This is a genomic window from Amycolatopsis sp. NPDC114478 (assembly GCF_055633805.1).
Map to the genome: position 1 here is coordinate 1 of NZ_JBVKDO010000010.1, position 56087 is coordinate 56087.

Annotated in this window: 53 protein-coding genes and 2 pseudogenes (1 of these 55 running past the window's edge); 35 read left to right on the forward strand and 20 right to left on the reverse strand. The window is 68.4% G+C overall.

Going from position 1 to position 56087, the window contains the following annotated elements:
* Positions 1-284 (forward strand): AI-2E family transporter (locus ACZ7OH_RS26185; RefSeq protein ID WP_470283191.1); only part of this gene is annotated, 284 nt, incomplete at its 5' end.
* Between the two features lie 210 nt (positions 285-494).
* Here ACZ7OH_RS26185 and ACZ7OH_RS26190 read toward each other — a convergent pair.
* Complete coding sequence (locus tag ACZ7OH_RS26190; protein WP_470283192.1) at positions 495-827, reverse strand: helix-turn-helix domain-containing protein; 333 nt, start codon at positions 825-827, stop codon at positions 495-497.
* A gap of 836 nt (positions 828-1663) precedes the next feature.
* Between ACZ7OH_RS26190 and ACZ7OH_RS26195 the strand changes: the two genes are divergently transcribed.
* Positions 1664-1915 carry a hypothetical protein gene (locus ACZ7OH_RS26195; protein ID WP_470283193.1) on the forward strand — a complete coding sequence of 84 codons (252 nt, stop codon included), beginning with the start codon at positions 1664-1666 and terminating at the stop codon, positions 1913-1915.
* A 70-nt stretch (positions 1916-1985) separates the two neighbouring features.
* Here ACZ7OH_RS26195 and ACZ7OH_RS26200 read toward each other — a convergent pair whose 3' ends face one another.
* Entirely contained in the window at positions 1986-2405 is a 420-nt protein-coding gene (locus ACZ7OH_RS26200; protein WP_470283194.1) for a DUF6292 family protein, read from the reverse strand.
* A gap of 192 nt (positions 2406-2597) precedes the next feature.
* Between ACZ7OH_RS26200 and ACZ7OH_RS26205 the strand changes: the two genes are divergently transcribed.
* The 8 genes from ACZ7OH_RS26205 to ACZ7OH_RS26240 all read left to right on the forward strand — a co-directional run bounded on the left by ACZ7OH_RS26205 (position 2598) and on the right by ACZ7OH_RS26240 (position 7483).
* A complete protein-coding gene (locus ACZ7OH_RS26205; protein ID WP_470283195.1) occupies positions 2598-2729 on the forward strand; it encodes a hypothetical protein in 132 nt (43 codons plus the stop codon).
* The gene (locus ACZ7OH_RS26210) at positions 2710-3594 is read left to right on the forward strand and encodes an acyl-CoA desaturase (protein WP_470283472.1); all 885 of its coding nucleotides are present in this window, start codon (positions 2710-2712) and stop codon (positions 3592-3594) included. The genes ACZ7OH_RS26205 and ACZ7OH_RS26210 overlap by 20 nt, the downstream gene beginning before the upstream one ends.
* A complete protein-coding gene (locus tag ACZ7OH_RS26215; protein ID WP_470283196.1) occupies positions 3591-3875 on the forward strand; it encodes a DUF5994 family protein in 285 nt (94 codons plus the stop codon). Before ACZ7OH_RS26210 ends, ACZ7OH_RS26215 begins: the two co-directional genes overlap by 4 nt.
* 274 nt (positions 3876-4149) lie before the next feature.
* Positions 4150-4767: a hypothetical protein gene (locus ACZ7OH_RS26220; RefSeq protein ID WP_470283197.1), complete on the forward strand. Its 618-nt coding sequence runs from the start codon at positions 4150-4152 to the stop codon at positions 4765-4767.
* Positions 4768-4785: 18 nt separating this feature from the next.
* Positions 4786-5352: a sigma-70 family RNA polymerase sigma factor gene (locus ACZ7OH_RS26225; RefSeq protein ID WP_470283198.1), complete on the forward strand. Its 567-nt coding sequence runs from the start codon at positions 4786-4788 to the stop codon at positions 5350-5352.
* A 162-nt stretch (positions 5353-5514) separates the two neighbouring features.
* Positions 5515-6240 (forward strand): GAF domain-containing protein, encoded by a 726-nt coding sequence (locus ACZ7OH_RS26230; RefSeq protein ID WP_470283199.1) that lies wholly within the window; start codon positions 5515-5517, stop codon positions 6238-6240.
* Positions 6241-6282: 42 nt separating this feature from the next.
* Positions 6283-7029 carry a GAF and ANTAR domain-containing protein gene (locus tag ACZ7OH_RS26235; RefSeq protein WP_470283200.1) on the forward strand — a complete coding sequence of 249 codons (747 nt, stop codon included), beginning with the start codon at positions 6283-6285 and terminating at the stop codon, positions 7027-7029.
* A gap of 154 nt (positions 7030-7183) precedes the next feature.
* A complete protein-coding gene (locus tag ACZ7OH_RS26240) occupies positions 7184-7483 on the forward strand; it encodes a hypothetical protein (RefSeq protein WP_470283201.1) in 300 nt (99 codons plus the stop codon).
* 159 nt (positions 7484-7642) lie between these two features.
* On the opposite strand, the gene ACZ7OH_RS26245 is transcribed toward ACZ7OH_RS26240, so the two are convergent.
* The gene (locus tag ACZ7OH_RS26245; RefSeq protein ID WP_470283202.1) at positions 7643-8794 is read right to left on the reverse strand and encodes a N(5)-(carboxyethyl)ornithine synthase; all 1152 of its coding nucleotides are present in this window, start codon (positions 8792-8794) and stop codon (positions 7643-7645) included.
* Positions 8795-8952: 158 nt separating this feature from the next.
* Between ACZ7OH_RS26245 and ACZ7OH_RS26250 the strand changes: the two genes are divergently transcribed.
* Entirely contained in the window at positions 8953-9411 is a 459-nt protein-coding gene (locus ACZ7OH_RS26250) for a DUF5994 family protein (RefSeq protein WP_470283203.1), read from the forward strand.
* A gap of 556 nt (positions 9412-9967) precedes the next feature.
* Entirely contained in the window at positions 9968-10126 is a 159-nt protein-coding gene (locus ACZ7OH_RS26255) for a DUF6307 family protein (protein WP_470283204.1), read from the forward strand.
* A gap of 95 nt (positions 10127-10221) precedes the next feature.
* Here ACZ7OH_RS26255 and ACZ7OH_RS26260 read toward each other — a convergent pair whose 3' ends face one another.
* A complete protein-coding gene (locus ACZ7OH_RS26260; protein WP_470283205.1) occupies positions 10222-11823 on the reverse strand; it encodes a sensor histidine kinase in 1602 nt (533 codons plus the stop codon).
* A 173-nt stretch (positions 11824-11996) separates the two neighbouring features.
* Here ACZ7OH_RS26260 and ACZ7OH_RS26265 point away from each other — a divergent pair, with 173 nt between their 5' ends.
* Positions 11997-12899, forward strand: coding sequence for a hypothetical protein (locus tag ACZ7OH_RS26265; protein WP_470283206.1), 903 nt, complete (start codon positions 11997-11999; stop codon positions 12897-12899).
* Here ACZ7OH_RS26265 and ACZ7OH_RS26270 read toward each other — a convergent pair.
* Positions 12853-13539, reverse strand: a complete 687-nt coding sequence (locus ACZ7OH_RS26270) for a response regulator (RefSeq protein ID WP_470283207.1) — start codon at positions 13537-13539, stop codon at positions 12853-12855. The two genes, ACZ7OH_RS26265 and ACZ7OH_RS26270, sit on opposite strands and share 47 nt — an antisense overlap.
* 93 nt (positions 13540-13632) lie before the next feature.
* On the opposite strand from ACZ7OH_RS26270, the gene ACZ7OH_RS26275 reads away from it, so the two are divergent.
* The 3 genes from ACZ7OH_RS26275 (at position 13633) to ACZ7OH_RS26285 (ending at position 15981) form a co-directional block, all read left to right on the forward strand.
* Complete coding sequence (locus tag ACZ7OH_RS26275; RefSeq protein ID WP_470283208.1) at positions 13633-14304, forward strand: BON domain-containing protein; 672 nt, start codon at positions 13633-13635, stop codon at positions 14302-14304.
* Between the two features lie 40 nt (positions 14305-14344).
* Positions 14345-15193: a slipin family protein gene (locus tag ACZ7OH_RS26280; RefSeq protein WP_470283209.1), complete on the forward strand. Its 849-nt coding sequence runs from the start codon at positions 14345-14347 to the stop codon at positions 15191-15193.
* A 446-nt stretch (positions 15194-15639) separates the two neighbouring features.
* Entirely contained in the window at positions 15640-15981 is a 342-nt protein-coding gene (locus tag ACZ7OH_RS26285) for a hypothetical protein (RefSeq protein WP_470283210.1), read from the forward strand.
* Positions 15982-16367: 386 nt separating this feature from the next.
* On the opposite strand, the gene ACZ7OH_RS26290 is transcribed toward ACZ7OH_RS26285, so the two are convergent.
* A complete protein-coding gene (locus ACZ7OH_RS26290; RefSeq protein ID WP_470283211.1) occupies positions 16368-17024 on the reverse strand; it encodes a phosphoribosyltransferase in 657 nt (218 codons plus the stop codon).
* A 439-nt stretch (positions 17025-17463) separates the two neighbouring features.
* Here ACZ7OH_RS26290 and ACZ7OH_RS26295 point away from each other — a divergent pair, with 439 nt between their 5' ends.
* Together ACZ7OH_RS26295 and ACZ7OH_RS26300 are read left to right on the forward strand one after the other, a co-directional pair.
* On the forward strand, positions 17464-17736 hold the full coding sequence (locus tag ACZ7OH_RS26295) for a hypothetical protein (RefSeq protein ID WP_470283212.1): 273 nt from the start codon (positions 17464-17466) through the stop codon (positions 17734-17736).
* A gap of 28 nt (positions 17737-17764) precedes the next feature.
* Complete coding sequence (locus ACZ7OH_RS26300) at positions 17765-17953, forward strand: hypothetical protein (RefSeq protein ID WP_470283482.1); 189 nt, start codon at positions 17765-17767, stop codon at positions 17951-17953.
* Between the two features lie 11 nt (positions 17954-17964).
* On the opposite strand, the gene ACZ7OH_RS26305 is transcribed toward ACZ7OH_RS26300, so the two are convergent.
* Positions 17965-18216, reverse strand: a complete 252-nt coding sequence (locus tag ACZ7OH_RS26305; RefSeq protein ID WP_470283483.1) for a hypothetical protein — start codon at positions 18214-18216, stop codon at positions 17965-17967.
* 111 nt (positions 18217-18327) lie between these two features.
* Between ACZ7OH_RS26305 and ACZ7OH_RS26310 the strand changes: the two genes are divergently transcribed.
* Positions 18328-19692, forward strand: a complete 1365-nt coding sequence (locus ACZ7OH_RS26310) for a tyrosine-type recombinase/integrase (protein ID WP_470283213.1) — start codon at positions 18328-18330, stop codon at positions 19690-19692.
* A 931-nt stretch (positions 19693-20623) separates the two neighbouring features.
* On the forward strand, positions 20624-23254 hold the full coding sequence (locus ACZ7OH_RS26315) for a DEAD/DEAH box helicase (protein ID WP_470283214.1): 2631 nt from the start codon (positions 20624-20626) through the stop codon (positions 23252-23254).
* Between the two features lie 225 nt (positions 23255-23479).
* Here ACZ7OH_RS26315 and ACZ7OH_RS26320 read toward each other — a convergent pair whose 3' ends face one another.
* Entirely contained in the window at positions 23480-23809 is a 330-nt protein-coding gene (locus ACZ7OH_RS26320; protein ID WP_470283215.1) for a hypothetical protein, read from the reverse strand.
* A gap of 74 nt (positions 23810-23883) precedes the next feature.
* On the opposite strand from ACZ7OH_RS26320, the gene ACZ7OH_RS26325 reads away from it, so the two are divergent.
* From ACZ7OH_RS26325 to ACZ7OH_RS26335, 3 genes and pseudogenes are all read left to right on the forward strand, one after another.
* Positions 23884-24174: a transposase gene (locus ACZ7OH_RS26325; protein WP_470283216.1), complete on the forward strand. Its 291-nt coding sequence runs from the start codon at positions 23884-23886 to the stop codon at positions 24172-24174.
* 8 nt (positions 24175-24182) lie between these two features.
* Complete coding sequence (locus ACZ7OH_RS26330; RefSeq protein WP_470283473.1) at positions 24183-25052, forward strand: IS3 family transposase; 870 nt, start codon at positions 24183-24185, stop codon at positions 25050-25052.
* A gap of 587 nt (positions 25053-25639) precedes the next feature.
* Positions 25640-25879: pseudogene (locus ACZ7OH_RS26335) on the forward strand (PepSY domain-containing protein); the annotation flags it as partial.
* Positions 25880-25964: 85 nt separating this feature from the next.
* Here ACZ7OH_RS26335 and ACZ7OH_RS26340 read toward each other — a convergent pair.
* The 4 genes from ACZ7OH_RS26340 to ACZ7OH_RS26355 form a co-directional block, all read right to left on the reverse strand.
* A complete protein-coding gene (locus tag ACZ7OH_RS26340) occupies positions 25965-27194 on the reverse strand; it encodes an SAVED domain-containing protein (protein WP_470283217.1) in 1230 nt (409 codons plus the stop codon).
* 194 nt (positions 27195-27388) lie between these two features.
* A complete protein-coding gene (locus ACZ7OH_RS26345; RefSeq protein ID WP_470283218.1) occupies positions 27389-27856 on the reverse strand; it encodes a Mov34/MPN/PAD-1 family protein in 468 nt (155 codons plus the stop codon).
* On the reverse strand, positions 27853-29082 hold the full coding sequence (locus ACZ7OH_RS26350; RefSeq protein WP_470283219.1) for a ThiF family adenylyltransferase: 1230 nt from the start codon (positions 29080-29082) through the stop codon (positions 27853-27855). Before ACZ7OH_RS26350 ends, ACZ7OH_RS26345 begins: the two co-directional genes overlap by 4 nt.
* Positions 29083-29402: 320 nt before the next feature.
* Positions 29403-30434 (reverse strand): SMODS domain-containing nucleotidyltransferase, encoded by a 1032-nt coding sequence (locus ACZ7OH_RS26355; RefSeq protein WP_470283220.1) that lies wholly within the window; start codon positions 30432-30434, stop codon positions 29403-29405.
* 338 nt (positions 30435-30772) lie between these two features.
* On the opposite strand from ACZ7OH_RS26355, the gene ACZ7OH_RS26360 reads away from it, so the two are divergent.
* From ACZ7OH_RS26360 to ACZ7OH_RS26385, 6 genes and pseudogenes are all read left to right on the forward strand, one after another.
* A complete protein-coding gene (locus tag ACZ7OH_RS26360; RefSeq protein ID WP_470283221.1) occupies positions 30773-31612 on the forward strand; it encodes a hypothetical protein in 840 nt (279 codons plus the stop codon).
* 75 nt (positions 31613-31687) lie between these two features.
* Positions 31688-32233, forward strand: coding sequence for an STAS-like domain-containing protein (locus tag ACZ7OH_RS26365; RefSeq protein ID WP_470283222.1), 546 nt, complete (start codon positions 31688-31690; stop codon positions 32231-32233).
* A gap of 624 nt (positions 32234-32857) precedes the next feature.
* Entirely contained in the window at positions 32858-34396 is a 1539-nt protein-coding gene (locus ACZ7OH_RS26370; RefSeq protein ID WP_470283223.1) for a TIGR02677 family protein, read from the forward strand.
* Positions 34393-35502, forward strand: a complete 1110-nt coding sequence (locus ACZ7OH_RS26375; RefSeq protein WP_470283224.1) for a DUF2398 family protein — start codon at positions 34393-34395, stop codon at positions 35500-35502. Before ACZ7OH_RS26370 ends, ACZ7OH_RS26375 begins: the two co-directional genes overlap by 4 nt.
* Positions 35499-40433: an SbcC/MukB-like Walker B domain-containing protein gene (locus ACZ7OH_RS26380; protein ID WP_470283225.1), complete on the forward strand. Its 4935-nt coding sequence runs from the start codon at positions 35499-35501 to the stop codon at positions 40431-40433. The genes ACZ7OH_RS26375 and ACZ7OH_RS26380 overlap by 4 nt, the downstream gene beginning before the upstream one ends.
* A 155-nt stretch (positions 40434-40588) precedes the next feature.
* Positions 40589-41575, forward strand: a pseudogene (locus ACZ7OH_RS26385) (Wadjet anti-phage system protein JetD domain-containing protein); the annotation flags it as partial.
* Positions 41576-41714: 139 nt separating this feature from the next.
* Here ACZ7OH_RS26385 and ACZ7OH_RS26390 read toward each other — a convergent pair.
* The 4 genes from ACZ7OH_RS26390 to tgmA are packed head-to-tail and all read right to left on the reverse strand — an operon-like array spanning position 41715 to position 44387.
* Positions 41715-41936 (reverse strand): hypothetical protein, encoded by a 222-nt coding sequence (locus ACZ7OH_RS26390; RefSeq protein WP_470283226.1) that lies wholly within the window; start codon positions 41934-41936, stop codon positions 41715-41717.
* 20 nt (positions 41937-41956) lie between these two features.
* The gene (locus tag ACZ7OH_RS26395; RefSeq protein WP_470283227.1) at positions 41957-43108 is read right to left on the reverse strand and encodes a methyltransferase domain-containing protein; all 1152 of its coding nucleotides are present in this window, start codon (positions 43106-43108) and stop codon (positions 41957-41959) included.
* Positions 43105-44058 carry an ATP-grasp ribosomal peptide maturase gene (tgmB, locus tag ACZ7OH_RS26400; protein WP_470283228.1) on the reverse strand — a complete coding sequence of 318 codons (954 nt, stop codon included), beginning with the start codon at positions 44056-44058 and terminating at the stop codon, positions 43105-43107. Before tgmB ends, ACZ7OH_RS26395 begins: the two co-directional genes overlap by 4 nt.
* The gene (gene tgmA, locus ACZ7OH_RS26405) at positions 44058-44387 is read right to left on the reverse strand and encodes a putative ATP-grasp-modified RiPP (protein ID WP_470283229.1); all 330 of its coding nucleotides are present in this window, start codon (positions 44385-44387) and stop codon (positions 44058-44060) included. The genes tgmB and tgmA overlap by 1 nt, the downstream gene beginning before the upstream one ends.
* Before the next feature lie 156 nt (positions 44388-44543).
* Here tgmA and ACZ7OH_RS26410 point away from each other — a divergent pair, with 156 nt between their 5' ends.
* Genes ACZ7OH_RS26410 through ACZ7OH_RS26420 form a run of 3 tightly spaced genes read left to right on the forward strand, consistent with a single transcriptional unit; the run spans position 44544 to position 46286 of the window.
* Positions 44544-45077, forward strand: a complete 534-nt coding sequence (locus ACZ7OH_RS26410) for a GntR family transcriptional regulator (protein WP_470283230.1) — start codon at positions 44544-44546, stop codon at positions 45075-45077.
* A gap of 24 nt (positions 45078-45101) precedes the next feature.
* On the forward strand, positions 45102-45824 hold the full coding sequence (locus ACZ7OH_RS26415; protein ID WP_470283231.1) for a GntR family transcriptional regulator: 723 nt from the start codon (positions 45102-45104) through the stop codon (positions 45822-45824).
* 51 nt (positions 45825-45875) lie between these two features.
* Positions 45876-46286, forward strand: coding sequence for a hypothetical protein (locus ACZ7OH_RS26420; RefSeq protein WP_470283232.1), 411 nt, complete (start codon positions 45876-45878; stop codon positions 46284-46286).
* A gap of 199 nt (positions 46287-46485) precedes the next feature.
* Here the strand turns inward: ACZ7OH_RS26420 and ACZ7OH_RS26425 are convergent, their stop codons facing one another.
* Positions 46486-48987 carry an AAA family ATPase gene (locus ACZ7OH_RS26425; protein WP_470283233.1) on the reverse strand — a complete coding sequence of 834 codons (2502 nt, stop codon included), beginning with the start codon at positions 48985-48987 and terminating at the stop codon, positions 46486-46488.
* A 189-nt stretch (positions 48988-49176) separates the two neighbouring features.
* Positions 49177-50046 carry an alpha/beta fold hydrolase gene (locus ACZ7OH_RS26430; RefSeq protein ID WP_470283234.1) on the reverse strand — a complete coding sequence of 290 codons (870 nt, stop codon included), beginning with the start codon at positions 50044-50046 and terminating at the stop codon, positions 49177-49179.
* Positions 50047-50565: 519 nt separating this feature from the next.
* On the opposite strand from ACZ7OH_RS26430, the gene ACZ7OH_RS26435 reads away from it, so the two are divergent.
* A complete protein-coding gene (locus tag ACZ7OH_RS26435; RefSeq protein ID WP_470283235.1) occupies positions 50566-51549 on the forward strand; it encodes an ABC transporter substrate-binding protein in 984 nt (327 codons plus the stop codon).
* 11 nt (positions 51550-51560) lie between these two features.
* Here the strand turns inward: ACZ7OH_RS26435 and ACZ7OH_RS26440 are convergent, their stop codons facing one another.
* Both ACZ7OH_RS26440 and ACZ7OH_RS26445 read right to left on the reverse strand, forming a co-directional pair.
* Positions 51561-52124, reverse strand: a complete 564-nt coding sequence (locus tag ACZ7OH_RS26440) for a 3,4-dihydroxy-2-butanone-4-phosphate synthase (RefSeq protein ID WP_470283236.1) — start codon at positions 52122-52124, stop codon at positions 51561-51563.
* A 12-nt stretch (positions 52125-52136) separates the two neighbouring features.
* Positions 52137-53729, reverse strand: coding sequence for a carboxylesterase/lipase family protein (locus tag ACZ7OH_RS26445; protein ID WP_470283237.1), 1593 nt, complete (start codon positions 53727-53729; stop codon positions 52137-52139).
* 318 nt (positions 53730-54047) lie between these two features.
* Between ACZ7OH_RS26445 and ACZ7OH_RS26450 the strand changes: the two genes are divergently transcribed.
* Together ACZ7OH_RS26450 and ACZ7OH_RS26455 are read left to right on the forward strand one after the other, a co-directional pair.
* Positions 54048-55367 (forward strand): NtaA/DmoA family FMN-dependent monooxygenase, encoded by a 1320-nt coding sequence (locus tag ACZ7OH_RS26450; protein WP_470283238.1) that lies wholly within the window; start codon positions 54048-54050, stop codon positions 55365-55367.
* Position 55368: 1 nt separating this feature from the next.
* Positions 55369-56087 carry the 5' end (the start) of a flavin-containing monooxygenase gene (locus tag ACZ7OH_RS26455; protein ID WP_470283239.1) on the forward strand. It continues 1102 nt past the right edge of the window, so only the first 719 of its 1821 coding nucleotides appear in the window; its start codon is at positions 55369-55371; the stop codon falls past the right edge of the window.

A 56087-nucleotide genomic window follows, 5' to 3' on the forward strand; every position in this document is an offset into this window, starting at 1 on the left:
TGATCGCCGGCGCGGTCGCCGTCCTCGTGGCCCTGGTGACCAAGGGCGCGTTGTCGGCTGTCATCGTGCTCGCCGTCGTGGTCGGCGTCATGCAGGTCGAAAGCCATGTCCTGCAACCCTTGCTGCTCGGGCGGGCGGTCCGGCTGCATCCGCTGGCCGTCGTCCTCGCTCTCACCGCCGGGCTCGTCGCCGCGGGCATCGTCGGCGCCCTGCTCGCCGTGCCCCTGCTCGCGGTGTTCAGCTCGGGTGTGCGCAGCCTGACCGCCCGGCCGGAGCCGGATTGACGGTCTCGCCGGTGCGAGTCGCGCCGACTTCCGATTCCGGACGGGACACGGCACCCCGTCGCAAGGTCCGGTTCGCACGGCGACCGAACAAGTCACCCCGCAGAGACGCACCTCTTCCCCAGCGTCGACGCCAGGGACGAGCAACGGAGCGGACCTCGGCGGTCGATCGAGGTGCACCGCGCGCGAGGTGTTCGCGGTACACCTCGCGGCTCAGCTTGCGGCCGGTTGGGGACGGGTGTTGCGTCGTTGGGCTTCGTGCAGCTGGTCTTCGAGGGAGATGATGCGGCAGGCGGCGTCGATGGCCGTGCCCTCGTCGACGAGGTGCCGTACCCGTGCGGCGATGCGCAGCTGGTGACGGGAGTAGCGGCGGTGTCCGCCGGCGGAGCGCTGTGGCTCGATCAGGCCGGTTTCGTCGAGGCTGCGCAAGAAGTTCTGGGACGTGCCGAGCATCTCGGCGGCTCGGCCCATGGTGTAGCCGGGGTAGTGCTCGTCATCGAATTTGTCGGCCGCGGGTCGGGCCGGGTCGTATTGGTCAGGGATCATTCCACCTCCACAGCACAAGGGACCCCGGGTGCCGCGCACGGCACCCGGGGTCCCCGGGGTTGGGTTTCACCATTGTCAGCCGACGCGACCGCCGGCTTCCTGTACTCGCGTCGTCCGGCCGAGAGACCGATGACGCGGGGATCGCTGACTCGTAACCGAGAACCACCTGCCAATCCGATGGGACTGCGGTACCCGCGCGGCGCTACTGCCCAGCCGCTGCGGGCGATCCGATGATGTGCCCTTTCCCTTCTTTCCTGTGTTTCCTTCTTGCTGTGTACTGCTGTCGCGGTCATCACCGGCTGGAACCCTTTCCACCGATCGGCCCCAGCACGCGTAACACCGCGGGCCACTGCCCGGAACCCCTTACCTTGATCGGTCCCGGCCACCTGGCTGTCCAACACTGCATACTGCGATCTATCCAACTGCGGGTACTGCTGATACTGCGGACTAGCTGACTACTGCGTACTGCCTTGCTCCGCGGGCACTCGAACTCCGCCCGCGTCCTGCACTACCTCGCCGGGACCGTTACCTCTGACTTCATCTTCACAACCCGGTCCCGGGTCTTGCTGTCGGTCACCAGCCGAGACCTGTTCACCGATTGGCCCCGTCCTGCCTGACCGCTTGTCTCACTTCGCGGGTAGTTACGTCCTCTCCCGCGCCTGCTTGACGTTGTCTCTCTCGGTACGAGGAGGACTCTACACACACCCAGCGGTGAATGTCTAATCCGGCCGACATAGATTTACTGCGCGACCCGAACGGGGTACTTCACCCTCGCAGAGTCGCAGGTGAGCTCCTGGGTGGAGGCCCCGGAGCACGCGGTCAGGGAGGACAGCGCGATGAGTGACCAGGTCGCCGGGCAGGAACCGTTCGAGCTCGCCGCGGTGCGCAACCGCGAGGACTACGCCGACGCTCTCAGCCGGTTGATCGATCGAGGTCGCCGGGAACGCTGCGTCGCCTTGTTGTCGGGCACCGAGGCGTACGCCGTGGCCGAACTGCTGGGCCAGTACGCCCAGCTCGACCCCGCGGACAAGCTGCACCAGCTCGCCGCGACCATGGCCAGCCGGATCTACAGCCGTCTCGGCGCCTGACCGCATGCCGGTTCGGAGCAGGTGATGCCGGGGTGCCCGCTGCCGATGACGACCACCTCGGTGTTCCAGGTCACCGTGGCTGGTGGAGGTAGGGCCTCAGCCGCTCGGCCAGCGACCTGCGGGTCGCAGGGGTCGCCGGGCCGACCCCCTTTTGGCCGGTTTGGTGCCCGGCGACGGTGTCGGCGACGAACTGCGCGACCGCGCCCGGGGACGGCACGAGGTCGTCGCCGTGGCGCGCGATGACGACCGGGTCGTCGGCGGGATCGGTTTCCACCGCGAGCGACCAGCCTCGCCGCTCGCTCCACACCAGCATCACGTCGTGATCGGGCCGGTCGAACCACCGCCGGGGCAACCCGAGGTAGGCGGTGGCCGTGTCGCTGATCTCCACCGTCGTGCTCTCGGCCGGGACGCCGACCGCGGCCGCGACCGCGCGCACGTACTCGCCCAGGCCGCGTTCGAGGGTTCGGGTGTCGGGTTCGGGGTGCTCCATGCTCGCCACGCTAGAGTGTGCACACAGAGTAATTGGTCGTGTTCGCGCAGCACTGTTCGGAGCGCTCCCGAGGGGCTATCCCGGACTTGATCGTGCCGGGACCCGGCGAGCAGGTACGTCAGCAGGAAGAGCGATGGAGATGACGAACACCATCGAAGGCCGGTCAGCGCTCAGGCCAGGGCCGCGGAGCCGATGCTGGCGGGTGAGAAGACCCGCACCGAAACCTTCTTGGTGAAGCTGTTCGCGGTCGTGCCGCTGCTGGCCTTGGCCGCGGCGGTGCCGTTCGCGTGGGGCGGGGCCTGGGCTGGACCGACGTTGCCCTGACGGTCGGGTCCTACTTCCTGACCGGGCTGGGCTAACGGTCGGGTTCCACCGCTACTTCACCCATGGCGCGTTCAAGGCGAACCGTGGTCTTCGGATCGCGCTCGCCGTCACCGGCAGCATCGCCATGCAGGGCCCGGTCATCGACTGGGTCGCCGATCACCGCCGTCACCACGCCTACGCCGACCGCGACGGCGACCCGCATTCCCCGTGGCGCTACGGCACGTCCGCCGCCGCGCTGGCCAAGGGTATCCGGCACGCCACATGGGCCGGCTGTTCGACCGGGAGACGACCAACGCGCAGCGTTTCGCCCCCGACCTGCTCACCGATCGCGACATCGTCCGGGTCGACCGCCGGTTCCCCGCGCTCACCGTGGCCACGCTGCTCGCCCCGGGAGTTGCTCGGCGGGCTGGTGACGCTGTCCTGGTCGGGTGCGCTGACCGCGTTCTTCTGGGCGAACTTGGTGCGGGTGGCGGTGCTGCACCACGTCACCTGGTCGGTGAACTCCCTGTGCCACCTGATCGGCGACCGGCCCTACGCCGCCCGCGACAAATCCGCGAACTTCTGGCCGCCGGCCATCGCGTCGATGGGGGAGTTGTGGCACAACTCCCACCACACCGACCCCACCGGCGCCCGTCACGGTGTCCGCCGTGGCCAGCTCGACACGTCCGCCCGGCTCATCTGGCTCTTCGAGAAGTTCGGCTGGGCCACCGAAGTCCGCTGGCCCAAACCCGAACGTCTCGCCCACAAGGTCAACCCCGGCTACAGCCCGGCACCCCGCGGCTTCGGCAAGCCGGAGCGCGGCCCGCTCACCGAGACACCCCGGAAGCACCCGAGCGCCGTCCGGCCGGACGGCGCCCGATCATGAGGGCCGTTCGTGCCGCGCGGGCCACCGGGCGCGACGAGGTCCGGCTGCAGCTGAGACCGGCAGCCGGCGGCGGGCACGTCGACGGGGCATGGTGGCCGCGCTCCCGCGACGCCGGCGTCGAGTTCACCGACGTGATCGCGGCGGCGCGGAACCGCATGGGCCAGGTCGAGCGGATCAGCTACCACCCGGCGACCGCTGGGAGATCACCCATCGCAATGTCGTGGTGGAAGGCCACCTCATGCGGCTGGAAGGGATTCACGTCGTGCCGGTGCACACCCTGACCTCATCGGCACGCAACAACGACGCCTGCCGCTGCTCGTCGTGGCGCGGACACCCCGCAGGACGCCGCCACCGGGCGCGGACCCGGGCGCTACGGCAAGCGCCGAGGACATCCCCGCCATCCGAGGTGGCCGCTCGGCGAAGGCAACCGGGTAACTGAACCGCGTTGCCGGACCCCGAGGTCTAGACTGTGCACACCGCCCCAGACCTCGGCGATCCTGGTTTCCCGGCGTCGGCTGTCCGGCTGGTGCCCCGGCCCGGACGGTGAGGCGCACGATGGCGGGACGCGTGGTGGTGGCCGGTCTGACCGGCCCGCTTGGCGTCCTGGCCATGATCGGTGCCCGGACCCTGCCGGGCGAGGTCCTGGCCGAGTGGGCTCTGCTGGGAGCCGGGGCGGGGATCCTTGTCGCTTTCGGCGCTCCGCGGATCCTGCGCGGGGGTGCGGCGGCGAGCGGGCCCGATCTGCCCGTGGGTGCGGCCACCGCGGCGGCGTTCGTCATGGCTTGCCTGGTCGTCGCCGGCTTGCTGGCCACGGTGGGCGGCGGGCTGACGGCGGCCGTCCTGGTCCTGCTCGTCCTCGGCGGGCTGTGGGCCGGCTACCACCGGGCCGCGCCGTCGGCCGCGTCCGAGCCACCCGGCGTCTCGGTCTCTCGTCCCGCGTCGCCCGTACCGGTGGCTGACATGGCGACCGAGGAGCTGTGCGTGGCTTGGCGGCGCAGCTACTTCCTCCTGCTGCTGGCCACCGACGAGCCGGCGCGCCGGCTCGTCGTCCAGCGTCGGCAGGAGTTCCTCGACGAAATCGAACGACGGGACCGGCGCGGGTTCCTCCGCTGGCTCGACAGCGGGGCGAAGGCCGGCAGCGATCCCGCTCCGTACCTGACCACCCGAAGCTGACCGAGGGAGAAGCACGTCATGGCGCTGGTCGATGGTGCGCTCCTCGCGTCGGCGGTGTCGGGCGATCGCACCGCTACGAACGCGCTGCTGGGTCTGCTGCAGCCGGGTGTGCTGCGATACTGCCGCGCCCGGCTGGGAGACCGGCGGGACCGCGACAGCGACGCGGACGACTGCGCGCAGGAGATCCTGCTCGGCGTGCTGGGCGCCCTGCCGGGCTACCGGTACGGTGTCGGCAGGTTCCTGGGCTTCGTCTACGGCGTCGCGGCGCACAAGGTCATCGACGCTCACCGCCGGGACGGTGCCGACGTCAGCGTCCCGGTCCCGGAGTTCGCCCCGGTGCCCTCCGGGCAGCCGGGGCCGCTCCGCAACGTCGAGGATCTGGAGCGGCGGCAGCGGCTGCACCTCCTGCTCGACCTGCTGGCCCCGCAGCAGCGGAACGTCGTGATCCTGCGGGTCATGTTCGGTCTGTCCGCCGGGGACACGGCGGCTGCGCTCGGCGTTGCCGGCCCGGGCGCGGTGCGGGTGAGCCAGCATCGGGCACTGGCCGCGTTGCGCCGGCACATCGCCGCGCCGCCGGTGCCGTGATGGCGTGGCCCGGCCCGGGGCGGAGGGTACGGTGGGCGGACGCAGCCGCGGAAGCGGTGCTGATCCGGGCCTGGTCATGTCCGAGTTGGTGTGGCGATCACGAACGCCGACTCGGAAGGAACCGGATGAGGAAACGCGTCGCTCGGAGGTCGTGGGCTCGCGGTGGCTGAGGTCGAGGTCCTGCGCGCGAACGTGCTGGCCGCACTGGGCGAGGACGGCGCCGGCAGCGGGGTCGACGTCGTCGGCCGGGTGTGCCGGGCGTGCGTGCGGCTGCTGCCGGTGGACGGCGCGGCGGTGTCGATGATGGTCGACGCCGGGCACCGCGAGATCGTCTACGCCAGTGACCCGGTGAGCATGGCGTTGGCGGAGTTGCAGTTTTCCCTCGGTGAGGGGCCGTGTTTCGAGGCGTACGTCCTCGGCGGGCCCGTGCTGGTCCCGGATCTGGCCGCCGGGCCGCCACCGGTGTGGCCGGTGTTCGCCGCCGAAGCCGCGGCGCAGCCGGTGGCCGCGTTGTTCACGTTCCCGGTACAGATCGGGGCGGTGCGGGTGGCGACCCTCGACACCTATCGCTCGACGCCGGGCTCGCTGAGTCCCGGTGAGCTGGCGACGGCATTGCAGGTGGCCGACGTCGCCGCGCTCGCCCTGTCGGGGCTGGAGGCCGGCGGTGGCCGCTGGCTCGACGGCGACGGGCGGTGGATGGAAGGGGCGGCGATGCGGTACCGGGAGGTGCACCAGGCCACCGGGATGCTGATCGCGTACCTGGACCTGCCGGCTTCCGCGGCCTTGGCCCGGCTGCGGGCGTACGCGTTCGGACACGGACGTCCCCTGCTCGAGGTCGCGGGCGACATCGTGGCCGGGCGGCTGCGACTGGACGAGGAATTCCGGTGAGGACCACTATGAAGGCAGTCGACGAACCAGGAGATGGTGGGCATGGCCGACCGTGAACGACAGGTGACCCGGGCGTTCGTCGCGCTGGCAGACACGCTGGTCGACGACTACGACGTCGCTGATCTGCTGCACACGCTGGTGCAACAGTGCGTGGAGCTGCTCGACGTCGCGGCAGCCGGGCTGACGCTGGCCGACGAGCGGGGCGGCCTGCAGGTGCTCGCCTCGTCCACCGAGCAGGCGCGGCTGCTCGAGCTGTTCCAGCTCAACATCGACGAGGGCCCGTGCGTCGAGTGCTTCACCGGCAGCACGCCGGTGCTGGTGGCCGACATCGCCGCGCAGGCCGGGCGGTGGCCGCGGTTCGCGGCCGAGGCGGCCAGGGACGGGTTCGCGTCGGTGCATGCGCTGCCGTTGCGGCTGCGCAAGCACACGATCGGGGCGCTGAACCTCTTCGGGCACGCACCGGGTGAGCTGTCGGTCGACGACGTCGCGCTGGCACAGGGGCTGGCCGACACAGCGACCATCGGTATCCTCCACGAACGAGCGGTCCGCCAGGGCGAGATTCTCTCCGAGCAGCTGCAGACCGCGTTGAACAGCCGGGTGATCATCGAGCAGGCCAAGGGCGTTCTCGCCGTCAGCGGGCAGCTGACCATGGACGTGGCCTTCACGATTTTGCGCGGCTACGCCCGCCGGAACAATCTCCGGCTCAGCGACGTGGCTCGCGCCTTGGCCGACCGCGATCTCGCCCCCGCGGCCGTGCTGACCCAGTCGGCGACGAGCCACCCTCACTGAACTCGACGGTTCGGTCCTGTGTGGGCTTTGAATTCGGCCGGCTTCGCGGCAGCGACCGGACGCCGGGGTGGTCCGGCGGTCGAAGCATGCGGAAAGGCGCCGAACGGTCTGCCCACCGGTGACCAACGGCCCTCGCGTGCCAAGGCGTGGTGCTGTGCTGCTGGAGACGGCCGACCGGCTGTCGTGCGACTTCATCAAGTCCATCACCTTGACCGGTCGACGCCAGTACATCCTCGCCGCCGTCGAACACACAACCCGCCGCGTTCGAATTCGGAACAACGTCGCCGCACCCCACCCACCGTGGACTGTCCAGGCGCTGCGGAACTTCGCGATGGGCCTGGAGGACGCCGGCGCCACCGCGCCGATCACCGGCCCCGGAAGGAGGTCCCACCTTGACGTACGTCGACAAGACCGGCTTGCCGGAGTGATCCACGAGTGCCGGCATGCCGCTTGACCTGCTCGGATGAGCTGATCGGCAGGCGCAGAGCCGGGTCACGGCCATCCTGGTTCCGCCGGTCTCCGGCGACGCCCCAACTCGCACAGCAGCTCGTGGAGCGAAGGCGGCGGGCTCTCGGGCCGCGGGCGGCTCGAAAGGCTACGCGGTCGCGGGCGATCAGTGGCGCTGGTGCGGGTATTCCGGTGTGCGGTGCTGGAAGGCCAGGATCGCCGGGTTGCGGATCGTGCCGTCGCGGATCTCCACGGCGCGCCGGACGGTTTCGTTTTCGTCCCATGTGGAGTGTCCGGAAAGGACCGCCCGCAGGTGGGGCAGGAGGGCCTCGCTGATCTCCCAGGTCGCGGAGTTCCACAGGTAGGAGGGGCTGTGATCGACCGCGTAGTAGGTGACGCCGTCGCCGACCGGGAAGGTCGGCCGGGCGAACGTCGTGGGCCGGGCCCAGCTGAAGCCCATGCCTTCGTCGCAGGAGACGTCGACGATGAGGCTTCCCGGGGCGAAGGCGGCGAGGTCGTCCTCGATGAGGAAGGTCAGCGGGGCGCCGGTGTCCTGCAGCACGCAGTTGACCACGATGTCGTGCTCGGCGAGGAACCCGGCCAGCGGTACCCGGCCGCGGGCGGTGACCGCGTGGCTGCGGCGCAGGTCGCCCGGGTTGGTCGTGTCGTGGTCGATGTGCACCATCGTCGCGGAGTGGATCGGCGAGCCGACCGCGCTGAGGCCGCGGGCGGTGAGGACGTCGACGTCGTGGATCCCGTGCGCGTTCAGCGCGGTCACCGACCCGCGCGCGGTCGCGCCGAAGCCGATCACCACGGCCCGCAGCCGGCGGCCGTAGTCGCCGGTCGAGCCGATCAGCTGCAGGGCGTGCAGTACCGAGCAGTAGCCGGCCAGTTCGTTGTTCTTGTGGAAGACGTGCAGGCCGAATGAGCCGTCGCGCCGCCAGTGGTTCATCGCCTCGAAGGCGATGACGGTCAGCTTCCGGTCGATGGCCTGCTGGGTCAGCTCGACGTCCTGCACGCAGTGCGGCCAGCCCCACAGCACCTGGCCGGGCCGCAGTTCGGCGACGTCTTCGCGAAGCGGCTTGGCCAGCAGGACGACGTCGCACTCGGCGATGAGCTGCTCGCGCGTGCGCATCCCCGCGACGGTGGCCGCGAGGTGCTCGTCGGGCACGCCGAAGGGTTCGCCGTAGCCGTGTTCGAGGTAGAGGGACGTGCGGAGGTCGGCGTCGATCCGGTCGAGGTGGTGCGGGTGGATCGGCAGCCGCCGTTCGTTCTCTTTCCGTGAACGCGCGATGACGCCGAGACTGAGCTGGTGCACGGTGGCCCCTTTTGCTAGATGCCAGTTTTAACACACTCCGCGAAGGCGTCGTGTACGCTGGGTGGTGTCCGAGAGCTTTTCGTGCGCGAGTGGTCGAACCTGCGCCGTCCTCGGCCCCAATTCGGCCAGTACCAGCAGCCGGAGACGGGAGCACCGACATGACGTCGGGCCCGAACACCGCCCTTCCCACTCCACCGGCCACCGAACCACGTCTGCGGCTGAAGCCGGAGGCGCCCGCCACCGGACACGTCGATGGCGCGTGGTGGCCCCGCACCCGTGACCTGACCGCCGAACTGCCCGCGCTGCTCGCAGTGGTGACCGGTCGGCTGGGGCGGATCGACCGCGTCACCTACCACCTCGCGGACTGGCCGGCACCGCACCGACGGATCGTCGTCGACGACTACGTCGTCCGGCTCGAGGGATTCCGGTCCCAGCCTGCCGGCACCTTGACGGTGGTCGGCTGGGACCGCCACCGGCTGACGCTGGTGGTCGTCCCGCCGGAGACCGGCTCCGAGGCCGCGGAGCACGTCCTCGTGACCGCCGCGAGCGGGGACAACGCCGACGACAGCGCGCACCTGCTCGCCCCACGTGGCGGCCGCGTACCGCTGCCCGCCTGAACCACGTCACCTCCGGTGGCGTCCACGAAAGGATCCCCCGATTACTACTTCCACAATGGACAGTTCGCTGTTCAGCCATCCCATCGCTGAGGAGTCTCGTCCCGGCACGCTCACCACGCCCCAGGACAGCCGGTACGGCAGCTTGTTCCGCCACCCCGTGTACACGCCGGCACCGTCCACCGGCGGCGGCACCGAACCCGGCCCGCAACGATGGCCCCGCGCGGAAAGCACCCGTGCACACGACCCGTCCGGACGCCGCGCCCGCTCATGACACCGGCGTCGTACCAGCGGGCCGGCCGACGTGGGTTTCCGCCGTCATGACGGCGGGGGTCGACGCGTTCACTCGCCGACGATGGAAGAAGCCACCATGCCGGGGACCGATGTGGAACCGGGTAGCGCCGGTACTGAGACCGGCGGCTCGACCGGAGCGGCGCACGCGCACGCGCGGGACTCCCATGATGCGATCGCACGCCGTTAGTGCACGGCCACCGTGGCGAGTGGGTTCAACCGCGGATGCGTCTGCGTCGGCGGGCAAGAGGAACGGTGAAGGAATATCATGACCACGAACGTAGCCTTTGTATCCCGATATGACCTGCGGGTCAAATTGGTGCGGGATGTTCTGAAGGAGAACACGAAATTGTCGGACAATGCCTGCCAGGCGCTCGCGGTGCGTCTGCTGCACACCATGGACACAATTCCGGAACGAATGCGGTGAACAATTGTCGTGCGCGCACGGCCTCCGGCGTGGGCCGGGCTATCCGGGCCCGGCACGAATGAGAGGGATTTCCGCGGACTGCGGCAATACCGGAGTCAGGGTACCGGGACAGTCCACATCAGACGGGTGCCGCCGCCGGCCGGGGTTTCGACCCGGAAGGACCCGCCCGCTTCCGCGGCTCGCCGCTCGAGGTTGCGGAGCCCGCTGCGCGCCACGGACACCGGCATCCCGATCCCGGTGTCCGTGACCTCGACGACCAGGTCACCGTCGAGGGATACGGTGACGGCCAGTTCGGCGGCTTGCGCGTGCCGCAGGACGTTGGTGACGGCTTCGCGGACGACAGCCTCGGCGTGCTCGGCCAGACCGGCGGGCACCCGATCGAACGATCCCGACAGCCGCACCGTCGTCCGGATCGCGGAGTCGGCGCTCGTGTCGAGGATCGCGTTCTGTAGGCGCGCACGCAGCCCCCGCCCGGCTCCCGGTTCGGCGTGCAGGTCGAAGATCGCGCCACGGATTTCCTCGATGACGTCCTGGAGCTGATCGATGTGCTGGCTGAGCCGGACGTCGATCGCGGGCGAGTCGCTCCGGCGGCGGGTGCCCTCGATGCCCAGGCCGACCGCGAACAGCCGCTGGATCACCTGGTCGTGCAGGTCACGCGCGATCCGGTCGCGGTCCACCACGACGTCCAGTTCGCGGCGGGCGGCCTGGCTTTCGGCGTCCCGCAGCGCCAGCGCGGCCTGGTCGGCGAAGGCGGACACGATCTGGAGCTCGTGCTCGTCGAACCGCGCCGCCCCGGGAGCGCGGATCGCCAGGAGCACCCCGGCAGTGGACTCGCCGGACCGCAACCGCACCGCCAGCGCCGGCCCGAGGTCCACGCCCACACCGTCGCCCAGGTCGAAAGTCAGGCCCGGCACACTGCGCGGCACGTGGTCGCGCAGCACCGCGCCCGAGGTCGTTCCGCCGAGCGGGATCCGGTGGCCGGTCAGCGCGTGGGCGTCCGGTCCGGCGCACACCGCGACGACCAGCGCTCCACCGGGCTCCACGGGCAGCGCGATGAGCGCGTCGTCGGCGCCGGTGAGCTCGGCGGCCCGGCTCGCGATCAGGCGCAGCACCTCGTGGACGTCGGTTCCGCCCAAAAGCTCAGCGGAGATCTCCCCGGTGGCCTCCAGCCACCGCTGCCTGCTGCGGGCCTGTCCGTACAGCCGCGCGTTGTCCACGGCGATCCCGGCGGCCGCCGCGAGCGCCACGATCGCCCGCTCGTCGTCAGCGGTGAAAGGCCGCTCGCCGCTGAGGTACAACCGTCCGAGCACCGCGCCCCGCACCAGGAGCGGGACACCGAGGAAGCTGCGCATCGGCGGGTGGCCCGGCGGGAACCCGCCGCACGCCGGATGGGTGCCCAGGTCGGCCAGGCGCACCGGATCGCGGCCGGTCACGAGCGTGCCGAGCAGCCCGTGGCCGGCCGGTGGCGGACCGATCCGGTCCTGGGTGGCGTCGCCGACGCCGGTGACGGCGAACGCGGTCGTCCGGCCGTCCTCGTCGAGCAGGGCCAGCGCGCCGTAGCGGGCGTCGACCAGGTCGGCGGCGGCGGTCACGATCCGGTGCAGCGTCGTCTCGAGCTGCAGACCGGCGGAAAACGCGAGGACGGCCGCGGGCAGCGCGGCCATCCGGTCCCGGCCCGACACGATCTCTTCGGGCATGTCACCACACTGGCACAGCGATCCGGCCCGCGGCGGGATCCGGCCGAACCGAACCGTGTTCGCAACCGACGACCTTCGCCCGGCACCGGAGGCCGTTCGGCTCTTGGCCCGGAGTCCGGCCCGGGCGGACGGTGGGCAGGAAGCGAAACCCCGGCGAACCTCGGAGCTGTCCCATGAAGACCGGTGTGATGCCCGTGGGGCACCTCAGCGCGAACCAGATGCGATCCGTCCTGCTCGCGGCGACGGCTCCCCCGCCACTGCGGACCGCCCGGCCCTGGCGGTTCCAGTGCACGCCGGACGCCATCGAGCTGTACGCGGATTCCCCCGCCACGAGCACCGACAGCGATCAGCGGGAACGGCTCCTGAACTGCGGGGCGGCCCTGCTGAACCTGCGGCTGGCGATCCAGGCGCAAGGCAGCCACCCCGAGGTGCGGCTGTTCCCCACGGCGGACCGGCCCGACCTGCTCGCCGTCGTGCGGCCGCAGGGACACGAGACGATCGCACCACACGACGAACTGCTGGCGGAGGCCATCACCGACCGGCACAGCAACCGCCGTCCGTTCACCGCCGCCGTCGTGCCCGATCCGGTGCAGCGGCAGCTCCGGCGCGGCGCCGAGCGGGAACGCGCGTGGCTGGCCACGGTCACCGCCGATCAGGTGCCGCAGCTGCGGCAGATCATGCGCCGCACGGAAGTCCCACCGGCGACGCCCGGCCCCGGTGGCGGAACGGATCTCGACGTCGAGCCCGAGCGGCTGGTCGTGGTCATCGGCACCCTGCACGACACCGCCCTCGCCCGGCTCCAGGCCGGCCAGGCCATGCAGCGGGTCCTGCTGACGGCCGGCGTCGCCGGGATCTCGGCGGCGCTCTCCTCGCAGGCGATGGCGGTGCCGGCGGCCCGGCGTGAGCTGCGGCAGTTGCTCGGCGGCGGGCTCTGGCCCCAGATCATGCTGCGCCTCGGCCACGGCACCGCGGTACCGTCCTCGGCGCAGGCGCGGCTCGAAGACGTGGTGATCAGCGACGAGCACCCGTTCAGCGCCGGCTGCCCGGACGGCGTTGCGCGTCGTGGATCCCGGTGACCAGCACCGCCGCCTGGGACCGCCGCTCCAGCCCGAGCTTCGCCAGCAGCCGGGACACGTAGTTCTTGACGGTCTTCTCGGCCAGGAACATCCGCTCGGCGATCTGCCGGTTGGTCAGGCTTTCCCCGAGCAGGTCGAGCAGGACGAGTTCCTGCTCGCTCAACCCCGCCAGCGGGCCGGGTTTGCCGGTCTTCGCCCGCAACTCGGCCACCAGCGCGGCGACCGCCCGGCCGTCGAGCAGGGTCTCACCGGATCCCACCCGGCGGATGGCGTCGACCAGCTGCAGCCCCTTCACGTCCTTGATCACATAGCCCTCGGCGCCGGCCAGGACCGCTTCGACCATCGAATCCTCGTCGGTGAAGGAGGTCAGCATCAGGCACCGCAGACCGGGCAGCGCCGCGCGCAGGTCGCGGCACAGCTCCACCCCGTTGCCGTCGGGAAGCCGCACGTCCAGCACCGCCACGTCCGGGCGCAGCGCGGGCACCCTGGCCATGGCCTCGGTGACCGACGATGCCTGCCCGACGACCGTCAGGTCGGTTTCGTCGTCGATGAGTTCGGCGACCCCGCGCCGCACGAGTTCGTGGTCGTCGACCAGGAAGACCGTGATGACGTGCCGGTCGTGCCGCGTGCTGTCATCCACCGCTCCAGGCTACGCCCGGCCGCGCCGAACGACCCCTGAACGAAGGTCCGGCGCCTCTAGGCCGGGTGGCTCGGGAGGGACCACGGTGAAGGGATGACACAGATCCAGCACAGGCCCGATCATCAGCTCAAGACCGCCGTCATCGATGAGCTCGCCTGGACCCCCAGCGTCAACGCCGAAGAGATCGGCGTGACCGTCGCAGGCGGTGTCGCGACGCTGTCCGGACATGTCGGCACCTACCCCGAGAAGGAAGAGGCCCTGCGCGCGGCGACCCGGGTCCACGGCGTGACCACGACCGCGGACAAGATCCTCGTCCGGCACGACCACGGTGTCCCGGCGGACATGGATCTCGCCCGGGAAGCCATGATCGTGTTCGACCGTCGCACGGTCGTCGTGCCGAAGGACTCGGTGCAGGTCGACGTGCGCGACCGGGTGATCACGCTGCGCGGCACGGTGGACTGGCACTACCAGCGCGAAGCCGCCCGCCAGGCGGTCGCCGCGCTTCCCGGGATCAGCGGGGTGCGGAACCTGATCACGCTCAGGCATTCGGGGGTCGCGCCGGCCGAAATCAAAGCGAAGATCACCGCGGCGCTGGCCCGGCACGCGCCGGGGTCCGCCCAGCACGTCGAGATCGGCGTCGACGATGGAAAGGTCACCCTGACCGGCCAGGTACTCACCCCGGCCGAACGCCGTTCGGCCGAGCAGACCGCGTGGTTCGCCCGAGGGGTGACCGCGGTCGACAACCAGGTGAAGCTCTCCGGCTGAGCATCCTCCGCCGGCTCCTGCTCGTGAATTCTGGAGCATCATGAATGTTGTCGTGATCGTTGTGATCGTCGTTGCGCTGCTGGTTCTGCTGGCGTCGGCGGTGCGGATCGTCAAGCAGTACGAGCGGGGTGTCCTGTTCCGGCTCGGCCGGGTGCTGGGCGTGCGCGAGCCGGGGTTGCGGCTGATCATCCCGGTCGTCGACGTGCTGCGCCGCGTGCCGTTGCGGATCATCACGATGCCGATCCAGTCCCAGGGCATCATCACCCGCGACAACGTGAGCGTCGACGTGTCCGCGGTCGCCTACTTCCGGGTGCGGGACGCGGTGAAGTCCGTCGTCGCGATCGAAAACGTCTACGCCGCGATCGACCAGATCGCCCAGACCACGCTGCGGAAGGTCGTCGGGCAGCACACGCTGGACGAGACCCTGTCCGAAACCGACAGCATCAACGTCGACATCCGCCGGATCCTCGACGTCACCACGCTCGACTGGGGCGTGGAAGTGACCTTGGTGGAGCTGAAGGACATCCAGTTGCCCGAGACGATGAAACGGGCGATGGCCCGCCAAGCCGAGGCGGAACGCGAGAAGCGCGCCAAGATCATCAGCGCGGAAGGCGAATCGCTCGCTGCCGCGGCGCTCGGTGAGGCGTCGGACACGATGATGGCGCACCCGCTGGCGTTGCAGTTGCGCAACTTGCAGAGTCTGGTGGAGATCGGCGTGGACAAGAACACGACCGTCGTGTTTCCCGCCCCGCTGATGAGCACCATCGGCGAACTCGGCTCCTTCCTCGCCCGCGAGGCCGCCAGCGCGAGCACCCCGAAGCCCACTGCCACGGCGCCGATCGTGCCGCCGGTGGCGGCTGTGAACGGAACCCAGGCCGAAGAACACTGATCGCAGGCGACCACCCGGACTCCGCAGTGTTCTGTCCGAGAAGGTCAGAGCATCGTGGACCGGGGTCTACTCGCCGGATGTGAGGAACCAGGGGCGGTGATCCGGATCCATACCGAACTTCCAGCCCAGATCGATGAACGCGTGCTGCGCGCCGTTCCGGATCACCACGGCTCTGGAGCGCATTGAGCACGCCGGGGGGTGCAGACTGCCGCGAAGCGCTTCGAGTCGCTCGTCACCGCACGGCGGGAGATCGTCGCCGCCTACCGGACGGTGCGCGGGCTCGACCTGCGGACCGACCTCGACCGGACCCTTGTGGTCCGCACTGGACGAACCCACGCTGTGACAGGACCCGGAAGCCGGGCGATACCGGGAGCCGGCCCATGGGGAGACACCGCGACCGACTCCATCGATCCAGGTCCTTGCTCCCCGACGGCGAGGTCGCCTGGGTGCGCAGGCTCGAAGCCCGCGACGCCGCGGCAGTCCTGGCTCAGCAAGCCCGGCTCTCCGGCAGCGACCGGCACCTCCGGTTCCTCGGCGTCGCCAAGCCGGCTGAGCTCTCGTCGAAGCTGTCGCGCGGCTTCGATGCCGGGCACACCGCGGTGTGGTGCTTCCTGCCCTTCCACCTGGCCGGCGTCGCCTGCTACGACATCCTCCCCCGCCCCACCGAGGCGGAGGTCGCGCTCGTGGTCGACGGGCGCACCCCGGCATTCGGCGTCGCGGCCTTGCTGCTCGATCAGCTCGTGATCTCCGCGGAGCGGAGGGAGTCCGGGTCTTCGTCGCCGATGTGAGGGGCGAAGCCGCGAAATGCTGGAGGTTTTGCGGCTTTGGACATCCTGCTTCGGGCCGGTCTCCAATTCTCGGCCACCAAGTCCGGCCGCCGTCGGCGGCCGGATCCCCGCACCGGCGGAACCGATGGACGCACAGCCAGGCCATCGTCCGGACACCGGTGCCGTGACGCCGGGGCGAAGAAGGTAACTGTCGCCGTTCACCGAGTTCCTGGCAGTGACGTACACCGCGTCCTGTGGTGTTCCGGGGCGGACCTGGCCGGACGTCTGGCCAGGCACACGGCCGACCGGTTCCGGAACGGCGACCACCTCGAACTCACCGGCGGCGCCGGACCCGGCGACGAAACCGCCCGGTGCCTCCCCGTCGACCTCGCTGCCCGCTGTGGAACTCACCGATGGACCTCGGTCGGCAGGCGGGGTTCGCGGTGCAGCAGTTCGAGCGCCTCGGCGTCGGCGACCACGGCGAACTTGCGGTAGCTGTTGCGGACCGCGTGCATCCAGGGCAGCGGGCGGAGAAAGGCGAACTGGTCCACCTCGCGAGCGAGCCGGTCGAGGACGCTCGCCTGGGCGACCGGAACCGCGAGCACGATCCGGCCGACCTGGCGGGCACGCAGGACGCGGATCGCCGTATACGCGGTCGTCCCGGTGGCGGCGCCATCGTCGGCGAGGACGACCGTCCGGCCCGCGATCGGCACCGGCGCGACGGTGCGGCGGTAGACGGCCACCCGCCGGGCCAGTTCGGCACGCGCCCGGCCGGTGAGCCCGCTGAGCTCCTCGGGCTCGATGTCGCAGCGGCGGATGGCGCTGTGGTCCCACACGAGCAGGCCACCCTCCCCGACGGCGCCGAACGTCGTCGCCGGCGGTCCGGGGACCTCGATCCTGCGGGTGAGCAGGATGTCCAGCGGCGCACCGAGGACGTCGGCGATCTGGCCCGCGACCACGAGCCCGCCCCCGGACAGGCCCAGGACCACGGCTCGGTCGCCGCGGAGCGGACGCAACCGGAGTGCCAGTCGTTCGCCGGCTTCCCGGCGATCACGGAACCGCATGGCAACTCCCGTCCGGTAGTGGCTTTGAAAGCCCTCTCCAGCATCACCGCGCCGCCCCCAGCGCACGAGGGCCGTTGGTCACAGCGCGGCGGACCCTTCGGCACCAGCGGTCACGGCGTGCGTGGCGAGTCCGCCGACCAGCCGGTCGAGGCCTCAGAACATTCGACTGGGCGTCGTGGAAGCAGCGACGATGAAGACGCCCAGGGCGACCATCTACGCGCTCACGTGGGATAACGGCATGTGTACACGTCTTGTCCGCGCCGCCATGATGCGGGACCTGCTGCCGACGAGTGGTCGCCTCTGCCGAACTGAGCGGGGCGCCCGACGGGGATACCGAGTTCGACGAGTTGGTCCGGATGTCCCGCTATGAGGCGTGGGCGAGCGGCTATACCGGCTACACACCGGGTGTCGACCGCGTTCGGCTCGTGCTCTGGACGCCATGCGCGCGCCGCGAACCGTGCCGGATCCGCTTAACGCCGCGTTCAAGACGATCGAAACGGCGAAGCTCGCCAGGCAGTTGAACTGCCACGATCCGGTGCCGGTGCTCGCCGGTTTCCCGGACCTATTGGGGAATCCGCCGGCGCCGTCTGGTTCGGACGGTGCTGTTACCGGTGACGGCGGCCCGCTGGAGCGGCATGGGTGGATCACCGGTCACTGGCTCGGCCTCGCCGCCTCCGTTACTACGCGCGAGGTGTCCTGCTCGCCACGGTAGCGGCGGCGTCGCGTTCGGCACGGGGCCGGTGTCAGTTACCGACACCGAACAGGTCGCGCTGCGGCGCGAGGGCGGCTGGACGCTCGCGATCGCGTTCAACCGGCGCCCGTTCGCGCACGAGGTCGTCGACGCGCTCCAGCAGTACTCAACGTCGGCTGGGAGACGGGCGGCAACAAGCTGGCCTACCATGCCGAACCCGGCCACGACGTCGCCGTGATCCGGCCTGGCCTAGGTGGTCGGTGAGCTCGCCCTCGAGCGCGGACTCAGCAGCTTCTTGGTCAGCTGCTGCAGCAGCCCGCTCACGCCGGTCAGTGCTACCCCTCCGGCCTTCGCTCGCGCGGACAGTTCCTCGATCAGTGCATCGTCCACGCCAGTCGTTTCGACGCCGTCCGCTGCCGCGGACGGTGCCTCGGCAGTGACAGTTGTCTTGGTCGCCGAGCCGGCCTGGCCTGCCTGCTCGGTGGTGTCTGTCTCGATCATCGTTAACTCGATCCTTGATCAAGACTTACACCGTTTCGCGGACAGTCCCATGTTGCGACGACGTAGCTGGTGAGCGGACGATGCCCTCCAGGGGGCGTTGAGGAGGTTGCGATGTCTCGACAGGGTGGCGTGTACAAGCGTTGCAGCTGTAAGGATGCGGTTGACGGACACCGGCTCGGTGTCCGCTGCCCGCGCCTGGACGAACGTGGCCATGGTTCGTGGTACTTCTCGCTGGAGCTGCCGGTGGGCCGCGATGGGCAGCGGCATCGCGTGCGGCGTGGCGGGTTTCCGTCGCGGGACGCCGCGGAGCAAGCCCGGGGGTACCTGCTGGGCGACGATGTCGATCCGGCCACGGCGGTGGTGACGGTGGGGCAGTGGCTGGATATCTGGTTGGAGATGCGCCAGAACCTGAGCTTCTCGACTCGGCGGCTCTATACCCAGCACGTCCGCGACTACCTGAAGCCCTACCTGGGAAGCGTGCCGTTACGGTCGTTGACGATCGCGCGGGTGCAGGCCATGTTCGCAGCGCTGATCCGCACCAACTCGAGCCGCGCCCGGCCCTTGTCTTACGCGACGCTGCAGCGCGTCCGAGGCGTTCTGCACGCCGCGCTCAACGGTGCGATCCGCCGGGGACTGCTCGATCGGAACCCGGCACATTGGATCGAACTCCCTTCCGGGCGCCGGCCGCGTGCTGTGGTGTGGACCGAAGGCCGAGAAGCGCACTGGCGCCAGACTGGGGAGCACCCCGCAGTGGCCGTCTGGACCGCAACGCAGACGGCAGCGTTCTTGGAGAGCAGCTTCGAGCACCCGTTGCATGTGCTGTATCTGCTTGTCGCGCTGCTTGGTCTGCGTCGGGGTGAAGCGGCGGGGTTGCGATGGTGCGACATCGACCTGGACGCCCGCGTCCTCCAGGTGTCACACCAGGTACAAGACCACAACGGCCAGACGGTGATCTGCCCGCCGAAGACCGAGAGCAGCGTCCGCGTCCTCGCACTGGACAGGATTTCGGTGTCGGCATTGCGATCCTTGCGTGCCGAGCGGAGACGCCGGTTACCGGCCGGTGCGGCGTTGACGGGGTTCTTGTTCGTCAACCGGTACGGGAATCCGATGAGTCCCGGCTACGTCACCCATGCCTTCGGCAAGCTCATCGCTGAGGCGGACTTGCCGCCGATCCGGCTGCATGACCTTCGCCATGGTGCGGCGAGCCTGTCGCTGGCCGCTGGGAACGACTTGAAGGTGGTGCAGGCGATGCTGGGGCACTCGAGCATCGTGCTGACCGCCGACACCTACACCAGCGTGCTGCCCTGCCTGGCACATCAGGCCGCCGAAGCCACCGCCAACCTGGTCATGAAAGCGGCACGCCGGACGGCGAAGAAGATCCGACGCGACTCCCGGAAAGCGACACGCCACTACGGGACGAAGAAGAACCGTAGGCCAGGGTCGACGCGGAAGTCGGCTCACAAGATCCGTGTGTAGAAGGGCCTTTGCGCGCCAGCTGCTCTGAGGACCTGAAGAAGATCGTTGACGCAGCCGAGCCGCCGATGGGGGAGATGGGAATCGCAGATCGAAGCGAGTCGCCGACGGCAGTCTCAACCCCGGCTGGCTGATGGCCCGGACTCCGGGTTTGCAATAGTGAACAGATGGCCGCCTTGCGCCTGATTTCGGTGCCATGAAGATATCTGAGGCGTTGAGACAGTGGGAATCGGACGTCTTCGCTGCGGCTGGGCCCTATGGGCGTCCTAAGAGGACCGGATGCCCCGTGGAACCGGTCACATTCGGTCCCCCGCTGGTCCCACCCAAGGTCAAAGCCCACCGGCAAGATCCTCGTGATCAAGGATACCCGCAGGTGGGCTTCGATTCAGTAGAGTGCGCCATCAGGGACTCGAACCCCGAACCCGCTGGTTAAGAGCGTCGAGCCGGTGGGTAGCGCAGCTGGCGCTCGTGTTCGGTATCTGTCTGTCGTGGGTGGCGAACGTCTGCTCATCGCCGGATTGAGCGTGCTGCAGGTGACAGTGGCGGCGTGTCCGTCGCTCGTGTTGCTGCTGGCGGGCGAGCTGTTGAACGTCGCGTTGAAGCAGCGGTATAGCGAGACTGGCTCCGAGACCTCGACCCCGGCAGCGAGATTCACGGACCGTCTCCCGAGATGGAACCGCGCGACGAGACCGTCGAGCCGCCCGATCCGGCGACGGTCTCGCGACGGGACATGGAGAGCCACGAACTGCCGAGGAACGAAGTGGGAGTACTACGTCGGCCGAGCGGGCATGCGGCCGCACGCTCGTATTCGAACTGATAAATGCTGAGCCATCTTCCCTGCCCAGGGTCTGACGGAGCCTCACCGCCTGCCGAGGCAAGCTCAGCAGCGTCCGTCCCATTCCGTTGCGGTTGCGCGGTGCGAGAGAGTACGGCTGTGACGACGAACGAGGACCCCAGCCGCCTGCGGCCGCGCTTCCGGCGCCGGGCTGAGCCGGTGGCTGGTGCGACTGACCCGGAAGCTCTGTTCGGCGAGCTCCCGCGCACCCCGGGCGGAGTGGGTGCTCTGTGGTCTCACCAAGCCGATCAGCTGCGGACCTACGCCGACAATCACCGCGACACCCCGGACGTAGCGCTTGAGCTCCCCACCGGGTCCGGTAAGACCCTCGTCGGCCTCCTGATCTCCGAATGGCGGCGTCGTACGCTGGGGCAGCGGGTCGTCTATGCTTGCCCGACCAGGCAACTCGCGCGCCAAGTCCTGCAGAAGGCGACCGATCAGGGCATCCCGGCCGTCATGCTGATCGGGTCGCACAGGGACTGGGCCCAGGCCAAGCTCGCGCGGTACACCCGGGCCGATGCCATCGCCGTGACGACCTACAGCGCCATCTTCAATCTCAACTCGCACCTGGCCGACGCCCAGACGCTGGTTTTCGATGACGCGCACGCTGCGGAAGGCTTTGTCGCCGAGGCGTGGGCGCTGAGTGTCGGCCGGGATACCGATCAGTACGAGCAGCTCTTCGACGCGCTGGGGGAATCAGTCGAGCCGGCGCTCGTCACACGAATGGTCGGTCCGGTCTCACCCGCTGTAGATGCCCGTGAGGTGCGGCTCCTTCCCGTCGGCGCGGTCGCGCGCCACACCGAGGACATCGATCGCGTCCTCAGCGCGCTTACCGGCGACTCCGCCTACCGGTTCCGAATGGTGCGCGCCAACCTCGGCTCGTGCCTGTTCTACGTTTCTCGTCGTGAGTTCTACATCCGGCCGATGATTCCACCGACGTTCCAGCACGAGCCATTCACCGATCCAGGTCAGCGGCTGTATCTTTCGGCTACTCTCGGTGGTGCCGGTGAGCTGGAACGCGCTTTTGGTCGCACGGACATCAAACGCGTCCCCGTGCCGACGGCGTGGGACAGAACCGGCAGCGGGCGTCGGTTCTTCGTATTTCCCGAGCTGGCGGACGTTCCGGTCGACGGCAGCCTCATTGATGATGACGAGGAGAACAGTCAGGAGCCGGTCGCGGGCCTGGTCGACAGCTTGCTGGCCCTGTCCCGGAAGCGGCTCGTGCTGACGCCGGACGAGGACTCGGCCACGCAGATCGCCAACCGGCTGGGCGTGCCCGCTGCAGAGCGATTCACCGCGAAGGACTCCGACACCGGCATCCAGCCGTTCGTCGACGCCGAAGCCGGGACACTGCTGGCGCCCAGCCGCTACGACGGCATGGACCTCGCCGCTGACGCCTGCCGCATGATGGTGATGTCGGGCCTCCCGGCGGCGTCGCACCTGCAGGACCGGTTCCTGGACACCAAGTTGCGTGCTTCGGAGGTACTCGACGAGCGCGTCCGCACCAGAATCGTCCAGGGAGCCGGCCGATGTACTCGGGGGCCGAAGGACTGGGCCGTCGTCGTGGTGACGGGTGCGGACATCTTGCGGTTCCTCTCGCGCAGGGAGATCAGGGAATCGCTGCCGGCCGAGCTGCAAGCGGAGATCACCTTCGGGCTTGATCAGAGCCAGGTCCCGGCTGACGACCTGATCCTGCTCGCGGAGAGTGCCCTCGAACAGGACCGGATCTGGCAGGAAGACGCTGAACCGGAACTGGCGAAACTTCGTCGCGAGGCCACCCGCGTCGCGGTGCCTCACGCGGCTCAGCTCGCCGCGAGCACTGTGCGTGAAGTGAGAGCTTGGACCTACGCCTGGCAGCAGGACTGGGAGTCGGCGGCGCGGACAGCCGGTGAAGTGTTCGAGAACCTGACAGCTTCCACACTTCGGCCGTACCGCGCGCTATGGGCCTACCTCGCCAGCGCCTGGTCCGATCTGGCGTCGACGGGCGACATGTCGCCGGCGTCCCTGCGCAGTGCCGACTTTCTCCGGAAGGCGTATGCGGCCGCCGTCGGGACCACGTGGCTCAAGGAGGTCCACCGGCTCCCGAGCGCGACCTACGACTCGGATCCCGCCGACGAAGCGGGTGTGACAGCCGTCGTTTCATTGCTCAACGGCAAGTTGGCGTCACCTGTGAAGTTTGAGAGCTTCTTCTCGAACATGTTGGCGAACCTGAGCCAGCGAGAGGCGTCCAGGTACGAGCGAGGCCTAGTGGCGCTCGGCGAACTCCTGGGGGCGGAGTCGTTCAAGCCAGCGGAAAAGGGTCGGGCCGACGCGGCTTGGATGTGGCGCACGCTCTGGATGACCGTCGAGGCCAAGAGTGAGCAGGAGCCCGAGGGGATGCTGAGCATGGATTACGTGCGGCAGACCAACACCCAGCTTGCGTCGTTGGCCGCAGACCGAGGTGTGGAAGCCCCGCCCAGCGGCAGCGTCTCGATCATCGTGACGCCGCGTGGCGTGGTCGACCCGGATGCCGTGCCGATCGCGGCCGCTCAGGTCCATCTGGTATTGCCGAAGCGGATGTTGGACGTTGCGCATGACGTGGTGCGAGCATGGAAGGAACTACGCGGCATGGCGAAGGGGATCGCGGGCGAGTTGCCGCGCGAAGAGTTCGCCAGTGTGCTCTGGGACAACGGAGTATTGCCGACGCAGGTGCGGGAGCGGCTGACTCGCGACCCGATCCGCGGCAGCTGAGGCTTTCCGCCTACCGGCCTAGCGGAAGTCGTGAGACCTAAAAGGCTTCGTCGACCTGACGCATAACTGGGGCACCTTCCTGATCGCTTCGCGCCGGGCCGTCGAGCTCGCAGCGCTTGCCGCCTACGGTAAGTGCTGCGACTCAAACTGGATATCGGCGCGGCGGCCACCGGAAGGTGCCCGTCGCGGATCGTCGTGCTGATCAGCTTGGGAGCTGCGATCGACTTATCCGGTCGCGCCTGCTCTGCGGAGGTCGGCGACGAACGCTTTCAGTTCTTGGCCGAGTGCGGGTGAGGCGTAGGTCTTCACGACGTCCGTCCGTGCCGGGCAGACGCCCAAGTCGGTGCACACCAGCGGAATCATGACTCGCATGGTCTTGTACAACTGGGCATGCGGGAGGGTGCCGAGGATCTGTTTGACGCCGAACGCGGACGCCGCGCTGAGGACCTCGGCGAGGAACGTCGGGCAGCCGACACGGATCAGCCCGGCGCGGAGCGGCAACTGAGCCCATTTAGCGTACGTGGCCGGGTCTAGGCCCGTCGCGACGTTGTTCAAGCACCGCTGAGCTTCCCCCGGTTGTCCGGACACCTGGCCTGAGATGACCGACGGTCACCAGGGAGGATGTTCCGATGCCCGCACCACACCCGCCTGAGTTCCGTCAGCGTGCCGTCGAGCTGGCCCGCCTGGGCGACAAACCGGTCGCTGCGCTGGCCAAAGACCTGGGGATCAGCGAGTCCTGCCTGCGCAACTGGATGACCCAGGCCGACGCCGACGAGAACGGCTCAACCACAAAGCTGACCAGTGCGGAGAAGAAGGAGCTTGCCGAGCTGCGCCGGAAGAACCGGCAGCTTGAGATGGAGAACGAGATCCTGAAACGTGCGGCGGCGTACTTCGCGCGGGAGAACATCCTCCCAAAGTAACCTTCCCGCTGGTCTGTGAACTCGCCGAGGACGGTATCGACGTCACGGTGGCCTGCCGGGTATTGAACGTGTCCCGCTCCGGATACTACGAATGGCGCGACCGGCCGCCCTCGACCCGAGAGGAGGAAAACACGGTGCTGCTGAAACACATCGAGCAGATCTACGCCGACTCCCGCGCCACCTACGGCTCACCGCGCGTGCACGCCGAACTCACGCTCGGTCTGGGGATGCCGGTCAACCTCAAACGAGTCGAGCGGCTCATGCGCGAGGCCGGCATCCAGGGCCTCTACCGGCGCCGGCGCCACCACACCACGGTCCGCGACCCCACCGGGCAACCCAGCGCCGACCTGGTCAACCGCCGGTTCGCCGCCGACACCCCGGACCGGCTGTGGATCACCGACATCACCGAACATCCGGCCGAGGAAGGCCGGGTCTACTGCGCCGCGGTCATGGACGCCTATTCCCGGCTTATCATCGGCTGGTCCATCGCCGATCATATGCGCACCGAACTGGTCACCGACGCTCTCGGCATGGCCGTTCTCCGCCGCCAACCCGACAACATGACCATTTTACATTCTGATCACGGCTCCCAATACACGTCGTGGGCTTTCGGGCAACGCCTCCGCGCAGCCGGACTGCTCGCGTCGATGGGCACGGTCGGCGATTGTTACGACAATGCCATGATGGAATCGTTCTGGGGAACTCTTCAGCTTGAACTTCTCGATTCGAAAACCTGGGATACCCGCAACGAGCTTGCCAACGCGATATTCGAATGGATAGAGTGCTGGTATAACCCGAAACGGAGACACTCCAAGATCGGGATGCACAGCCCCGCCACGTTTGAGGCCCTCAACCAGTCATCAGACGCGGCGCCCTGACCCCACACCCGCCGTGTCCGGCGAACAGGGGGAAGCTCACGCAGAGACCGTGTGATCGGTAGCGGACCGGGTGGAACCACGGGACCTTGTCGATCGCTCGATTGGCCAGCCGGGTGTAGAAGCCGTTCTCGTCGAAGACATAAGTGACGACGTCGCCGGCGATGTTCGAGGGATCTCGGGTCAGCGATTCCTTGGCGCGTTGACGGCGTTCGGCTTTCCGGTCGGGTGTCGTCTCGGCTTCGCGTGGCGGCGTCGGCGTATGTGTGGGCGGAAAGGTCGTCCGAGGCCGCGGTGACGTGTACTGCGACGTCGGTGGAGTGGTCCAGTCCGGCCTGTGGGCCTGGGCTCGCGGAACGGTGCGGCGTTGGTACGTCGGGCGGCTCGAAGTTTGCCCGCAACGCTGTCCACGCTGGGATCCGTAGCGGTGAGCACCTCCACACGTCGAGCAGTGATACTGGTCGCGGGGAAGTCCTCGATGAGCCGCCACCCGTTCCACGCTAGGAAGGAGATCGTCGGTGGTCACTCGGCTGTTCCGGTCTGGACCGGACTGGTGTGCTTACGCCCCGCGTTGTAATTCGCCCTTGTGAGTGTCAGGAGATCGGGCGGGGTTATTCCTGCGACCCGGCCAGCAGCCGCGGCGCCAAGGCCCTGCGCTCCGGGCTCGCGGTCGCGGCCCGTTCCTGCTAGTCGCAGCACTGACCGGGCTGGCCTACATCTGGACGTCCCAGGTGGAGCAGGCCGTCTACGACGATGAGCTGCATGTCCCGGCTTCGTCCGGGGGCGTGCCGCTGGCGTGGCAGGCCGCCATCGCGAAGACCGCGATGCCGGACGGGACGGTGAGCGGGATCCGGCGGGGCGGCGCCTTCGGTCGCGGCGGCGGTCGGCGCGTCGTGACGCGGCGTTTGGGACTGTCTACTCTGGCTTGCCCGCGGTCCGGTCGGTCGTCCATGACACAACGGGCCCACCGCTGCGGCCTGCCGACACGGTGGCCATCTCGAGGTACGTTGGCGGTTCGACTTCACGTTCCCATTCGTAGAGGGTGACTCGCAGCGTGTTGCAGGCGCGGCCCAGCATCACGGCGACGGGGAAAGGGACGCGCATGAACAAGTGCACGGGCCGGCTTCCTGCGACCTCGCTGATGCGCCGGCGTAGTTCCGTGATCAGTGCGGGGCCGGCGTCAGCGGGGATGGGTTCGCGTTTCGCCACGGCGATCTCGACTGCGTGGGCGTAGGAGTGGCTTTCGGCGTAGCGGCGAAAGCCCTTGTTGGGTGGTGCGGGCACGAGATCGAGGTACACGGCGACGGGGCCATCGGCTGGACCGTCGAGGGGAATTGCGCTCTGTACAAGAGGCACGGTCTGGCTTTCGGCTCCAGTCCACTCGTTTCCGTCCTGATCGGTGACCGTGACGGCGAGCCCGGTCGTGGTCGGTAGCGCGGCCCCGAGCGCGAAGGCCATGCTCAGGTGTGCGCCGCCGGTGATGTGCAGGTGCTGAACGTCGGCCGACTGCACGATGCGGGGCAGGTCGCCGAGGAACGGTGCGAAGTCTTCCCAAGCTTCGGTGGGCGGCACGCTGGTACCGCGCAGGGGCGGCCGAGTCCGGGTCGCGAGTGGCACCTTGCGGGTGCCCAGGGCGGGGGTCCGCGTTTGGATGTCGAGATGCAGCCTGTCATCGACGGCCGCGCGGCGGACACGGCGGATCGCCATCTCGCCGGCCAGCCGGGCGAGCCCGGCGTGGTCGAGCACCGCGAACTGGTCGAAGTCGCTCAGCGTCGCGATTTCCTGAGGTAGTAAACGGTCAGGGGCGCCGTAGTCCAGCCGGCCGTCCGGACCGGTGATGGTGTTGCCGATGGCGAAGGTGAAGGCCGGGTCGCCTTCCAGACGAAGAAGTGCCGGTAGTTCCAGCTCCCGGACGTAGCTTGAATGCACCATGTCGTCCGTGACGAGGAGGACGGCTCCGGACAGTCCTGAATTGAGGGCTTCTTGCAGCCGCCGCTGAAAGCGGCCCGGTGGTAGGTGGGTCTGGTCATGCCACACGGGGACGCCGTGGGCGCGAAACACCCATGCGGCGCGTTCGGCCAGGGGGTCTCCGTCCGAGTGGCGGTAGCTGATGAAGATCGGATCCAGGTCGTTTATCTGGGGCATCTACAACCTCGTGTACATGGCTGGGACAGAATCGGAGACCGGCAGCGGGCGGGTCCGCTGTACGGATGTTCTGGTTCCGCTCGGCGAGAACCGGTGCTCGGGGTGAGTTCGACGGCGATGGTGAGGGGGCGTTTGTCGCGGAGCGGGGTCGAGCGAGATTGCTGGGCCGAGCGTCGGAGGCAGGCCGGGTGCGGTCATGACGATTCCTTCTCAAAGGTCTCGGAGAGCAGTCCGTGCACGAGCGCGTGCTTCGCAGACTCGGTGACGACTGCTTCGACGAGGTCGTCGGCTCGGTGGACGAGGAGCACCAGTGGCTGCTCGTACTGGTCGGACGCGTGTTGGATCGACGTGATGTCCTGGCTGCTGGCCCCGCAGGCCGCGGGGTGGCTGTGCCAGTCCCCGACGTAGCCGAGCCAGGGGTGCGGGTGCTGGTCGAGGGCCTTTTCGAGCGCGGCCTGCGCGGTGCTCTCGACACGCACCCAGGAGGTGTGCGTGGCTTCGGGGTCCTGCACCTCGATGGTGTGGCGTACGACGACTCGCCCGTCGTCCCACCAGCCGAGCAACAGCCCGCCGGTTTCGCAGGGGTGCGCGGCGTCTGCCGCCGCAGCGATCGCCGCAAGCACCTCCGGGGCAACCTCGATCACCTGTGCCAACGACGTCATGACGCGAGCCGGTGCGGGATCTCGGGAACGACCCGGCCGGCTCGGTCGAACGGAGGCTGGTCCTGCGGCCGGCGAACGTCGGCCAGAGTGGCGGGGAGCGCGCGTTCGCTGGTGGCTTCGTCGATCACGGCCAGAAGCGCGAGTTCGGCGGCGGCCACCACGGCGCCCGGCGGTGTGGGTGACACCGGACTGCCACAGCCGCGTTCCCGCAACTCAGTCGACCGGTCGACCAGGGGGAGCGGTGGCAGGTGGTTCTCGCCGGGACGCAAAGGCATGCGGTCGACGCGCAAGACGTCGCCGTCGCGTTGCACGCACACGGACACGACCGGGTGGTCCACCTCAGAGTTGATCAGAGCAGCCGCTTTCGCCAGCAGGCTGCTTGCCCGTCCGCTACCGGTCGCGTCCACCACCACACGGTGCCGAAGGACCAGGCCGAGCGCCGTGTCCAGATCGGTCAGGTGCACGTACACGCTCTGCACAGCTGTGATATCGGGGTCGACCCTGGCAAGGCAGTCCCGCACCGCGTCCGCTTTGGGCAGCCCGACGTGCTGGGCGCCGGCGAGGTGGCGGACGACGTTGCCCGGTCGCAGGCGCTCGGCGTCGAGCAGGGTGAGCTTCCGGAACCCCGACCGGAACAGCAGGTCGGCGGTGAACGAGCCGATCGCGCCGCAGCCCACGATCGCCACGGGGATGCCGGCGAGGGTGGAGCTCACCGGCCCGGCGCGCATCGTGCGCGTCCACGTGCTCGTGTCCGCGCTTTCGCACGCCGTGATCCGGATTCCGGTGACGTCAAGACGGGCACGCAAGGCCAGGGCGGCGTCCGCACCGCCGTGGCTGTACTGAAGCAGGAGGACGGTCACCACGCCCAATCCGATCAGGCGGTGGACCTCCGTGACCTGGTCGCCGAGGGCCGTCGCGACATCGTCCCAATTGCGCAGCGGCCGTTCGACATTGCCGATCACGGCCACCCAGGCGAGGCGGCGTTCTTTGCGGTTGCGGCGCCGGCCTTTGACGATGCCGCGGGTTTGCCGTGCCTGGTCGGTGATGACGACGGTGTTCCGGTCACCACCGGTTTGCACAGCTTGATCGGAGACGAGCCGCGTCGCGTCGTAGAGCACCATCCGGTCGTCGTCCTCTTCCTGGTCCAGGTAGCGTTCCAGGTCGCACGAGTTGTCGCCCGGCCAGCCGGCCGCCGTCAGCCGCAGCCAGCCGGAGATCCGGTCCACGAGTGTTCGCGCGTCCCACCAGGGGGCTTCGTCGACGGGCCACTCGTCCTCCCAGAGGCACAGCGAGCCGTCGGCGTTGATGTGGAACGTGATCTCGAGGGGACAGCCCGGGTCGAGGATGATCACTTGGGGCGGCGCGAACGGGAACGTCCGGCCGGGGGTGATCACGACGCGGGCTGTGAATTCCGCGGGCTGTGGCCCTTCGCCGACTGATTTGCTCCACCGCACGATGCCCCAGAGCCGCTCGCCGTCGTCGGCGAAACCGAGCGGCGGGAACTGCTCACGCCAGCGCTCGAGATCTCCGGGGGACCAGGTCCAGGTCATGCGTACCGGCCACGGCCAGCGGGCACCGCCGAGGCACCCTTGACCACGCCGCGGGCAGATTTGGTCGACCCGTCGGCGTTGCAGGAGTCGGGGAGCGGAAAGACGTCCTCGGGCTCGGTGGTTTCCTGTGTCTCGCCCAGCAGCTCTCGCCACTTCGCGGCGCTTGCGCAGATGTCCTTCTCGTCCCGTGCCGCCTCCGCCAGCTCGGCCGCCTCCGCGATCCGCTCGGCCGCGGCCTCGATCTGGGCCTCGGTCGCCTTGGTGGTGATGGTGCGGTCGTCGAGCGTCGGGTCGGCAGGGCCTTCGCCGACGTAGTCGGGCAGCCGGTCGGCGATCTCCCGCAGGATCACGCACAAGTATTCCGCGACGGTGGTCTCGTCCGGCTGGAGGTCCTGGAAGGCGTGGTACGTGAGGACCTCAAAGTAGTAGCCGCCCGGTTGCTCGTCGACCCACGTGCGCCGGATCTGCCGGATCAGCTTGACCACGTGCACGTAGACGCCGGAATCGGGGTTGTCCGGCGAGAGCAGGAACTCCTTGTTCGCCGCGGTCGTGAGCTCGCCCATCTCGACGGGATTGGTCTCGACCCAGCTAGCGCGGCCGTCGTCCTCGATCTTCTGCGGGATCTGCCAGTGCTCGCCGGGGTGGTCGACACACGGACGGGCGATGACGACGTCCACCGACAGGTCGAAGTCCGGGAACTCGACCTTGACGGAGCGGTGCTGACGCTCGACCTTCCCCGGGAAGGCCTCTTCGAGGACGTCCGTCACGTGGTCCAGGATGTCGCCTGGCCGCAACGCGGACGTGGCCTTCTTCAGCCGGACGAACACGTCGACGTCCTTGACACGCTTGATCGAGACGTCCCGGCCGTAGGAACCGATGAGTACCGGGGAGACTCCCAGTCTCGTCAGCCGGTCGTCGGCCTTCAACGCGTCGGTTACCTGAGCATGGGCCTCGGCGGCGTTCTGCGCGTCAGACTGCGGCTCGATGCGGGTCAGTGCCCACTTGAACTGCGTGGCGAGGGTCGCCATGGGTGCTTCTCCTATCGAAGCGGGATGTCGGCTCGGGGGCTCCCGGTGCCGGAGATCGGGACGGGTCGACTCGGTTGCCGGGCGGCAGGGGAGAGGGTGCGCCACGCACTGCGCGAGCAGCCTGTCCGGCACCGGGAACCCGTCGATGCGCCGCTCGGCGTGTCGCGCCGGGGCTCGGTCGGCGTACTTGTCATCGGCCGTGCCCGAGTCCCTCCTTTCCGCAGCTGCCCTCGGGTCGGCTGCCGGCGTCGACCAACAGCGATTTCATTGAACCACGTGAAACCGGATTGGGTGCACACACCCCCTCGCAGGGCGTGTCGGTCTGGAAGACTGGTCGGGTGCGCATCGAGCTTGCCGGCCGGTCGCCGCTGTTACGTCGGCTGTGGTCGATCGAGCCGGAAGCGGGCTCGACGGTCCTGGACGCACGTCGGCTCACGTTCGCCTCGCCGCTCGACCTCGCGGCGATCGTGGCGCTCGCCCGCTCTGCCGCGGCGAGGGGCGACCGGGTGAAGCTGATGGCGCCCTACGACCACAATGTCGCGTCGTACCTCGAACGGCTGGACGTCATCAGCAACCTGCCGCCGGGCGCTGAAGTCGTGGGTGATCTCGGCGGAGGGCCTCGCGCCGACCTGGCTGACAGCCTGCTCGAGGTTGTGCACCTGACCCCGGACCACGCTCCCCGGCTCGTCGAACGGATGGGCCGGATGTTCGCCCGGCACTACGGTCGCCTCGGCCTCCGATACTTCCTGGGGGTCGGCGAACTCATCGACAACGCGGTGAGTCATGGCGTCAGTGAGCTCGGCGCCTTCGTCGCGGCGCAGGTTTACTCCGGAGCGACCAGCGGTCGGCGAGGTATTGAGTTCGCGGTGTGTGACACCGGTGTGGGAATCCGTGCTCACCTCCGTCGCAACCCGGCCAACCGACATCTTGTGGACGACGTGGCCGCCTTGAAGAAGGCTCTCCGTCCCGGCGTTACCGGCACGGAGGAGATACGAGGTCATGGTCTGAACGACTTGTGGCGGGCTGCGCCGGAGGCTGGATTCGCTCGCCTCCTGCTTCGCAGTGGCGAAGGTCTCGCCAGTGTCGTCGGCCACGGCGGCGCACGGCGTCCGACGTGCGTTCCTGCGGACGGCGATGTCGCGGGGACTTGGGCATGGTTGCGAGTTCGTCCTTACTAGTTCGCGTAGCGTGTGCTTCAATGGTTTCATTGAAACCGGGAGGCTTGTGTCATGGTTCCGCCACATCTGTATCGCGTGAACGAGCACGGTCCCTACCTCGCCACCCGCGCAGTGGCCAAGCTGGCGAGGGAGTCCTTGGAGCGCGAAGCGGCAGCTGGTGCGCAAGGTGGTGAGGTCCTCGTCGACTTCGCCGGTGTCGACGCCATGACCATCAGTTTCGCCGACGAATTCCTCGGGAAGTTCTATGCCTCCGTTGCGGCGGGTGATGTCGCGGTGTCGATTGTGCTGCTGCAAGGGCTGAACGAGGAAACCCTCGAGACCATGCAGATCTGTTTGGAGCGGCGCGAGCTGATGGCGGCCACTGTGGACGGTGAGCGGCTGCAGCTCCTGGCAGCGCCGGAATATCTTGACGAGACGTATCGTCAGGCCATTGTATTGCGGCGGTTTCGCGCCGCCGAGCTCTCGGAGCGGCTGGGAGTCACGCTGCAGAACGTCAACAATCGTCTCAAGCGTTTGGTCTCGAGTGGGACTCTCAAGCGGGAGAAGAGCATTCCGTCCAACAGGGGCGGGAAGGAGTTCGTGTACACGATTCCGGCGTCGTGGTGCGGAGGGGCCGCATAGGCGCCGATGGGTGTCTCGGCCGGCGCGTCGATGATGCGCTCATCCCGAGGCGTGACGTACGCCTGAGCTCGCACTCCGCCTCGGTGCGGAACGGTGGCGGCATCGATCTGGCTGTTGCTGTTCGATGGTCTGTTGACGATCGCGACGGTCGAGGATCCGTTAGGGCGCATCGGTATGAGCCGAGATCAGTGACGGTGATGACGTGATCGAGGTCGCGTCGTTCGACGACGTGTATCCCCTTATCTGAATTCTGCGCGCGTCGATGTCATCGGGCAGGCCGCGAGTAGTTCGGCTAGTACGTGCAGCTCGGCGGACTTGGTGCCCGCCGGCTCCCCGCCGTCGTCGTGGTGGCCTTTTTGCGTTTCAACTGCGGGGACGGGTTGATCACCTGTTGGTCGAGTTCGCGGCCAGGCCGATTGGTTCCTGGTATGTCGACGGCTGGGGATACCTCGCCACGCCGAACACCGTCAGGTGATGTCAGCACGACCGCCCCTCGATCTGCCAAAAACAGGACAAGAACATGACCCTTCCCGGGGTGAGGCAACCGCTGTGACATCCGGCGCGACCTCACAGTACGACCAGCAGGCGCGTCCGCAGCCCTGCGCGACCGGAAGGACGGTGACGATGCGCCGGGGAGGGGGTGAGCAACAGAAGCTATTCAAGTACGTCACGGTCGACGAGGCACCGGAGTACCGGGCCATCGTCGACGTCTTCATGGACGCGGCCGCCCAGTACCGGTCCGCGCTCAGCCCGGACGACGTCGATGCCGAGCTGCACTCCTTCGTCCCCCCGGTGGTGCTCCCGCGCGCGACGCTCGACCGCCGGCTGACGCAGCTGCACCAGTGGGGCAACCTCGATCGAGATCGCGACGAGAGCTGGGCGACGGACCTGCAGTCCTACGAACTGCAGGCCTACGTATACGCCATCAGCCGGGCCGGCGAAGCCGCGCACGAGGCCGTCGTCGAGATGGAAGAGAGCCTGCTGCGCGCCCTCGGGCTGCAGAAGGTCGCGTTGCTCCGCGTCCAGGCGCTGCTGGTGGATCTCGTCCCGAAGCTCGCGGCGGAGCCGCCCGACGGTGCTTCGATCTACAGCCTCGTCGAAGAGCTGCACCGGACCTTCAAGGCGCTGACCGGCAATGCGGCCACATTCCTGCAGAAGGTGAACCGGATCGTCAATGCGACCAGCATCCGGCTGGACGACTACCGCATCTTCAAGGCCGACACCATCCACTACCTCACCGAGTTCACCGATCACCTCCAAGTAGTGACCGACGCCGTCGTGCCCCTGCTCGGCGAGCTGACCGGGATCGGCGAAGAGCGCATCGCCCGTGCCTTCGCCGCCGCCGCGAAGGAGTCCGGTGAGCGGGTACTCACCCCGGACGAAGACTTCGTGCCCTGGGCCGAGCTCGCCCGGCAACACCTGCGGGGCGTCCACCGGTGGTTCGTCCCGGCCCCGGGCGAAGGGGGCGGCGGGGACGAGCTCCACCGCGTGGTCCGGCGCGCGGTGCTGGGCATCGGCCAGGCGGTCGAACGGCTGCGCGAGGCCCAGCTGGCCCGCTCCAGCCGCACCGCGGACCTGCTCGGCCTGGCGAAGGCGTTCCGGCAGCTGCCGGACGACGAAGACGCCCACGCGGTCTGGCACCACCGGTTCGGGATGAACAGCGCTCGCCACCTTCAGGACGAGACGGTCGATGACTCGGTGCCCTACACCCGGGACTGGTGGGCGGCCCCGGCACCGCGGTACCTCGTCAGGCTGAGTGCCACCACTCCCTCCGACGACGCCGTCCGGCGCGCGTCGAAGCTCGCTGACCACGGCAGCAGCAAGCTGTTCCTCGCCGAGGCGGCCCGGAAGCGGCGAGAAGCCGCGGATGCCACCGAGTCGGCTCTCGTACGGCTCGGCCGGATGCGGCTGTCCCGGATCGACGTCACGCTCGATCTTGCCACGCTGCTCGCCCTCGTTGTCCTGGTGTCCCGCGCACAGCGCGCCCCGCGTGCGCCGGGAACACGACGGCACAGCGCACGCAGCGTCGACGGCCGGCTTCGCATCGAGCTGGTCGAACCCGCTCACGGCGAAGCCGCCCAGCTGCGTTCCACGGCGGGCCTGCTGACTCTGCCCGACTACGAAATCGCGATCACCCCGGTCCGTCCAGGAGATCCCCGATGAGCACCGGCGTCAGCGCGGAACACGACAAGGCCGAGCGAGCCCGGGCGATCCGGGCGTTGCTGCGCGGCCCGCTGCTGGGTCGTGAACACCCGGCGTTCGAAGTGGTCGACGCCCATCAGGATCACCTGCGCCGGTGGTTTCGCACCACCGTCGGATGGGACCTGCTCGTAGACACCCGACGTGGTCTCGCCCGGCTCCGGAAGGCACCGGCGGATGCGGCGCTCCCCCGCCAACTGCTGTCCGAACGCGCCGAACCACGGCCGTTCGACCGGCGGCGGTACGAGCTGTTCTGCGTGACCGCGGCCGCCCTCGGCCACTTCCCCCGCCGTCAGGTTTCGTTGCAGGACCTGTCCCGCCGGATCATGACTCTCACCGAGGACGACGAACTGACCTCCTACCGGCCGGAGGACCCGAAAGAACGCAGCGCGCTGGTGGACGTGGTCGCCCGGCTGCGGGCGCTCGGGGTCGTAGAAGTTCTCGACGCTCAGGGCAACTACGAGCGGCAGCAGGACTCGAACGCGCTCTACGCGATCGACACCGACCGGCTGGCCGTCCTGCTGCCCGGGGAACCGGCACTGGCGGAGACGGCCGAGGAGACGATCCGGCACGCCCTGATGCGGCAGCTGCTCGACGACCCCGTGCTATACCTGGACGATCTCGGCACGGCCGAGCAGGACTGCCTCCGCGACTCCGGGCGGTGGTTCCGGCAGCGGCTCGCGGAAGCCGGGCTCCTGCTCGAACGCCGGGCGCACGGCTGGTGCGCGCTCGACCCCGCCGGCGATGCGACGGACTTCAAGTTCCCCCAGGTGACAGCCCACGTGCACCAGGCCGCGCTGCTGGTGATCAGCCGGCTGGCGCCTGGCAGCGAGTCGACGTCGAGCTGGCTCTCCACCCACCGGCTCCGGCACGAGATCGAGCAGTTGCTCGGCGAGTACCCGGCCTGGGCGCGCAAGTACCGGACCGACGACGGCGCCGGCCGGTTGGCCGCCGACGTGGCGTCCCTGTTGTGCGCGCTCGACCTGGCCCGCGCCGACGAGCTGGGCCTGGAGTTCCGGCCCGCCGCCGGCCGCTTCCGCAATGTCGGCATCCGCTCGGAGGACTCATGAACAGCCCGCTGCCCCCGGACCTGCTCCACGGCACGCCGAGGCCGTCACGACGGCGGTGGCAGCCGCTGCGTGCCGGGATCGTCGGACTCTTCCGCTACGACCAGCAGGAGTTCACGTTCTACCGCGGACGGCTGCTGCTGCGCGGGAACAACGGCTCCGGCAAGTCGATGGCGCTGGAGGTCCTGCTGCCGTTCGTCCTCGACGCCAAGCTGGCCGCGGAGCGCCTGTCGACCTTCGGCGGCCGCGAACGCGGCATGTACCTTTGGCTGCTCGGCCACGAAGCCGACGAGGCCAGGACCAACGCCCGCGGGTACGTATGGGTCGAGTTCGGCAGGCTGACCGGCGACGGCGAAGCGGAATACTGCACCGTTGGCGCCGGCATGCAGGCGACGCGATCCAGCAAGCGCGTCACCGCCAGCTGGTTCTTCACGACCGCCGCGCGCATCGGAGTCGACTTCGAGGTCGGGGCACCGGGCGAGGAACCGGTCGCGCAGGCGCAGCTCGACCAGAGGCTCGTCGCACTGGCCGACGCCGGGCTTCCCGGCGCGGTGCACCCGAACGCGGACACGCACCGGAAGGAGGTCAACCGCATCCTTTTCGGCCTGGAAGACCGCCAGTTCGACGCACTGCGCACGATCCTGTTGCACCTGCGGAGGCCGAAGCTGTCGGACAAGCTCAACGAGAGCAAGCTCGACGAAATCCTGTGTGAAGCGCTGCCCCCGGTCAGCGCTTCGGTGACCGACGAACTGGCCGACGGCTTCGAAAAGCTCGAGCGGCACCGCGACGTCGTCGGTGAACTCAAGACAGCCCGGGACTCACTGGCCGCCGTCGGGCGTGCGTACGCGGCCTACCTGGACGTCCTCGTCGGCCTCCGCGTGCAAGACGTGCTCGGCGCAGCCGCTGCCGCCGAGGCACGCCAAGCCGATGTCCAGCAAGCGAACGAACTCCACAAGGCGGCCGGAAAGGCGCTGGAGGCCACCCGGACGGCGAAGACCACCGCGGGCAAGGCCGTCCGGCAGCTGTCCGAGCGGATCAAGACCATCGAGGGCAGTGCCCTCTACCGGGAGGGCAACCAGCTCGTCCCGCTCCAGGAGAAGGCCGCGGCCCTGGCCGGCGTCGCGAAGCTCGCTCGTGGGCACGCGAACGACGCCCGGACGGCGATGACTTTGAAGAAGGAGGCCGCCTCGACGGCGGAGCAGACGGCACTGGAAGCCCACGAACGCCGGGTCCAGAGCGCAGCCGAAGCAGATCGCATTGCGGCCGCTCTGCCCCACCGCACACTGGCCGATCAGCTGGAAGCGCTCGTCGCCGAGCTCACCACTGGTGAACCGGCGACGAGCTTGGTGGACGCCGCGCTCGCCCGGTTCCGGGAGGCTGTCGCGAACGAAAGCGAAAGCCTCGACCACTTGATCGCACTCGTCGGCCGCGCTGGCGAGGCGGCCGACGCACACGAGAAAGCGCGGCAGAAAACCGTCGCGGCCAAGGAAGTCCTGGCGCAGGCCGAAGCAGGCCTGACCGACGCGCGGTCGAAACGGCGCGAGGCATTCGAGGAGTTCACGAGGCAGCTCGGTACCTGGCTGGCCACCTGCCGGCAGCTCGCGGCCGGCGCCGAACCACCGACCGCATGGCCGGAGACCGATCCTCTCATCGCCGCCCAGGACTGGGCACGCACGGCGGCCGGCGAACGCCGCGGACAGCTTTCACGCCGTCGGGACGCCCTAAACGGCGTGCGCCCGGATGCGGGCCAGCTCGGACGGCACGCCGGTGAGTTCGCGAGCCGGGTTCGCGGGCTCGGCGAGTCGCTCTCCGGACTCCGGCCGCTGGCCGACGAGACCCGGACGACCCGCTTCGCCTTCGCCGACTTGGTCGGAGACTGGCTCGGTCAGCTCACGGAGCTGCCTGCCGCCGAGCCGATTCCCGAGGCCCTGCACGCGCGGGACGCGCGCAGCCTCGACCGCCGTCAGGTACTGGAGTGGGCCACCGGCGCGGCACGCAGCCGGTCCCTCGAACTGGGCCGCCGGGAAAGCGCCACGCAGAACACGCTGAACGCCTCAGCTGAAGCCATGGCCGCCATACAAGCCGAACACGACCGGCTGGCCGCGGGCGGTTCGACCGCCCCGCCTGTGCCGTTCACCCGGCTCGCCGACCGCGCCGAACGTCCCGGAGCACCACTTTATCTACTTATCGACTTCGCCGACGACCGGTCCGCCGCCGACCGGGCAGGGCTGGAAGCGGCGTTCGTCGGCGCCGGCCTGGCCGACGCGTGGGTCTTCCCGGACGGGACACTGACCCGTGGACCCGACGACACGCCGTTGCTCGATACCCAGTTCGTGACCGTCGGCCGAGACGCGGCCGAACCCGTGTCGACCGTACTCCGCCCAGACCCGTCGCTCGACGGCCCCGACTCTCCCGTACCGCCGGCCGTCGTCGAGACGCTGCTTCGGCAGATCCGACTGACGGATACCGCCGCAACGGCCGAAGTGCCGGGCGACCTGGTCGTCGCCTGGGACGGCAGCTGGGCGGCCGGCGGTCTGCGCGGGGCCTGGCGCAAGACTCAGGCCGACCTGATCGGCGCGGCGGGCCGCGAAGCCCACCGGCGGCGGCGCATGGCCGAACTGGAAACAACGCTGGCCGACCTGCGATTGGGCCACCGAGCACAGGAAGCGGCTCTGGAAAAGATCCGGGAGTCGATCCAGACGGTTGATTTGGAGCACCGAAGTGTTCCTGCCGACGATGCGGTCCAAGCCGCCGACCTTGCCCTGACCACAGCAGTCCAGCAGCTCAGCGGCGCCGCGAACCGGCTGGTCGAAGCGGCTGACGCTTACACGGCCGATTCGCTTCGGTTTCTCCGCGCTGCGACGGAATCCCCGTTGCTGGGCGACTTCCCTTGGGCAGACGTCGAAAGGCGAGCTGGTGCGGTGGCGCCGGCGCTCGGCGAGGCGGCGCTGGCGGTCTTGACGGCCGCTGCCGGCGCGGCCATGTCCGTCTGGTCCGGCCCAGCGGCTCCGACCGCGGACTCCGAAGTCGAAGGCGCTCTCTCCGCGGCACGCGCATGCGAAACCCAGTTCACCGAATTGAGCAGTCTGATCACCACGAAGCTCACTTGCTGCGCTGAAGCGGAAACCGAGCTGGAATCGGAAATCGGCGCTCTGCCGTCCGGTACAGCACTCGATCAAGCTGGCCTGGCGGTCGCGGTCGCCACGCGAGTCGTCGCCGACGAAGGCGGCCGCCTCGAGGGACGCCGGACAGCCGAGCGCGAGGCACGGCGGCGGAGTGACGACGCTGCTCAGGCCCGTCAGACCGCGCTCGAGCTGGCTGGTCTCGCCGACCGGGCGGCCTCGTTGCCCTCCTTCAAGGAGGCAGCCGAGACCATGAGGTCGTGCGGTGAGGACTGGCTGAACGCGACCTCGTACGCCACCCGGCAATACGCCCACGCTCGTGCCCTTCGGGGCGAAGCGGACCAGATGGTCACGCAAGCCGAGGCTATGGCCGGGCAAGCTGAGGAGAGCGAAGAGTCCGCCCGTCTGGCGACCGAGAAGTACGAGGACCTCATGGCACGGATGGGAAAGCCCCATCAAGAGATGCTGGTGGACCTCGAGCGTTGCCAGGCCGGGTTGGCCGAGCAGAACGTCCTCCACCGCAAGCACCAGGAGGACGAGCTCGAGCTGACCACCCGGCTCGAGCAGCGGCGCGGCGCGGTCGTCACGGCGGAATCCGAGCTGGCCAAGGCCACGGGAGCGGTTGCGGTGGCGGCCGCATCCTTCGCCGACGTCCACCGGCTTGGCCTGCTGGCCACGCTGCCGGCTTTCGAGAGCGAGTCGCTGCCGGCCTTCGGCGACGTTGACCTACGACCGGACCAGATCGAACTCGTCCGTGACTGGGCCGGTCGCGTCGCGGGCCGGGCACCGCGGCGCCGGTACCGGCCCGAGCAGCTCGATGCGGCTCAGACGAAATTGGGGCAACGCCGCCAGGAAGCCGAGGAACCGCTGGGCAGTCTGGTCATGTTGCGAGAACGGGTGGCCTTCCGGGTCGTCACCGTCACGGGTACCCACAACGGCCGCGAACGACCGCTCCCCGCCGCCGTCAAGCATCTCGACCAGGAGATCGCCGGCTCGGAGCAGTTGCTGGAAAGCGAGGAGTCCGATCTTTTCGAGAAGTTCCTCTCGGACGAAGTGCGGTTGGAGGTCGGCCGCCGGATCGACAGCGCCAAGGTCCTCGTCGACCGGGCCAACGAGCTGATGAAGGGTCATCCCACGTCGTCGGGAATCCGGTTCAAGCTGGTCCGCACGCCCGATCCGCAGTGCGAAATGCCCGCGGACATGATGGAGCTGCTTCGCAAGCCCGAAGGCACCTTGTACGCCGGTGAGCGCGACCGGCTGTCCGATTTCTTCAAGCGGCGGATCGTCACCGCACGCAGCCGGGCCACCCTGGTGCCGTGGCGGCAGCAGCTCGCCGAACTGCTCGACTACCGCCGCTGGTACAGGTTCGCCTTGCACTACCGGCAGCGGGCCGGGGACTGGGCCGTGCTTGACCGCCGTGCGCACGGCAGTCTGTCCGGCGGGGAGAAGGCCGTCGCACTGCACATGCCGCTGTTCGCGGCTGCCGCGACGCACTGCGAAGCCAGCCGCCTCCGGGTCGACGAAGGTGGCGCCCACGAGCCGGGCTGTCCCCGGCTCATCCTGCTCGACGAGGTCTTCGCCGGCGTCGACACCGAGAACCGCGGTGCGCTGTTCGACCTGATCCGCCGGCTCGACCTCGATCTCGTCGCGACCAGCGAATCCGAACTCGGCCTGTACGCCGAGCTCGACGGCTTGTCGATCTACCACCTGATCGTCGACGACGCCCTGCCCGGCGTGCTCGCCGTGCGCAGCGTCTGGGACGGCCACGTGGAACACCACCTGCTGGAGCACGACCTGGAGAAACTGACGTGACGACCGAGGGCTCGGTGCCCGGTGTATTGTTCGGCGCCGACTGGGCCTGGCTGCGCGCCGTCCAGGAGCGCCTCGAAACCGACGGCGGTGCGGTCACCGTGGTGCTCGATCTGGCCGCTCTCACCCCAGGGCAATTGGGGACACTCCGCTGGCTGATGCGCTGGAGCGCCACCGCCTCCGGCCGGAAGCGCGTCTCCCTGGCGCGGCTCGAACGGGAGCTGAGCACCCGCGTCACCGACGGACTCGGCTTGCGCGAGACCCTGGCCGTCCTGAAAGGCGGCGACCTCGCTGACCGGCGGGCCGAGCTGCGGACCGACCGCGCCCGCAAGGAACAGGAAGCTCAGGCGTCGCATGCGGATCTACTCGCGCTCACCGCGGGTGTTCTCGAGCTGGCCGGCGAACACGAGGCGCTGCTGGCCGCCCCGCCGTCGCCCGGCAAGCGCGTCCCCGCCGGTTCGAGGTGCCGCACGACGACCTGGCCGGTTTACGAAGCCGCCCTCCGCGCCGCGGTCATCTGGTACCGCAGCACCGCCGCCGGGCAGCGGGTAGCGGCCAAGGAACTGGCCGGACAGGCCTGGCAGAACACCAAGGGCTGGACCCTGCCTCGCCAGATCGCGTTCCAGAACCTGGTCGGGCGGCCGTTCGAGCAGGCGGTCGACGAGGCCGACACCGAGATCCGCCTGCGCGGCCCGCTGACCTGGGTGTCCGACGACATCGTCGCCGACGCCGCGGCCTGCCGGCCGTGGCTCAGCGTTCCGTCACACGGGATCCGCTCGCTGGGCTACACACGGTGCGACGCCGTCGGCGTGCTGCTCGTCGAAAACCTCGAGGCGTTCCAACGGGTCTGCGAAATCCCGGAAGTCGCGGAAAAGTGGCTGTGTGTCTGGGGTCAGGGCTACGTCCGCACCGGGCTGGTCAAGTTCCTCCAGAACCTGGACCTGCCGCTGACCTCCTGGGGTGACCTCGACGCGGACGGCATCAAGATCATCGCGGACATCGCCGAGCGGGTGCGCCGGCCGATCCGCGCGGTCGGCATGGACGTCGCTCTCTGGCAGAACGGAGTGAAACGCGAACAGTCCGCCGGCCAGCTCGCCCGGGGACGCGAGCTGGCAGCTTCATTGCTCACCGACTGCCCGCCGAGCCTTCGCGAGCTGGCTTCCGCGATCGCCGCGAGCGGCCACGGCTGCGAACAGGAAACGCTCTACGCCGAGGTACTCCCCACACTCACTGCCCAGCTCGAAGCCGTGCTGAGCGAACATCGGTGAGACCGGTGATCCGCGCTCACGCAGATCGGTCCAGCTCGGCGGCTTCGGCCCGGTCGTGCCAACGCAGTTCCTCCGCGATGCCGGCGAAATCGACCAGTATGCCAGTCAGGATCCCACAGTACTTCGGGGAACGAGGCTGGCTCAGTAGCCGGTAGAGCCGGATCGCCTCGGCGAGCGCGAAGCGGCGTCGTCCGGCCGATCGTTGGTCGTTGCTGACTTTGGCGAGAGCCGTCGACATTCCGATGACGGCGTCTGATGTCAGCTGTGCATGTCCCAGTGGGCGTCGCTGTCCGAGTGGTCGAGCCAGACGAGATGCGAGCCGTCTTGGTGCACGGTGAGGCCGAGCCGGTCCCAGCTCGGCTTGCCAAGTCGGGTCCACGATGCGGTGGCGGCTTCGACGCGGCTCCAGATCTGCGCCGGGCCTGCTTGGCGGACTTCCCGCTGACCGTCGACGTCGGCGCGCATGCGGATGGAACACGATGAGCCGTCAAGTGCTGTGAAGGTCGCCCATTCCGGGCCGGTATCGCTTATGCCGTGGTAGCCGAACGTGGTGGCGGGAGGGAGTTCCGCTTGAGCGAGGAACCAGGGGACGAGGGAGTTCCAGGGCAGGGGATCGAGTTCGGTTTTCGATCGCGCGCCGCGTGGCGGATCGGCGGCAGATCGCAGCACCGGGGGTGCCGTGTCGGTGTTGCGGATTCTCATGAAGCCGGCCCAGGTCGGGAGGAATCGGCCTTCGAGCCGGTCCTCGTAGCGCTTTAGCAAGACGAGGTTTCCCGCGTGGATGGCGGGTTTGAGGTCGACGAGCAGCAGCCCGCCGGGGCGGAGCTGTTCGGCCCATGCCCACGGGATCGCCGGGACGGAGCAGGTGGCGATGATTCGGTCGTAGGGTCCGTGCTGGGGCAAGCCGTCGGTGCCGTCGGTGGCGGCGAGGGTCGGGGTGCGGCCGAGGACCGCGAGACGTTCTCGGGCCGTGGTGACCAAGTCGGTGCCGATGTCGACGGAGAACACCTGCGTGGCGCCCAGGCGGTGGCAGAGTAATCCCGCGTTGTAGCCGGTTCCGGTGCCGATCTCGAGGACTCGGTGTTCGTCGCGGATCTCGAGGGTTTCGAGCATTCGGATCATCAGGCCGGGTTTGGTGGAGGAGGAGACGGTGACCTGGTGGCCGTCGGTCGTGGGGGCGAGGGAGGTGACCAAGGGAGCGTTTTGGTAGACCGCTTCCAACCATCCGTCGTCGCCTTCGGCGGTGGTGATCCAGGTGCCGTCGGGTTGCTGGGTGTGGAACGCGGGGACGAACAGGTGCCGCGGGGTTTGCTCGAGCGCGGCTCGCCACGCTGGGGAGTGCAGGACGTCTTCGTCGGCGAGCTGGTCGGCCAGCTGCCGGGCCAGTGGCTGCCAGTCGACGGCGGTCATGCGGTTCCCTTGGCCAGCATGTCGGCGATCGTGTCGGTGATGGGGGCGTTGATGGCGTCTTCGATCCAGCCGTACTGGCCGGTGGCGTTGCATTCGAGGAATACCCATTCGCCGTCGGGGCGGATGACGAAGTCGAACGCCCCGTAGAGCAAGCCGAACTCGATGCAGTACTCCAGCACGCCGGCCACCACTTCGCTCGGTGCCTGCACCTGCTCATACTGCAAGGCGGCGTAGTCGTTGCGCCAGTCCAGGTAGGCGGCTGCGCTTCCCGCGTGGATCGCCGCGGTGAACACCTGGTCGCCGACCACGATGACGCGGGCCTCGTAGGCCTTCGGGACCCAGCGCTGGAACTGGTGGGCGCTGACCTCGATCCCGCGGAGGTCGGCGAGGTCGCTGGCGTCGAGGAGGTGGGTGAACGTGGTCTTGCGGCCGCCGTCCTCGATGATCGCGGCCGCGCCGAGCGCCTTGGTGACCGTTGCGCCGGTGGCGGCGAACTGCTGCACCGATGCCGGGGTGTTGGTGATCAGGGTGTCGGTGACCGTCAGGCCACAACGCGCCGCCGTCGCCAGTTGGAGCGGTTTGTAGGCGGTGTCGGCGTTGCGGGCCGGGTGGTTGATCCACAGCGCGGGCAGCGACGCGAGGACGCCGCCGACGCCGAGCTTGGACTCGCTCATCGCCCAGTGCCGCTCCGTCGCCGACAGCGCCGCGGGGAAGATGAACGCGGGCGGGCTGCGGTACCAGACCGACCGCACCTCCTCGAGGGAGATGCTCCGCTCGGCGGTGGTCAGGGTGCCGACCCAGCGGCCGTCTCGGAGGCGGGCGTCGATGGTCGCCTGCTGCGGGAACCAGGCGGTGTCGATCCGCGCTGTCGGCACTGCTCGGCGTTCGAGAGCCGCGACCATGCGGTCGGCGCTGAAGTCGTGCTCGGCGGCGAGGATCAGCACGGTCATCAGTCGTTGATCCAGTCCTCGGCGCTGGGGCCGTCTTCGCCGTCGACGCTGGAGGTGGTGTTCGCGGTGGGCGGCCCCATCCGGGGCAAGTCGATCAGCGGCCGGCCGGTCATGTCTACCGCCTTCTGAACCTGCCGGTCGTAGCGCCACGCGGGGAGGACGACCCTGTGGCCCGCGGGGAGAGCGCGTCGCAAGCCGAACGGGCGCGTGCCGGCCGGGGAGGCCACGTGGTCGCGGCGCTCGGGGAAGGTCGTTCCGGTCAGGGCGAACTGGGCGCTGGCCGGTGCGAGCGGGTCGGCGTGTGGTGCCCGGTCGATGGTGACGTCCATGAGTCCCTCCGCGATTGCGCTGGGTAGTCGATCTGCTACGAGACCTTACTGCGATATGCGAAAGGTGACAAGACTCTCGGTGCTGCGCGGCCGCGCGGTCTGCAGGTCGGGCTAAGGTCGAATGGACGATGCACCGGCACTGAAGGAGCGCGGCATATGGCTGGCGGCGGCGCCTGGACGAGCGTCTCGATGCCCTACGTGAGCGGCCGGAAAGGCGACGCGTGGGGAGCCGAAGCCGCCCAGCACGGCGGCACCGGCACCCAGCGGCTCGGGGAAGTCGGCGAGGTGCCGGCGCCGGCACCGATCGCCGACATGCTCGGCCTCGACGCGGGTGATCCGGTGGTCATTCGGCGACGCGTCATGCTCTTCGACGATCGCCCGGTCGAGCTGGTCGAGTCCTATTACCCCGTCGCGATCGCCCGCAGCACCCGGCTCGCGGAAGCCCGCAAGATCCGGGGTGGTGCCGTAGCGTTGCTGGCCGACCTCGGGCATCAGCCGCGGCGGGTCCAGGAGGACGTCGTCGCCCGCTTGGCGACCGCCGAGGAGCGCGTCGAGCTGCAGCTGGACGACCCGGCGTGTGTGCTGCAGCTGTCGCGGGCGCTCTACGACCAAGACGACCTCGCGGTCGAAGCGAGCGTCATGACGATGGTCGCCGAAGGGCGGCGCCTACGCTACGAGCTGACCCCGTGATCACCGTGCTTCGAGGAGTCGGACTTGCCCCGCGCCCGTGACGTCCGGCCGCGCCATCAGCAGATCGCCGCGGACCTGCGCGACCAGATCATGCGCGGCGACCTTCCGCCCGGCGCGCAGCTGCCCTCGACCGCGGAGCTTGTTGCCCGGTATGCGGCGGCGAACGCCACGATCCAGCGCGCGCTGTCGACGCTGAAGGCCGAAGGATTCCTCGACAGCCGCGTCGGCAAAGGTGTCTACGTCCGCGACCGGCAGCCCTTCGTCATCGACGCCTCCGCCTACATCGCCCCCGCACCGGGCAAGTTCCGATACCAGCTGGTCGCGGTCGAGGAGGTGGATCCGCCTGCCGACGTCGGCGAGGCGCTGGGATTGGAACCCGGGGCGAGAGCGATCGTGCGGCGGCGGGTTCTCGTCCACGAGGAGCGACCAGTGGAGCTGTCGGCCTCGTACTACCCGTTGAGCCTCGCGGCGGGGACTGGTTTGGCCGGGCGCGCCAAGATTCGGGGTGGTGCGCCGCAGGTGCTGGTGGATCTGGGGTTTCCGCAGCGTGGATTTGTCGACCGGGTCTCGGCGCGGGCGCCGACGGTTGACGAAGCCGAGGCGCTCGAGCTGCCTGAGGGCACTCCGGTGATCCGGCAGCTGCGCACGATCTACAGTGACGACCTGCGGCCTGTGGAAGCGTCGGTGCTGATCAAGGGCGCGCACCAGTACGAACTGCTGTACCGGCAAGAGATCAGATCGTCCTGAGGCGGGCTTGCTTCACCGGGTGGTGCTCAAGCGTTGGAGCCGAGGTCGGCGGTGCGTTGGCTCGGCAGGACCGGAGCTGAACTTCCCCGGTCAGTGGATGATTCGGAGCTTGATCCGAATGCCGACATGTTCTCCGGCACGCATGGCCGTCAGGCCGTGCTGGAACACCGTGCGCCAAAGGCGCTCCGTCTGCGTGACGGGATCGCGGGCGGCGCGTCCTGGTGGGTGACCACCGCCGTGCCCGCGATCCCGATCGCGATGGTCGTCCTCCGCCGACACTTCCGTTCCCACCACCTCCGCTCCGGTGTCCGGTTCAACCCGCTGCCGACGGCGACCTTCGATCCGTCGCCGCGGGCCGTGCTCGCCTTCGCGCGCCAGCGAGGGCGGGTGCGCCCCGTACGAGTGGGTGCCGAAGAGCTCGTCTACTCCGACGTCGAGATCCGGTGCGCGAGGTCGAGGTGAATCGTCCTCGGAAAATAGATCGCGACTTCCGAGAACGAGAGCCGGCGGTGGCCGCCGAGCGGGAGAAGGCCGTTCGCAACGACCAGCAGTGGCCCAATCTTCCGAGTGCCCCGGGAAGGGCGGCCTGGCGTAACCGTTTCTTCGACGCGGAACGCGACTTCACCGATGAAAGCTCTACCTGAATTCCGTTGCGAACAGGTTAGCGTCCGTGCGCACTGGCCGGCCCATTCCGACGGGTGGTTCCCATCTTCTGGCTGTGTTGGCCGGCGACGGCAAAGGAAGTCCCGTCCCTCAGGGCTTCGGTCGGGCTGGGCGGGGTGAACGAGTCCGGGCCGGAACGTTCGAACTCCTGGAAGAGGTTGTCCCTGAGCATCTTCGAGCCGGTGATCCTGCTCTGCAGTCCTTCGCCGAGACACCGTTCGGCCAGCGTGTCGAGGGAGCTGAACGTGACGATCTTGGTCAGCTTCCGGGCACCGCGCTGATCGATTTCCGCCATCTTGTGGCGGTAGTCCTCGTCGCGGCCTGGATGCTGCCGCTGCAGTTCCGCGATCTCGCCCTCCAAGGCTTCACGCTGCGGCCTCATCTCGCCCTCCACCTTGGCCAGGTGCTTTTCGAACCAGGCGAAATTTCTGGGGGTCAGTTGTCCGCCGCTGGATCGGCTGCGCCAAGCCCTCAGATAGCGCAGTTGCGCCTCGAGCACCGGGTGACCGATGCGAGCCGCCTTGTCGAGGCGTCCCCGCCGCGTCACCGCGTCGTCGAGTTCGAACTTTTCCGCGTTGCTGTTGATCACGAAGACGATCCACCTGTTCTCGCGCAGGCGCTGCAGCCGCGGAAGCATGCCGGAGGTGATGAAGGCACCCACCGTCCGGCTTTCGATCGAGGTGGCGCTGGGGCGCCACTTGAAGAACTCCTCGCACTCGTCGAACGGGACCACCGCGCGGCGCAGGTGCATCAGGTCTTCGAAGATCTCGTCCGCGGCGGCTTCGAAGCCTTCGATGCCGTTGCGCAGGAAGACTGGAGGGGAAAGAGTGAGGAGCGGCCAGTCGAGTTCCCGGGCTGTCGCGGTGACGAGAGAGGTCTTGCGGGTGCCCGGCGGCCCGTAGAGCAGGAAGGAGGCCGTCTCGACCGGACGTTCGTTCACGTTCCGCAGGGTGGGTTCCAGGATCTCCGACATGATCCCGGCCACGATGCTGTTGGCCTCGGTCGGGTCGACGAGGGACGCGAACTTCTCGAGGCGGCTCTCCGGCAGCGTCTGAGTCTGCAGGATGTGATAGCGGCTGCGCTGGGGGACCAGCCAGGTCAGGTCGGCCCAGAAGCTGCGGAAGGCTGGCGCACTCCTGGCCGCCCGGTATTTCCGGAGAATTCTCTCCTGGCGTGCGAGTCTCAGCGCTTCCCGATAGGCGAAGAGGAACTGCAGGACGACGGCGGTGGTCCAGGACTCGATTTCGTAGCCGGCTCTCGTCCGGTCGTTCCGCCAGCCGCTCGCGTCTTCGTGTTTGGCGAACGAGTTCTGCACGAGCCGGAACGAGGCGTCCATGGCCGGTAGTGCGGCCGTGTAGATTCCCATGTCGGACTCCTGCAGGTCCAGGAGGGTGACGGTGGACAGCGCCAGGCTCAGCTCGACGCTGGGGATGTACACCAACCGCCGGCCGCCGAAGCTGAGCACTCCGGCGCTCGTCCACGTGCCGCGCTGGGACTGGTCCTTGACGAGTGCCGCGACTCCCTGCTCGATCAACGGCGAATCCGCGTCACCGGTGAACCTGGCCAGTAGCGCGCAACAGCTGACCAGCGAGCTGGAGTCGAAACCCGGAGCGGGCAGCAGATGTAGCCCGAGCTGCTGCACGATCTCGTCCCGGACCCGGTTGAGCAGCTGAGCCTGCGGGAACGTGCCGTCGTGGCCACGTTTGCTGCTCGCGTCGAGCTGGTTGAGGGTGCGCGCGGCGGCATCGAGGGCGCGGACGCTGTGCAGGGTCAGGAAATGGTGGGTACGCGCTGACTCGTGGACCTTGACTCCGTCGTCGGAGAGCTGCTCGCCGACGACGGCGGTGAGCTCGCGGAGGTAGTCGACCAATGTGTCCCGCTGGGTGTCGGAGAGGTCCAGGTCACATGTCAGTCTCGTGACCGGGCTCAGCGCGAGCGAGAGCGACAGCAGCAGCTGAGCGTCGGTGAACGGGTTCTCGTGGTTTTCGCCGTGGCCTCGCAGCAGGTCCAGCGGCAGGCAGAAGTATTCGGTGACCATCCGCCGGGCGGCTTTCCGGATCTTCGTCACAAGCGCAGCCGGGGCCAAGACCAGGTCGTTCTCGCTGAAGAAATACGCAGCGGCGACCAGTGCCTGGAACGACCTGTTGTTCGACGTAGCACCCTTGCCCCGGCCGAGAGCCGCCGGGCTCTGCGTCTCGTGATCGGAGGAGTCTCCTTTGGCGCGCCAGAAGTTGCCACTCCGGTCGTCCCACGTGCTCATCAGCGATTCGCACGCGCGCACGAGCCACCTGTCGACGACGTCGGTCGAGACTTCCTGGCTTCCGGGCGGTGTCTGGTACACGTGCTCTCCTGTTGCGCGAATCAGCAGCTCTGGTGTCGTGCTTTCTCGGGTCGTCCCAGCGCCGCGCTCTGCTACAGCTCGACGGGGGTGTAAGGGGGCAAGTTCACCCGAACAGTGCAGCCGTTTCGCCTCGCGACTACGACCCGCGCTTACGAGCACCGATGTGCGCTGCGCACTCGGTGTTCAGGGACCTGCTGGCCATCGTGCTGGTCGGTCTCTGCTACCGCTTGCCGCTCACGACTCCGTTAGCCGGCGCGTTGCCCGCGGCGACACGTGTTGCTCGTTTTGGAGCTGGCTGCCGCGACTGAGTTCAAGATCATCTCATTGTAGAGCGCCACGTTCCCCTGGCTACGCTGACTCGGTCAGCTCGGCCAGCATCAGGTCGAGCGCGCCGATGGCGAGGGACATGTGACCCTCCCCGGTGAGAAGGTGGGCGGTGGCACCCGGAACCCTGTCGGCCAGCCATTCACCGTGTCGGAAGGGCACGAACCGATCTTCGTTGCCGTGCCAGATGAAAGTAGGGGCGACGATGTCGGCCACGGAGAATCCCCACGGGCGTACGAAGGCAAGGTCGTCGTCGACCCAGCCATCGACACCGGGGCGGAGCCCTTCGGCGATGTTGGCAGCTAGATCATCGGCGTACTCGCCGGTGATGACCGCGCGGTCGACGTCCGGGAGCAGAGTCTGCCATTCCTGCATGATCGCAGCACTGTCGTTGGCGCCGAGGCCGACGGCATGGGCTTCCAGCGCCGGGCGAAGCTCGTACTCACCATGTAAAGCGAGATTGAACAACTCGATGTTCAGCTCACCCATTCCGGTGAGGAAGTCCAAGCCGGCCACATCGTACGGGGCAAGCCCGGCAATCACGAGTGCGCCGGCCACGCGCTCGGGTAACAGCGCGGCGGTGGCCAGGCAATGCGGGCCGCCACTGGATCGGCCCGCGACGACGCATCGCGGCGAGCCGAGGTGATCGAGGATCGCTGAGACGTCAGCTGCGACGTCGGCGACCGATCGGCCGGGCAATCTGCTGGACCGGCCGTAACCGGCGCGCGAATACCGCACCATGCGGAGACCGCGCTCGTGGACCGCATTCTGGAAACCGGTGAACCGGAGCACGGATCCCGGGGTGCCGTGGTGAAAAATCAACGGTAGTCCCGAATCTGGGCCGGTGACTTCGATGTGCAGGATCCGGTCGTCCGGCAGCGTGATGGTGGTCATGCCTGCATTGTCGGCGGAGTCGCCCGGCGAAACAACCACACGACAGGCCGCGCCGTGTCACTTCTTGATCGGAAATGCCTCATGTGACATCGCGACCGCGACGGTCGGTCGGCGACTGGCCGGTCGCAACTCGGAGATCGTCGCGCAGGGCAGCGACGTTCTGTTGCCACAAGCTTCGAGGGGGGCGCAGTTGACCTCGGCCGCGACGATTTGATCGCAGGATCGCCCGGCGGACCACATTCGACTCCCGTGAACGGCTGACGGGCGGCGTGGTCACTGCGGCATTCCCGTATCGTCGATGCGGAGCTCTCCGGGGGCGCCATGTCACAAATGGTCTCGTTTGAACTTCTACACGTTGGCATTCGGTTATAAAAAGAATCTTCATGTGCTCGAAAAACGCTCACTCGCTTGACGGTAGTCGATCATGGATCATAACGTCCCGCTGCTGGATCGGCGTGGTGTCAACCGCGCTCTTGGAAGGGAACAAATTTGTCCGGAGGGTCTGCCGGTTGCGTACGTGTGAGCCGGATCGTGTCGGGTGTCGTTGTTGCGGCCGTGCTGCTGTCGGCTGCGAGTGGCTGTGGGATTCTGGGATCGGACGACGGGAGTGCGTCGTCGGGCGGATCCGGTGTCGAGAAAACGAAGATCAAGGTTTCGGTCCAGCCGCTCACCGATCTCGGTCCCTTCTGGCTCGCCCAAGACGCGGGCTACTTCAAGGCCGAGGGGCTTGACGTCGAGACGGTCATGGCCGCAAGCGGGCAGGACTCGACAGCGAACGTCGTCTCGGGAGCGGCTGACATCGCGTTTTCCAGCTATGTCTCGTTGTTTACCGCCAGGGGTAACGCAGATCTCCTGTTGGTAGCCGACGCGACGTCGGTCAGTTCGAAGAGCAATGCGATCGTGGCGGGACCGAACTCGCCGGTGAAGACGGTCGATGACTTGGCAGGAAGGAAAGTGGCCATCACGGCCAAGAACACCGCGTCGGACATTCTTACGAAATCGGTGATGAGTGACCACCGTGTTTCCGCCGATGCGGTGAACTGGGTCGAACTGCCTTTTCCGCAGGTGGCGGCCGCATTGCGGCAAGGTCGGGTCGATGCCGCCTACGTCGCGGAACCCTACGTCACCATCGCGGCTGATGTGGCCGGTGCGATTCCTGTCGTCGACATCGGCTCCGGCGCCACCCAGGACTTCCCCTTGGCGGGGTACGGAGCGGCGAAGAAGTGGGTGCAGGAGAACCCGAAGACCCTTGCGGCCTTCCAGCGAGCGATGAAGAAAGCTACTGCCGACGCTATCGGTGACCGCGCGAAGGTGGAGCAGCTGCTAGTGAAGCACGCCAAGATCGACGAGGCGGTCGCGAAGCTGCTCACGATGCCCGCGTTCGGCTCGACGCTGGACGCGCGTCGCATCCAGCGCGTGCCCGACCTGTTGCTGCGGATGGGTGTCATCACGGCACCGGTCGTTGCGGCGACGAGGATCGCTCCGCAGGCGGATGTACGGTGACCAAGTCGGAGTCAGGTCACGACGAGGACGAGGCTGTGCTCGGCGGCGAATTCGCTGAGCTCGTCTCCGTGGGCCATGCGGGATGGGTCGATCCGGGACACCAGCGTGCTGTAGACGGCTGCGGGCGGGTGGCCAGAACTCCTTACCAGCTCGATCGCTGTTTCGGCGACCCCGGCTCGTGTGCTCGCGTACGCCTGTATTGGGATGACGTGTCCGGGGCGGGTGAAGTCGATGGTGGAGGAGTACGGCGAGGCGAGCGCGGCTATCGTCCTCGCGCGGTCGGTCGCCGAGATGCCGGTACCCGGCCCGCGGAGGTCTACTGTCACCCGCTGCGCGGGATCGCCTCGGTAGTGCATCGGTGGGAGGTCCAGACGGAGACAGTCTTCGGCTGTGAGGGCGACCCGGACGAAGCCGGCGGTGTGGCGCACGGTGAAAGCCAGCAGTTCGGGTGACGCGAGGGCTGCGGCGAAAACCAGGTGGCCTTCGCGGTCATCGGCGATGACGACGAGTTCTCCGGCGGCGAGCGCGGCGACGGCCGTGGCGAGTTCCGGCCTAGAGGGTGAGTAGGTGGTCATGCTGGTCTCCCGTCACCACAACGCGCAGTGGTGGTCGGTGGTGAATGTGGCGAAGGGGGCGGTCCGATCCGGCGTCATACGCTGAACCGGCGATGAGGTCTGGTTGACAGCAGGCCATTCGGGCCGTCCTGCACCGTTGGGATTGCCGGCCGCGGCGAACGTGGTCCAATAACCGATCAGCTGGTTCGAGAGTCGTCTCTGGTTTTCGTCGAGGACGATAGGAGTTCCTTGCAGGCTGGAGGTCAGATACATGACGTCCGAGCCGTGATACGCCTTGAACTGCCACAGCAGATCGAGGGAAAAGGGCGGCGTGACCGGTGCGGTGGTGTCGGCGAACTCGTACTGGTACAGCGGCTGGTCTGTGCCCCGAACCTCGGCGACCACCTTGCTCGCGGGACAGGAGAAGCCGCCGTCGGTGATCACGTCGGAGATCGTGGTATCGGCGTCGATCGGGCTCGTTGGCGGGTAGCTGGACTCGAGTGCGGGCGTGATGCCGCCGGCAAGTTGCCGGATGTGCTGCCGTAGCTCCTCGACGTTCGACGGGCGCAGTTTTCCGAAGTGGTTTTCGAGCGAGACGAACAACCGGCCCTCGTCCCGGGTGCTGCCGGTGATCAGGGGAATGTGGTGGTACCGGCCGGCTGCTATGGCGTCTGCGATGGGCTCCGGGATCACGGTTCCGTCGATGGTCGGTGTCCAGGTCAGGTCGCCGATGGCGAGGCTGCTGCCTTGCGCGTTCACCAGGTCCGTCGCTGTCTTGCTGCGCAGGCAGGCGAGGCGGGTTGCGCTGTCCCGGCAGCCGGCCTTGTCGGCGAACGCCGATGATCGGGCGTACGCGGTGGCGGCGGGTGTCGGTCCGAGGTTCGTGCCGATGCATCCCCCGCTCTGCGAGATCGCCTTGTCGAACAGCCCGGACGCGCTGGGGGAGATCAGCTGCGTGCAAACGCTGTGGCCACCCGCTGACTGGCCGAAGAGGGTGATGTTCCGCGGATTTCCCCCGAACGCGGCGATGTTGTGCCTTACCCACCTCAGGGCGGCTTGCTGATCGAGGATCCCGTAGTTGCCGGTGGTGCCGGATTCGGAAACCAGCTCCGGTAGGCCGAGAAAGCCGAGCGCGCCAAAGCGGTAGTTGATGCTGACCACGATGACCTTGCCCGTGGCGACCACAGGGGTCATGTCGAACGCGGACGCCGAGGCGGAGATGTAGGCGCCGCCGTGGATCCACACCATGACCGGAAGGTTGCGGGACTCGGGCTCCGGCGGGGTGCGGACGTCGAGCACCAGGCAGTCTTCGTCGGTGTCCGATGCGAGCGTCTGGGGGCAGACCGGTTGCGGCAGGGTCGCATCTCGTACTCCGGTCCACGGCGTGACCTCCTGGGGTGGGCGGAAACGAAGGTCGCCGGTCGGCGGTGCCGCATAGGGAATATCGGAGAAGTGTCGTCCGGCGGAGTTTGCCTGACCGCGGAGTGTCCCGTCGGAGATCGTGACGGCGGTGCCGTCCTCGGCCGCTGCGGCCGGTGTGATCGTCGATGAGGCGAGGAGAAGAGCCAGGGCGGTGGCGCGTACCCCGGCACTTCGAGCACGGCGAAGTGTCCCGTTGCGTGGCATGACGTCTCCTTTGACCGCTGCCCGAGTCGGGTGGTCCGGACGCTAGGTGCCGGTGTTCGGCCACGTCAAGCCCGTGAGTGTCCCGAGGTCGACTTCGCGAAGAAGTTGTTGTCAGATATCAAAAACAGTCACTTTGTGCCGAGTGTCGACGATGCTGGGGCGAAGGTTTTTGAATCAACCAGTTGACTCAAAATGCACCGGAGGTGTTCACTGCTGTGACGTGGCGTTGCCCACGTTGGCCGGTACACCGGGGTGCCTGTCCCCCGGTCTGGTGCGACACGAACACCGCAGTGATGCACGGACCAAGGAAGAGAACCGATGTCGGATCGACGCTACCTCCACCTGAATCTGGTGGGGAACGACCTGAACCTCCACCAAGGTGCCCTCGCCTACGAGCGGGCGCAAACCGGACGGCCGCATCAGGACGCTTTCACCCGCCTGATGGAGTACGGAAAACTCGCCGACGAAGGCTTGTTCACCGCGGTGTTTCTCGGGGACGTTCCCGGTGCGGTGAACTCGCCCGCTCCCGACGGCGGTCCCGCCGAACCGATCACAGCGTTGACCGCCATGGCGGGTGTGACGCAGCACGTGGGACTGATCGCGACAGCTTCGACGACGTTCTACGACCCGTACACCCTGGCACGGCTGCTCGCGTCCCTCGACCAGGCTTCGAACGGGCGCGCCGGGTTCAACGCCGTGACGACCGCGGGCGACCACTTCGCCCTGGCGTACGGCCTCAAGGCACACCCGGATCGAGAGACCCGGTACCGGCGCGCGGACGAGTTCCTCGATGTCGTCACCGCCTTGTGGGAGAACCGCGAGCTGCGCACCGACCCGGACGGTGTGACCCGGTTCTACGCGACTCAGATGAAGCACGAAGGCGAGCTGTTCCGGGTCGAAGGAGCCCTGAACGTCGCTCCGAGCCGGCAGGGCCGCCCGCTGATCGCGCAGGCCGGGGGATCCGGGCCAGGCATCGCGGTGGCGGCGAAGCACGCGGAGATGGTCTTCACCAACGCCACGACGCGTGAGGGAGCCGCAGCTTACCGGGCAGATCTCGACAAGGCTTTGCTCAAGGCCGGACGTCCGGCGGGCAGCGTCCCGGCGATTCCCGGCTTCATCCCCTTTGTCGGCCGTACAGCTGCCGAGGCCGAAGAGAAGATGCGCGCTCTCGACGACTACGTCGACTGGGAGATGCTGGCGCCCTTCGCGCTCGGGCAGTTCGGCATCTTCCTCTCCTTCGACGACGTGAACGAGCCGTTCCCGGTCGACGTGCTGCCCAAGCCCGAGGACGTGGAGAAGACCATCACGAGTACCTTCGGCAACTACGTGGGTCTGTACAACTGGATCCACGAGCGCCCGGGTGTGACGGTGCGCGAAGTGACCGCTCACGCGATCGGCCGTGGTGGTGCGACCCACCGCAAGTTCGTCGGATCCTACGACGAGATCGTGGACGACTTCGCCCTGTGGTTCGAGGACGGTGCGGTGGGCGGCTTCAACCTCATGTTCCCGGTCGGCCCGCTGTCGATCCGGGAGTTCATCGACGAAGTCGTGCCGCGTCTGGTCGACCGCGGTATCCACCGGCCCGAGCCGGACGGCCGGCCGCTGCGCGAGCGCTTCGGCGGGACAGCGAGCCGCTGACATGACGGTTACCGCGCCGGGGCCTCAGCCCGACGGATACGACCCGGACTGGGTTCGCGCCAAGTACGCCTACGAACGCGCCAAGCGACTCCGCGCCGACGGGGTCGACCAATTCGTCGAAGTCACCGCGGAGTTCTCGCACTACGCCGATGATCCTTACACCGATCGAGTCGAACGTGAGCCGGTCGACGACGAGGTGCAGGTGCTCATCATCGGTGCCGGACTCGGTGGACTGCTGGCCGCGGTACGCCTGCAGGAAGCCGGGTTCTCCGACATCCGCCTCCTCGACAAGGCGGGTGACGTCGGTGGTACTTGGTACTGGAACCGCTATCCCGGCATCCAGTGCGACATCGAGTCCTACATCTACCTGCCGCTGCTGGAAGAGTTGGGTTACCTGCCCACCCAGCGCTACGCCTTCGGAGCCGAGATCCGCGAGCACCTCCGGGCGATCGCACAGCACTACGGCCTTTACCGGGACGCTCTGTTCCAGACCGGCGTCACCGGGATGACATGGGACGAAACGGCCAAGAAGTGGATCGTCTCGACGGACCGGGGCGACCGCATCACCGCCGCGGTGGTGGCGGTCTCGCCGGGGTCGTTGCACCGGCCCAAGCTCCCGGGCATCCCGGGCATCAACGAGTTCCGCGGCCACACCTTCCACACCAGCCGCTGGGACTACGCCTACACCGGTGGAAGTGAGGCCGGAGACCTCACCGGGTT

Excerpts from the sequence above, each read along its gene's own strand:
- ACZ7OH_RS26190 (WP_470283192.1), bottom strand. The coding sequence starts at position 827 with ATGATCCCTGACCAATACGACCCGGCCCGACCCGCGGCCGACAAATTC.
- ACZ7OH_RS26195 (WP_470283193.1), top strand. The coding sequence starts at position 1,664 with ATGAGTGACCAGGTCGCCGGGCAGGAACCGTTCGAGCTCGCCGCGGTG.
- ACZ7OH_RS26200 (WP_470283194.1), bottom strand. The coding sequence starts at position 2,405 with ATGGAGCACCCCGAACCCGACACCCGAACCCTCGAACGCGGCCTGGGC.
- ACZ7OH_RS26205 (WP_470283195.1), top strand. The coding sequence starts at position 2,598 with ATGCTGGCGGGTGAGAAGACCCGCACCGAAACCTTCTTGGTGAAGCTG.
- ACZ7OH_RS26215 (WP_470283196.1), top strand. The coding sequence starts at position 3,591 with ATGAGGGCCGTTCGTGCCGCGCGGGCCACCGGGCGCGACGAGGTCCGG.
- ACZ7OH_RS26220 (WP_470283197.1), top strand. The coding sequence starts at position 4,150 with ATGGCGGGACGCGTGGTGGTGGCCGGTCTGACCGGCCCGCTTGGCGTC.
- ACZ7OH_RS26225 (WP_470283198.1), top strand. The coding sequence starts at position 4,786 with ATGGCGCTGGTCGATGGTGCGCTCCTCGCGTCGGCGGTGTCGGGCGAT.
- ACZ7OH_RS26235 (WP_470283200.1), top strand. The coding sequence starts at position 6,283 with ATGGCCGACCGTGAACGACAGGTGACCCGGGCGTTCGTCGCGCTGGCA.
- ACZ7OH_RS26250 (WP_470283203.1), top strand. The coding sequence starts at position 8,953 with ATGACGTCGGGCCCGAACACCGCCCTTCCCACTCCACCGGCCACCGAA.
- ACZ7OH_RS26255 (WP_470283204.1), top strand. The coding sequence starts at position 9,968 with ATGACCACGAACGTAGCCTTTGTATCCCGATATGACCTGCGGGTCAAA.
- ACZ7OH_RS26260 (WP_470283205.1), bottom strand. The coding sequence starts at position 11,823 with ATGCCCGAAGAGATCGTGTCGGGCCGGGACCGGATGGCCGCGCTGCCC.
- ACZ7OH_RS26265 (WP_470283206.1), top strand. The coding sequence starts at position 11,997 with ATGAAGACCGGTGTGATGCCCGTGGGGCACCTCAGCGCGAACCAGATG.
- ACZ7OH_RS26275 (WP_470283208.1), top strand. The coding sequence starts at position 13,633 with ATGACACAGATCCAGCACAGGCCCGATCATCAGCTCAAGACCGCCGTC.
- ACZ7OH_RS26280 (WP_470283209.1), top strand. The coding sequence starts at position 14,345 with ATGAATGTTGTCGTGATCGTTGTGATCGTCGTTGCGCTGCTGGTTCTG.
- ACZ7OH_RS26290 (WP_470283211.1), bottom strand. The coding sequence starts at position 17,024 with ATGCGGTTCCGTGATCGCCGGGAAGCCGGCGAACGACTGGCACTCCGG.
- ACZ7OH_RS26295 (WP_470283212.1), top strand. The coding sequence starts at position 17,464 with ATGCGCGCGCCGCGAACCGTGCCGGATCCGCTTAACGCCGCGTTCAAG.
- ACZ7OH_RS26305 (WP_470283483.1), bottom strand. The coding sequence starts at position 18,216 with ATGATCGAGACAGACACCACCGAGCAGGCAGGCCAGGCCGGCTCGGCG.
- ACZ7OH_RS26310 (WP_470283213.1), top strand. The coding sequence starts at position 18,328 with ATGTCTCGACAGGGTGGCGTGTACAAGCGTTGCAGCTGTAAGGATGCG.
- ACZ7OH_RS26325 (WP_470283216.1), top strand. The coding sequence starts at position 23,884 with ATGCCCGCACCACACCCGCCTGAGTTCCGTCAGCGTGCCGTCGAGCTG.
- ACZ7OH_RS26340 (WP_470283217.1), bottom strand. The coding sequence starts at position 27,194 with ATGCCCCAGATAAACGACCTGGATCCGATCTTCATCAGCTACCGCCAC.
- ACZ7OH_RS26345 (WP_470283218.1), bottom strand. The coding sequence starts at position 27,856 with ATGACGTCGTTGGCACAGGTGATCGAGGTTGCCCCGGAGGTGCTTGCG.
- ACZ7OH_RS26355 (WP_470283220.1), bottom strand. The coding sequence starts at position 30,434 with ATGGCGACCCTCGCCACGCAGTTCAAGTGGGCACTGACCCGCATCGAG.
- ACZ7OH_RS26370 (WP_470283223.1), top strand. The coding sequence starts at position 32,858 with ATGCGCCGGGGAGGGGGTGAGCAACAGAAGCTATTCAAGTACGTCACG.
- ACZ7OH_RS26375 (WP_470283224.1), top strand. The coding sequence starts at position 34,393 with ATGAGCACCGGCGTCAGCGCGGAACACGACAAGGCCGAGCGAGCCCGG.
- ACZ7OH_RS26380 (WP_470283225.1), top strand. The coding sequence starts at position 35,499 with ATGAACAGCCCGCTGCCCCCGGACCTGCTCCACGGCACGCCGAGGCCG.
- ACZ7OH_RS26390 (WP_470283226.1), bottom strand. The coding sequence starts at position 41,936 with ATGTCGACGGCTCTCGCCAAAGTCAGCAACGACCAACGATCGGCCGGA.
- ACZ7OH_RS26395 (WP_470283227.1), bottom strand. The coding sequence starts at position 43,108 with ATGACCGCCGTCGACTGGCAGCCACTGGCCCGGCAGCTGGCCGACCAG.
- tgmB (WP_470283228.1), bottom strand. The coding sequence starts at position 44,058 with ATGACCGTGCTGATCCTCGCCGCCGAGCACGACTTCAGCGCCGACCGC.
- tgmA (WP_470283229.1), bottom strand. The coding sequence starts at position 44,387 with ATGGACGTCACCATCGACCGGGCACCACACGCCGACCCGCTCGCACCG.
- ACZ7OH_RS26410 (WP_470283230.1), top strand. The coding sequence starts at position 44,544 with ATGGCTGGCGGCGGCGCCTGGACGAGCGTCTCGATGCCCTACGTGAGC.
- ACZ7OH_RS26430 (WP_470283234.1), bottom strand. The coding sequence starts at position 50,046 with ATGACCACCATCACGCTGCCGGACGACCGGATCCTGCACATCGAAGTC.
- ACZ7OH_RS26440 (WP_470283236.1), bottom strand. The coding sequence starts at position 52,124 with ATGACCACCTACTCACCCTCTAGGCCGGAACTCGCCACGGCCGTCGCC.
- ACZ7OH_RS26445 (WP_470283237.1), bottom strand. The coding sequence starts at position 53,729 with ATGCCACGCAACGGGACACTTCGCCGTGCTCGAAGTGCCGGGGTACGC.
- ACZ7OH_RS26450 (WP_470283238.1), top strand. The coding sequence starts at position 54,048 with ATGTCGGATCGACGCTACCTCCACCTGAATCTGGTGGGGAACGACCTG.